This is a genomic window from Psychrobacter celer (assembly GCF_016107555.1).
Taxonomy (GTDB): Bacteria; Pseudomonadota; Gammaproteobacteria; order Pseudomonadales; family Moraxellaceae; genus Psychrobacter; species Psychrobacter celer.
The window spans coordinates 115,343-173,013 of the sequence record NZ_JABASU010000003.1; the positions used below are offsets into that span (position 1 = coordinate 115,343).

At 48.2% G+C, this 57,671-nt stretch carries 48 protein-coding genes, 3 tRNA genes and 1 pseudogene (1 of these 52 cut by a window edge); 36 read left to right on the forward strand and 16 right to left on the reverse strand.

Features of this window, described 5'->3' with window-relative positions; all coding sequences use genetic code 11:
- Positions 1 to 20: 20 nt before the first annotated feature.
- Positions 21 to 479: a sulfurtransferase TusA family protein gene (locus JFC05_RS02970; RefSeq protein ID WP_198335704.1), complete on the reverse strand. Its 459-nt coding sequence runs from the start codon at positions 477 to 479 to the stop codon at positions 21 to 23.
- Between the two features lie 279 nt (positions 480 to 758).
- Here JFC05_RS02970 and JFC05_RS02975 point away from each other — a divergent pair, with 279 nt between their 5' ends.
- Positions 759 to 2,456: a M48 family metalloprotease gene (locus JFC05_RS02975; RefSeq protein ID WP_227697381.1), complete on the forward strand. Its 1,698-nt coding sequence runs from the start codon at positions 759 to 761 to the stop codon at positions 2,454 to 2,456.
- Between the two features lie 130 nt (positions 2,457 to 2,586).
- On the opposite strand, the gene JFC05_RS02980 is transcribed toward JFC05_RS02975, so the two are convergent.
- Together JFC05_RS02980 and rpsU are read right to left on the reverse strand one after the other, a co-directional pair.
- The gene (locus JFC05_RS02980) at positions 2,587 to 3,036 is read right to left on the reverse strand and encodes a GatB/YqeY domain-containing protein (protein WP_198335705.1); all 450 of its coding nucleotides are present in this window, start codon (positions 3,034 to 3,036) and stop codon (positions 2,587 to 2,589) included.
- Positions 3,037 to 3,404: 368 nt separating this feature from the next.
- Positions 3,405 to 3,620, reverse strand: a complete 216-nt coding sequence (rpsU, locus tag JFC05_RS02985; RefSeq protein WP_010195908.1) for a 30S ribosomal protein S21 — start codon at positions 3,618 to 3,620, stop codon at positions 3,405 to 3,407.
- A 443-nt stretch (positions 3,621 to 4,063) separates the two neighbouring features.
- On the opposite strand from rpsU, the gene JFC05_RS02990 reads away from it, so the two are divergent.
- From JFC05_RS02990 to JFC05_RS03010, 5 genes are all read left to right on the forward strand, one after another.
- Positions 4,064 to 4,432 (forward strand): prolipoprotein diacylglyceryl transferase, encoded by a 369-nt coding sequence (locus JFC05_RS02990; RefSeq protein ID WP_198335706.1) that lies wholly within the window; start codon positions 4,064 to 4,066, stop codon positions 4,430 to 4,432.
- 80 nt (positions 4,433 to 4,512) lie between these two features.
- Positions 4,513 to 5,034, forward strand: a complete 522-nt coding sequence (locus JFC05_RS02995) for a c-type cytochrome (protein ID WP_198335707.1) — start codon at positions 4,513 to 4,515, stop codon at positions 5,032 to 5,034.
- A 151-nt stretch (positions 5,035 to 5,185) separates the two neighbouring features.
- Positions 5,186 to 6,235 carry a tRNA (adenosine(37)-N6)-threonylcarbamoyltransferase complex transferase subunit TsaD gene (gene tsaD / locus JFC05_RS03000; protein WP_198335708.1) on the forward strand — a complete coding sequence of 350 codons (1,050 nt, stop codon included), beginning with the start codon at positions 5,186 to 5,188 and terminating at the stop codon, positions 6,233 to 6,235.
- A gap of 50 nt (positions 6,236 to 6,285) precedes the next feature.
- On the forward strand, positions 6,286 to 6,657 hold the full coding sequence (crcB, locus tag JFC05_RS03005) for a fluoride efflux transporter CrcB (protein WP_198335709.1): 372 nt from the start codon (positions 6,286 to 6,288) through the stop codon (positions 6,655 to 6,657).
- 228 nt (positions 6,658 to 6,885) lie between these two features.
- Entirely contained in the window at positions 6,886 to 7,650 is a 765-nt protein-coding gene (locus tag JFC05_RS03010) for a hypothetical protein (RefSeq protein ID WP_198335710.1), read from the forward strand.
- 863 nt (positions 7,651 to 8,513) lie between these two features.
- Here JFC05_RS03010 and JFC05_RS03015 read toward each other — a convergent pair.
- From JFC05_RS03015 to potA, 4 genes are all read right to left on the reverse strand, one after another.
- Entirely contained in the window at positions 8,514 to 9,404 is an 891-nt protein-coding gene (locus JFC05_RS03015; protein WP_198335711.1) for a LysR family transcriptional regulator, read from the reverse strand.
- Positions 9,405 to 9,511: 107 nt separating this feature from the next.
- Positions 9,512 to 10,312 (reverse strand): spermidine/putrescine ABC transporter permease PotC, encoded by an 801-nt coding sequence (gene potC, locus JFC05_RS03020; RefSeq protein ID WP_198335712.1) that lies wholly within the window; start codon positions 10,310 to 10,312, stop codon positions 9,512 to 9,514.
- Positions 10,312 to 11,199, reverse strand: coding sequence for a spermidine/putrescine ABC transporter permease PotB (gene potB / locus JFC05_RS03025; RefSeq protein ID WP_198335713.1), 888 nt, complete (start codon positions 11,197 to 11,199; stop codon positions 10,312 to 10,314). The genes potC and potB overlap by 1 nt, the downstream gene beginning before the upstream one ends.
- Positions 11,199 to 12,464, reverse strand: a complete 1,266-nt coding sequence (gene potA / locus JFC05_RS03030) for a spermidine/putrescine ABC transporter ATP-binding protein PotA (protein WP_198335714.1) — start codon at positions 12,462 to 12,464, stop codon at positions 11,199 to 11,201. The genes potB and potA overlap by 1 nt, the downstream gene beginning before the upstream one ends.
- 648 nt (positions 12,465 to 13,112) lie before the next feature.
- On the opposite strand from potA, the gene JFC05_RS03035 reads away from it, so the two are divergent.
- From JFC05_RS03035 to JFC05_RS03045, 3 genes are all read left to right on the forward strand, one after another.
- A complete protein-coding gene (locus JFC05_RS03035; RefSeq protein WP_105244698.1) occupies positions 13,113 to 13,751 on the forward strand; it encodes a carbonic anhydrase in 639 nt (212 codons plus the stop codon).
- 189 nt (positions 13,752 to 13,940) lie between these two features.
- A complete protein-coding gene (gene gloA / locus JFC05_RS03040; protein WP_198335715.1) occupies positions 13,941 to 14,519 on the forward strand; it encodes a lactoylglutathione lyase in 579 nt (192 codons plus the stop codon).
- A gap of 77 nt (positions 14,520 to 14,596) precedes the next feature.
- Complete coding sequence (locus tag JFC05_RS03045; protein WP_198335716.1) at positions 14,597 to 15,562, forward strand: mechanosensitive ion channel family protein; 966 nt, start codon at positions 14,597 to 14,599, stop codon at positions 15,560 to 15,562.
- Positions 15,563 to 15,670: 108 nt separating this feature from the next.
- On the opposite strand, the gene JFC05_RS03050 is transcribed toward JFC05_RS03045, so the two are convergent.
- The 3 genes from JFC05_RS03050 to ribA all read right to left on the reverse strand — a co-directional run bounded on the left by JFC05_RS03050 (position 15,671) and on the right by ribA (position 18,262).
- Entirely contained in the window at positions 15,671 to 16,141 is a 471-nt protein-coding gene (locus JFC05_RS03050) for a c-type cytochrome (RefSeq protein WP_198335717.1), read from the reverse strand.
- 392 nt (positions 16,142 to 16,533) lie between these two features.
- Positions 16,534 to 17,568, reverse strand: coding sequence for an oxygen-dependent coproporphyrinogen oxidase (hemF, locus tag JFC05_RS03055; protein ID WP_198335718.1), 1,035 nt, complete (start codon positions 17,566 to 17,568; stop codon positions 16,534 to 16,536).
- A gap of 7 nt (positions 17,569 to 17,575) precedes the next feature.
- Positions 17,576 to 18,262 (reverse strand): GTP cyclohydrolase II, encoded by a 687-nt coding sequence (gene ribA / locus JFC05_RS03060; RefSeq protein ID WP_198335719.1) that lies wholly within the window; start codon positions 18,260 to 18,262, stop codon positions 17,576 to 17,578.
- Positions 18,263 to 18,726: 464 nt separating this feature from the next.
- On the opposite strand from ribA, the gene dxs reads away from it, so the two are divergent.
- Together dxs and JFC05_RS03070 are read left to right on the forward strand one after the other, a co-directional pair.
- Positions 18,727 to 20,760, forward strand: coding sequence for a 1-deoxy-D-xylulose-5-phosphate synthase (dxs, locus tag JFC05_RS03065; protein ID WP_198335720.1), 2,034 nt, complete (start codon positions 18,727 to 18,729; stop codon positions 20,758 to 20,760).
- Between the two features lie 268 nt (positions 20,761 to 21,028).
- A complete protein-coding gene (locus JFC05_RS03070; protein ID WP_075101811.1) occupies positions 21,029 to 21,856 on the forward strand; it encodes an inositol monophosphatase family protein in 828 nt (275 codons plus the stop codon).
- Between the two features lie 37 nt (positions 21,857 to 21,893).
- Here the strand turns inward: JFC05_RS03070 and JFC05_RS03075 are convergent, their stop codons facing one another.
- Both JFC05_RS03075 and JFC05_RS03080 read right to left on the reverse strand, forming a co-directional pair.
- Positions 21,894 to 23,333 (reverse strand): WS/DGAT/MGAT family O-acyltransferase, encoded by a 1,440-nt coding sequence (locus tag JFC05_RS03075; RefSeq protein ID WP_105244704.1) that lies wholly within the window; start codon positions 23,331 to 23,333, stop codon positions 21,894 to 21,896.
- Between the two features lie 98 nt (positions 23,334 to 23,431).
- Positions 23,432 to 24,250: a thiazole synthase gene (locus JFC05_RS03080; protein WP_198335721.1), complete on the reverse strand. Its 819-nt coding sequence runs from the start codon at positions 24,248 to 24,250 to the stop codon at positions 23,432 to 23,434.
- Between the two features lie 433 nt (positions 24,251 to 24,683).
- On the opposite strand from JFC05_RS03080, the gene gspE reads away from it, so the two are divergent.
- Positions 24,684 to 26,231 carry a type II secretion system ATPase GspE gene (gspE, locus tag JFC05_RS03085; RefSeq protein ID WP_100748809.1) on the forward strand — a complete coding sequence of 516 codons (1,548 nt, stop codon included), beginning with the start codon at positions 24,684 to 24,686 and terminating at the stop codon, positions 26,229 to 26,231.
- 142 nt (positions 26,232 to 26,373) lie between these two features.
- On the opposite strand, the gene JFC05_RS03090 is transcribed toward gspE, so the two are convergent.
- Together JFC05_RS03090 and JFC05_RS03095 are read right to left on the reverse strand one after the other, a co-directional pair.
- Positions 26,374 to 26,868, reverse strand: coding sequence for a RidA family protein (locus JFC05_RS03090; RefSeq protein ID WP_198335722.1), 495 nt, complete (start codon positions 26,866 to 26,868; stop codon positions 26,374 to 26,376).
- 42 nt (positions 26,869 to 26,910) lie between these two features.
- Positions 26,911 to 27,693 carry a DUF4442 domain-containing protein gene (locus JFC05_RS03095; RefSeq protein WP_198335723.1) on the reverse strand — a complete coding sequence of 261 codons (783 nt, stop codon included), beginning with the start codon at positions 27,691 to 27,693 and terminating at the stop codon, positions 26,911 to 26,913.
- A gap of 273 nt (positions 27,694 to 27,966) precedes the next feature.
- Here JFC05_RS03095 and JFC05_RS03100 point away from each other — a divergent pair, with 273 nt between their 5' ends.
- The 23 genes and pseudogenes from JFC05_RS03100 to JFC05_RS03205 all read left to right on the forward strand — a co-directional run bounded on the left by JFC05_RS03100 (position 27,967) and on the right by JFC05_RS03205 (position 52,769).
- On the forward strand, positions 27,967 to 29,439 hold the full coding sequence (locus JFC05_RS03100) for an McrB family protein (protein WP_198335724.1): 1,473 nt from the start codon (positions 27,967 to 27,969) through the stop codon (positions 29,437 to 29,439).
- Entirely contained in the window at positions 29,439 to 30,968 is a 1,530-nt protein-coding gene (locus JFC05_RS03105; protein WP_198335725.1) for an McrC family protein, read from the forward strand. Before JFC05_RS03100 ends, JFC05_RS03105 begins: the two co-directional genes overlap by 1 nt.
- A 249-nt stretch (positions 30,969 to 31,217) precedes the next feature.
- Positions 31,218 to 31,294 (forward strand) — tRNA-Pro (locus JFC05_RS03110).
- Between the two features lie 104 nt (positions 31,295 to 31,398).
- Positions 31,399 to 31,475: transfer RNA gene (locus JFC05_RS03115), tRNA-Arg, on the forward strand.
- A gap of 38 nt (positions 31,476 to 31,513) precedes the next feature.
- Positions 31,514 to 31,589, forward strand: a tRNA-His gene (locus tag JFC05_RS03120).
- Positions 31,590 to 31,992: 403 nt separating this feature from the next.
- Positions 31,993 to 32,916, forward strand: coding sequence for an AraC family transcriptional regulator (locus tag JFC05_RS03125; protein WP_198335726.1), 924 nt, complete (start codon positions 31,993 to 31,995; stop codon positions 32,914 to 32,916).
- Positions 32,917 to 33,154: 238 nt separating this feature from the next.
- A complete protein-coding gene (locus JFC05_RS03130; RefSeq protein WP_198335727.1) occupies positions 33,155 to 34,195 on the forward strand; it encodes a hypothetical protein in 1,041 nt (346 codons plus the stop codon).
- Positions 34,196 to 34,273: 78 nt separating this feature from the next.
- Positions 34,274 to 35,476 carry a type II secretion system inner membrane protein GspF gene (gene gspF, locus JFC05_RS03135; RefSeq protein WP_198335728.1) on the forward strand — a complete coding sequence of 401 codons (1,203 nt, stop codon included), beginning with the start codon at positions 34,274 to 34,276 and terminating at the stop codon, positions 35,474 to 35,476.
- A gap of 498 nt (positions 35,477 to 35,974) precedes the next feature.
- Positions 35,975 to 36,436: a type II secretion system major pseudopilin GspG gene (gene gspG / locus JFC05_RS03140; RefSeq protein WP_198335750.1), complete on the forward strand. Its 462-nt coding sequence runs from the start codon at positions 35,975 to 35,977 to the stop codon at positions 36,434 to 36,436.
- Between the two features lie 433 nt (positions 36,437 to 36,869).
- Positions 36,870 to 37,409 carry a protein-disulfide reductase DsbD domain-containing protein gene (locus JFC05_RS03145; RefSeq protein ID WP_198335729.1) on the forward strand — a complete coding sequence of 180 codons (540 nt, stop codon included), beginning with the start codon at positions 36,870 to 36,872 and terminating at the stop codon, positions 37,407 to 37,409.
- Between the two features lie 51 nt (positions 37,410 to 37,460).
- A complete protein-coding gene (locus JFC05_RS03150; RefSeq protein ID WP_198335730.1) occupies positions 37,461 to 39,680 on the forward strand; it encodes a cytochrome c biogenesis protein CcdA in 2,220 nt (739 codons plus the stop codon).
- Positions 39,681 to 40,376: 696 nt separating this feature from the next.
- Positions 40,377 to 41,858 carry a phospholipase A gene (locus JFC05_RS03155; RefSeq protein ID WP_198335731.1) on the forward strand — a complete coding sequence of 494 codons (1,482 nt, stop codon included), beginning with the start codon at positions 40,377 to 40,379 and terminating at the stop codon, positions 41,856 to 41,858.
- A gap of 40 nt (positions 41,859 to 41,898) precedes the next feature.
- A complete protein-coding gene (locus JFC05_RS03160; RefSeq protein ID WP_198335732.1) occupies positions 41,899 to 42,723 on the forward strand; it encodes a ComF family protein in 825 nt (274 codons plus the stop codon).
- A gap of 349 nt (positions 42,724 to 43,072) precedes the next feature.
- Positions 43,073 to 43,555, forward strand: coding sequence for a pilus assembly FimT family protein (locus JFC05_RS03165; protein WP_244658164.1), 483 nt, complete (start codon positions 43,073 to 43,075; stop codon positions 43,553 to 43,555).
- Complete coding sequence (gene pilV / locus JFC05_RS03170) at positions 43,552 to 44,115, forward strand: type IV pilus modification protein PilV (protein ID WP_198335733.1); 564 nt, start codon at positions 43,552 to 43,554, stop codon at positions 44,113 to 44,115. The genes JFC05_RS03165 and pilV overlap by 4 nt, the downstream gene beginning before the upstream one ends.
- Positions 44,115 to 44,213: pseudogene (locus JFC05_RS12925) on the forward strand (PilW family protein); the annotation flags it as partial. The gene pilV and the pseudogene JFC05_RS12925, both read left to right, overlap by 1 nt.
- Positions 44,214 to 44,231: 18 nt before the next feature.
- Positions 44,232 to 45,239, forward strand: coding sequence for a PilW family protein (locus JFC05_RS03175; protein ID WP_420850551.1), 1,008 nt, complete (start codon positions 44,232 to 44,234; stop codon positions 45,237 to 45,239).
- Positions 45,240 to 45,382: 143 nt separating this feature from the next.
- Complete coding sequence (locus JFC05_RS03180) at positions 45,383 to 46,192, forward strand: hypothetical protein (protein ID WP_198335735.1); 810 nt, start codon at positions 45,383 to 45,385, stop codon at positions 46,190 to 46,192.
- A 620-nt stretch (positions 46,193 to 46,812) separates the two neighbouring features.
- Positions 46,813 to 50,220: a PilC/PilY family type IV pilus protein gene (locus JFC05_RS03185; RefSeq protein WP_198335736.1), complete on the forward strand. Its 3,408-nt coding sequence runs from the start codon at positions 46,813 to 46,815 to the stop codon at positions 50,218 to 50,220.
- Positions 50,213 to 50,806, forward strand: a complete 594-nt coding sequence (locus JFC05_RS12875) for a type IV pilin protein (RefSeq protein WP_198335737.1) — start codon at positions 50,213 to 50,215, stop codon at positions 50,804 to 50,806. Before JFC05_RS03185 ends, JFC05_RS12875 begins: the two co-directional genes overlap by 8 nt.
- Positions 50,806 to 51,243, forward strand: coding sequence for a type IV pilin protein (locus JFC05_RS03195; RefSeq protein ID WP_227697383.1), 438 nt, complete (start codon positions 50,806 to 50,808; stop codon positions 51,241 to 51,243). Before JFC05_RS12875 ends, JFC05_RS03195 begins: the two co-directional genes overlap by 1 nt.
- 327 nt (positions 51,244 to 51,570) lie before the next feature.
- Positions 51,571 to 52,083 (forward strand): pilin, encoded by a 513-nt coding sequence (locus JFC05_RS03200; RefSeq protein ID WP_198335738.1) that lies wholly within the window; start codon positions 51,571 to 51,573, stop codon positions 52,081 to 52,083.
- A 215-nt stretch (positions 52,084 to 52,298) separates the two neighbouring features.
- The gene (locus JFC05_RS03205) at positions 52,299 to 52,769 is read left to right on the forward strand and encodes a pilin (protein ID WP_198335739.1); all 471 of its coding nucleotides are present in this window, start codon (positions 52,299 to 52,301) and stop codon (positions 52,767 to 52,769) included.
- Positions 52,770 to 52,854: 85 nt separating this feature from the next.
- Here JFC05_RS03205 and fdxA read toward each other — a convergent pair whose 3' ends face one another.
- Together fdxA and mutS are read right to left on the reverse strand one after the other, a co-directional pair.
- A complete protein-coding gene (gene fdxA / locus JFC05_RS03210) occupies positions 52,855 to 53,178 on the reverse strand; it encodes a ferredoxin FdxA (RefSeq protein ID WP_011279554.1) in 324 nt (107 codons plus the stop codon).
- A 204-nt stretch (positions 53,179 to 53,382) separates the two neighbouring features.
- The gene (mutS, locus tag JFC05_RS03215; RefSeq protein ID WP_227697384.1) at positions 53,383 to 56,406 is read right to left on the reverse strand and encodes a DNA mismatch repair protein MutS; all 3,024 of its coding nucleotides are present in this window, start codon (positions 56,404 to 56,406) and stop codon (positions 53,383 to 53,385) included.
- Between the two features lie 553 nt (positions 56,407 to 56,959).
- Between mutS and secA the strand changes: the two genes are divergently transcribed.
- Positions 56,960 to 57,671 carry the 5' portion of a preprotein translocase subunit SecA gene (secA, locus tag JFC05_RS03220; RefSeq protein WP_198335741.1) on the forward strand. 2,090 nt of this gene lie beyond the right edge of the window, so 712 of the gene's 2,802 nt are visible here — the first part of the coding sequence; the start codon lies at positions 56,960 to 56,962; its stop codon lies off the right edge, out of view.

Below are 57,671 nucleotides of genomic sequence, written 5' to 3' on the forward strand. Positions count from 1 at the left end.
ATTGTAAAGGATAGCCACCGTTAGTTGCTATCGGTTTTGGTAATGATGAAGTGATATATTGTATCGAAATGCGCGACAGGTTTATCATCATTGGCAGGTTGATGGGTCACTTCATGGACGCTTAAAGACAAAGGTGCTGCGCTGCCCGTTTGCTGGCTTTGGCGACAAAACGCGGTGATATCTGCCTGTGAGTTGGGATCAGTCGCTACCACATATAGTGATTCGCCTGCTGCCACCTCACGCAGAGCCACTTTGGTCTTTAATAAAGGCATCGGGCAGGCCAGTCCGCGGCCGTCGACCAGTTTTTTTATTGTCAGGCGCGGCGGTGTCATGTCCAGCGGCGTATCGCTGATGAGTACTGCGTCACCCAGCAAGCGTAGCAGCTCGCAGCTTTGCTGTTGCTCAGTTGCAGACAAATCCGCCGCGAAGTAAATAACGTCAGAGGCGGGGCGGGTGATGGGCTGACTATCGGCAGACATAAACAAACCTTATCATATGCGAGGGTTTTAACTTAAGAGAGGGGTGATGGTTTGTCATTATAACAAATAGCGCAGGGGCGATTGCAGTTGAATATAGTCAACGTCATGTTCGGTTCGTTAAAATGATAACGATAATGATATAACGATTGCACAGTCATGTTGCACAATCGTGACGGTCTGCGTGGTGATTGGTAGTCACAGGCGCGGGACAATTGATTTTGCACAAACAAGCTCGTATAGTCAAAACGACGTTGGGATTTATTTGTATAGGATGCGCATTTGTTTTATTTTCATCAATCGTTCACAGGCCGTACAGTCGCCTATGAAGTAGCATCGTCGCCGACTTTGCTGACGCCTGATACTGTCTCTATCCATAAGCGCAGTATGGCTCACCGGCTATCCTTATCTATCCTATCAGCGGCGATATTGACCATATCGGCGATGACCGCTGTGACCCCTAAGAGTAGTCACGCCGCCGGCAGTGATCTGCGTCAAGCGTCGTCTGCGCCTTATGATTCGTGGCAGTCCACCAATACCCCAGAGCTAAGTTTGCCAAGCTTGCGCGGGCAAGGACTGAGCTTTGCTGAGCAGTATCATAATAAGCTGCTCGGTGAGTGGTCACTACGCAATATCAATAAAAGCATCAAGATGGAGCATGATCCGTGGATACACGAGACCGTCAAAGATATGACATGGCGGCTCAATGCACAAGCAAGGCAGCAGGCACCGATTGGCTTGGTCATTATTGACAATCCAAGTATCAACGCTTTTGCCGCGCCAGGAGGCGTCATCGGTATCAACACGGGGACGATACTCGCCGCCAGTAGTATGGATGAGCTGGCAAGCGTCGTTGCTCACGAAGTTGCTCATATTAGTCAGCGCCATTATGAGAGCGGGGCAGACGAGCGCAAAAAAGCGCTACTGATGCAGATAGGCGGTATGCTGGCAGCCATTGCAGCGTCGGCGGTCGATGGAGATGCTGCCGCGGCCGTGATGATGGGGAGCCAGACTGCGACGATGAACAGTAGCATGGCGTTTAGCCGCAATAACGAGCGCGAGGCCGACCGTGTGGGCATGCAAATTATGACCCAAGCGGGCTATGATCCAAGGGCGATGCCAAGGTTTTTTGCCACCATGAATCAGCAAAGCCAGCTCAATCAAGTTGAAAATCGATTTTTACCAAGCTTTGTGCGCTCGCATCCACTAAGCAACGAGCGTTTGAGCGAATCGCAAAGCCGAGCCCAGCACTATCCGCCTTTATCATTGGCCGAGCAGCAGCGCCACCAAGCACTGTTTGATCTGCTCTATTGGCGCGTACAGAGTACCGGTAAGCATGCGTCAGAAACAGTGCTAACGACAGCGGCCAAAAACAGCGTTGGGGCCAAATTGGCATTGATGCAGTGGTATGGTGAACAGCAGCGCTTTGACGATGCCGATGAGATACTTGCAGCGCTAAACAAACTGCCCGCAGCTCAGCGTCAAAGGCTTGAGCCACTTTTATCGATTACTCATAGCCAGTTGTTAGCTGAGCAAGGTAATTGGGCAAAAGCGGCGGATATTTTGGCCAGTCAGCAGCGTCTCTATCCTGAGCGCCGTGATTTGCGACTCTATTTGGCAGAGGCGCTGACCAATAGTAATCAGCCGCTCCAAGCGCAAGCATTACTCAAGCCTTTGACCCAGCAGCAGCCAAGTGACCGCTATGCGTGGCAAAGCCTGCAATTGGCCAACGAAAAACTGGCGAAAACCACTACTACACCAAAGCTGGCCAATATTGCTACCATTAATGCGCTGCGCTATCGCAGTCATGACCAGCTGTGGAGTGGGCGTTATGATGCCGCGCTTACCTCGTTGACACAAGCCAAGCAGCTGGCAGACCATCTCCAAAATACTGCGCAAGCTGGTAGCGCGCGCCCACTACTGGCCAATATCAAAGCTGAGATCAAAAACGTAAAAACCGCCCAAGACTTTGAGCCTTAGGCGGTTATTGATTGGGGCGGTTACTGATGTAAATGCTCACTGAGATACCGCTGCTCGCGCGAAACCGTTATATTTAGATTTATACTTAGATTTGTAGTGCCTAGCTTTACAGTACCTAGATTTGCAGCGCTTAGCCTTGTAGCGCGTTTTTGACCAGCTTTGAGATGGTGGCAGGGTCGGCGCGGCCTGCCGTTTTGCTCTTTAGCACGCCCATGACACTGCCCATATCGCGCATCGATGTTGCGCCTTGCGCTTGAATCTCTGCATTGACCAAGGCAGCAAGCTCGTCATCGTCCATCTGTGCAGGCATAAACTCATTAATGACATCGATCTCAAACTGCTCTTTGGCTGCCAAATCATCACGGCCATTTTCGGTAAAGATACCGAGTGACTCTTGGCGCTGTTTTAGCTGCTTTTGTAGTACCTCTAAGACGGCGGCATCGTCTAGCTCGATCTGGCGGTCGATTTCGATTTGTTTGACGACTGACTGCACGTTGCGTAGCACCTTGACGCGCTCGAGCTCACGCGCTTTCATAGAAGCTTTGATGCTGTCTGACAGTGTTTGTTTAAGTTGGCTCATTGTTATTATCCTTATGGATTAGAGACTAGGGATGCGTGCCATAAAAACGGCTTGTGCTGGTGTTTTTTATGGGTATGGTTTATGAGTATAGTTTTATGAATACCGTATGAGCTGATAATAATATATGTTTGAATCCAAATAAATCAGATACATGGCTATCAAGCCGCTCAATGAAAAGTTGGCTTGCTTGCTGTGCCTACGCCGACAGATGCTGCGAAAAACAACTTTTCATCTCACTGTACCGTTTTTATATCGGATCGACTATATCAGTAATAATAATAAAAATTGTAGCACAAAAAACGCCACTGATATCAATCGATAGCAGTGGCGTTCCTGTAGCGCTGGTATTTAGCTAATCAAATAAGTGATTAGTACATACGAGTGGTACGAATGGTTTCGCGTTGCAATTTTTTCTTATAACGCTTTACAGCAGCGGCTTTTTTGCGCTTGCGTACTTGCGTTGGTTTTTCATAAAACTCACGCTTACGTACGTCTGATAGTACACCGGCTTTTTCACAAGCACGTTTGAAACGACGGATAGCGATGTCAACTGGTTCGTTTTCTTTAACCTTAACTGCAGGCATGAAGACTCCTTGATTAGGATGAGATATAAGGGCATTAGTTTGGCTGTATAGTAGTATTTAGCCGTAATATCTCAAGATTACCGGCATCAGCTCAAACTAGGACAATTTTGTGCTAGAGCACAAGGGCGAGTATTCTAATAAAAAATAGCAATAAAGTCAATGGTTTTTGCTGATTAATTCATAATTATCATTAAGTTGCGCCCTTTTTATCCACTGGTACAGTATGGCGGCGTCATGAATACCAAACAAAAGCGAATAATGTTTGATAAGGTGTGATTGGTCAGTGCAAGGTGAGATGGACTATATGCATCAGTAGAGCCGCTTTTGGCAAGTGTGGCCATCAAGAAAAAACCCTACTGTCTATAACGGTTTGGGTAGAGTTTATGCTATGATTATTTGCATCATATCAATCGTTTTATGTGCACTTTATTGAGGATGTTGCAATGAAAAAATCAGTACTAAATACAGCGCTAAGCACCGCATTTGTCGTCGCTTTAGGCTTTGGTATCAGCGCGTGTAGTGGCGACAAAGAAGGCGAGTCGCATCAAGTGTTGGCCAAAGACCGTGTCGATGAGGCCTCTGAGCTTGCGCGTAGCAACGCTCCTGCCGCTGAACAGATGGATTTCCCCGAGTCAGCGCCGACGACGACAGAAAGCACTGATGCCGAAAGTACTGATGCCGAAAGCACAGACACCCAAGGTGAGGCGACAGATGCTGGCACCACTGAGGCCGCTGCTACCGATAGCGCAGCTGACATGCCAGCTAATGATGCGGAAGCAGACGCCGATGCTGAGCCTGCGACCAACGAATAACGCTCTTTTGATGGTCTATCAGTGTATGCGCTGTCGTCGGCAGCCATCGACATACAATAGCAAATAGAGGTGTGATCACGATGAACAAACCACAGCGTATAAATACATTGACCGTATCGGCCATCAGCATCAGTGCATTGTTGATGCTAAGCGCTTGTAGTGATAATAATACTGCCGAGCCGCCCGCTGACGCGTCTGCCGAAACGAGCACGGTAGTAGAGGAGGCACCTGCCGCCGCGCCTGAAGCGCCTGAACCGCAGACGTCTGAGCCAGCTGTGCCGGCAGAAGCGCCAGCAACGACGACAGCTGAACCGGCCGAAGCAGTCGAGCCACCAACCCCAGATGAGCCTGAAGTGTTGGCAGCTGATGCAGGGGCGAAGCTATACGAGTCCAACTGTAAAGTCTGCCACGAAGCAGGTCTGCTCGATGCACCAAAATACGGTGATAAAGCAGCGTGGGCGCCGCGTCTTGCTAAGGGTATAGAGACGCTACATATGCACTCAGCGCAGGGCTTTAACAAGATGCCCGCGCAGGCGACTGACAAAGTAAGCGAAGCGGAGGTCTATGCAGCGGTCGATTATATGGTAGCTGCCGTGAGCTGATTTAGGCGATATGAGCCATTGAAATTTGCTAAACTGGCCGTCATTGTGACAGACAATGGCGGTTTTTTTGTGCAAGTGCTTAGATAGAGAGTCGCAGATAAAAGCGTGGTCAAAACCAACACGCAGACCAAGGTATGATAAAGGCAAAAATATGAAGGTATTGGGTTTAGAAACGTCTTGTGATGAGACGGGGCTGGCGATCTTTGATAGCGAGCAGATTAACAGCGCTAATAAGGGCCTAGTTGGGCAAGTGCTATACTCACAAATTGAGCTGCATGCTGTCTATGGCGGCGTGGTGCCTGAGCTGGCGAGTCGCGATCATATTCGTAAGCTCGTACCGCTACTCGATGAGCTGCTCGCGCAGTGTGATATGAGTAAAAACGACATTGATGCTATCGCCTATACCAAAGGCCCAGGCCTTATCGGTGCGCTGATGACGGGCGCGCTGTTTGGTCGTAGCTTGGCATACGGCTTGGATATCCCTGCGATTGGGGTTCATCATATGGAAGGTCACTTACTTGCACCGTTGATGGGTGCCAATCCACCAGCGTTTCCATTTGTCTCGCTACTGGTATCTGGCGGGCACACGCAGCTGATCGCCGCACAGGGTATCGGACAATATGAAATCCTAGGTGAGTCGATCGACGATGCCGCGGGTGAGTGCTTTGATAAAGCCGCTAAAATGCTAGGCCTGCCATACCCCGGTGGCCCTAATATTGCCAAGCTTGCTGGGACCGGTAATCCAAACGCCTATGAGCTGCCGCGGCCGATGCTGCATCGTGGACTGGATTTTTCTTTTAGCGGTATGAAAACAGCGGTGCATAATCTTATCAAAGACACTGCTGGCTCTGACAGTGACCCACAAGTGCGCGCCGATATTGCCGCCAGCTTTCAACATGCCATGGTCGATACGCTGGTGAAGAAATGCGTTAAAGCGCTCAAACAAGCAGGCATGAGTCGCTTAGTAATCGCGGGCGGTGTCAGCGCCAATATGCACTTGCGTGAGACCTTAGAAGCTGAATTGGCTAAAATAAATGCGACCGTCCATTATGCGCCGCCTGCGTTATGTACTGACAATGGCGCAATGATCGCTTATGCTGGCTTTGAGCGCCTACAAGCGGGGCAGGCTGATGATCTAGCCGTCAGCTGCGTACCGCGTTGGCCGTTGACAGAATTACCAGCACTGTTACCTGCGGTGTAATGTCTAGCAAGCATATAAAGTGTAAAAGCCATACAAAGGAAGGATAATCTATGCAGTGGCTAGCAATAGGCTTAGGAGCAGCATTAGGCGCGTGTTTACGTGGCTATTTAGCGCGCTTTAATCCACTGCATCACTGGATACCGCTTGGTACGCTTGGCGCAAATGTCTTGGGCGGCCTGCTGATTGGCCTTGCGCTCGTCTGGTTTGAGCGTATGGGTAGCAACTTATCTGATCATGTGCGTGTGTTTGTGATTACCGGATTTTTGGGCGGGCTGACGACCTTTAGCACCTTTAGCGCTGAGGTGTTTGGCTTTATCCATGATGGACGGCTGTTGGCAGGTTTGGCGTTGATCGGTCTGCACGTTGGGCTGACACTGCTGGCGACTGCGATTGGCTTTTATTTCTTTAAGTGCGTACTTTGAGCTTGTATCGATATCACTTGCTTAATGAGTCTGATTTAAGTGGTTACCGAAATACAGTCTGTTTTAAATGGTCTGTTAATGAGTCTAGAGGGCATAATGACTGGTTCCGCTGGGGTATACCCATATCGATCATTGCTGAAAAATATAGTGCAGCCAATGCTTTGCTCTTGTGAAAAAAACGAATATTTGTTTATAAGATAATTATTACTATATTTAAAAGGATACAAAATGAACCAGTCTTATAGAGTAAGACTTTTAAATATAATGATAGGATTGTTTGCTACATCAGGGTTAATAGCTTGTGCAAATGATATAACAGAGGGTATGGCTCATAGCCAAAATAAATCCCATTCAGCCGTTGGTGAAGACGTTAACTCAATTAGTAAAGCTGATGAAAGCGCTATAGCAAAAGGTCAATACCCTGTTGCATCAGTGCTGATTAAATTAATGGAAGACATGGACCTTACCTTTGTCTCCGTAGATCCGGAGGATGCTCATGAGCTGCGACTTAAAACAGTGAAAACGGGAGATACTGAGCTCGACGGCAAAACGGCTAAATATGCTCAGGTTCAAAATATTTACAAATTAGGTGACGCACCGAATATTTATTTTCCAAAGCAGTATTATTATTCCTTAAATCCTCTACAGCTATACTTATACGTTGTGAACGAAGACCTTGACGTACAAACCATGGTAGGCCAATCTATTCCAGTGCCGAAATATGCAAAGGTTGGCACATCGCAAAATCACATCCCAAAAGCCACTTACAATAATATTTTTGATAATATCAAATCATCATGGTCATTAAGCAAAGCCACGTCCAATACGGCTTGGTTGTGCGATACCTTTGAATATTCGGACCAGTCATCAGGAGCAGATGCTTTTTTAAAGGCTTGTTATGAGATTAATCAAGCAGGTGACATCTTAGATGGCAAGATAAATATGCCCTCTATGTTAGAGGCTAAGAATATAGACCTGATCTTAAAGAAGTAGACAGATTAACTTGGCGCTATTAAAGGGCTGCTGGTTTTAACTCGACCTATGCTGTAGAGCATCCCATACACCTTATAAAGTCTGATGCTTTAATTTTTTACTGAATATAACGGCCTAAGTTTTTTATCTAAATAGTAATAGCAAGCAGCACACATCGCACCGCTGACGGCGATAATGACCACTATCAAAATAGACTCTACGCTTTTATGGTCAAATAGAAGTGGTATGAGTCCGTAAATAAAACCACTGATTATCACCACCAATAAGCTAAGCTTCTTCGTTTTTTCCAAAATAATCAGATATAAGAAAAATACGAGGTAAGCCAATAAATAATAAACGTAAAAAGTAAATATGTTGCCTACTAATATTATTATCGAGACTCTTATATTCTCTAATAATGTAGCATGACCCCAAAACATAGTATCAAAAGTTGATATCGAGTACACCAACACCAAAAAAACCGCACCAACCAAGGGCGGTAAGAAGAACTTTGATAACCAAATCAGTATGAATTTTAAGATTTTATTTTTAGTTTGCAAGAATATTTATTCCTAATTATGGCTTGACGTTAAACGCTTAGAAGCTGATAACATATTGATATATAGTTAAGTCTTTGCAACAAGAAAGCTGTAATAACTTTAGGGATCTAAATCAAAATTAAGTCCGTTTGACCTCAAAAAATTAATATGATGTATACCGTGAAGTACACTACGGTTATTTAAACAACCCAAACTATTGCTATCATTAACCTACAGCTAAAGATTCAAGTCCTCACTAGGGAACCATTATTTACCATAACATTCATTACGATATGAAAAGGTGAATAATATTTCATCACTATAAAAAAGTAATTAGTAATGAAACTACAACGGCTTAACAATCCCATCAAGTAAACTCGCAAACCCCTGCATATACGCCATATCTTGGTTCGCCGTGCGCGTTGCGGCATAAAGCTGACAATACACGCCATTGCCTAACGGACGGGAGACCACCCAGCCTTTTTTCTCGTATTCTGCCACCACCCAATCGGGGAGAGCCGCAACGCCTCGCTCACTGGCGACTAGCTGTATCAGCATTGCTGTCAGCTCTGTGGTACGGACATTTTTGAAGCTCACATCGCTTGGCGTCATAAAATTAGCAATAATATCGAGGCGTTTGGCTTCCACCGGATAAGCGATCAAGGTTTCATCGATTAAGTCATGAGGCGCGATAAAGTCTTGCGCCGCCAAGTCATGCGTGGGCGATAGTACCAAACGGCTCTCATACTCAAATAACGGCTGATAGCTAATACCGTCTATTGGTAAGTCACTGGTGGTAATGAGCAAGTCGATATCGCCTTCCATCAGCAGATGATGCGGCTCAGGCTCAAAGCCCGTGGCAAAATCCAACTCAACATCCGACCACTCGCGGCGATAGTGATTGAGTATCGGCATGAGCCAATCAAAACAGCTATGACATTCAGACGCTAAGCGCAGGCGACCGGCTTGCCCATGGGCAAGGCGCTTTAGGTTGGATTTGGTGCGGGTGACTTGCGGTAGGATGCTGTCGGCCAGTGCCAGCACTATCTTGCCTGCTGGGGTAAAGCTCAGCGGGCGCGTGCGGCGATTGACGAGGCTGACATCATAATAGTTTTCCAGCTCTTTTAGCTGATGCGAGACGGCAGAGGCGGTAACATGCAGCTCATCGGCGGCCGCAGCCAGCGAGCCATGCGCGCGCAGTGCCGTCAGTGTATTGAGATGACGAAGCTCTAACATAAGATAACCTAAGCACTTGGGTGAGAAAAATTCATTATAAACAATCTATCGGTGAATTCCACTCAAATATTTTTATCAAGTGCCTGTCATTAGCCAGCCTCCAACGTCTAGCGTCGTCGTAATAATAACTGTGAGATGACGACCAGTACCAAAGAGGCCGCCAGTAGCAACGTGCCGATGGCGTTGACCTCAGGTTTGAGGCCGACGCGTACCATCGAATAAATCCGCAGCGGCAAAATCTCATAGCTAGGCCCCGTGACAAAGGTCGAGACCACCACATCATCGAGTGATAAAGTAAAGGCAAGCAACCAACCGGCCATTACCGCAGGCATAATCACCGGAATCAGTACCGTACGTATCATCGTCGACTCAGATGCGCCCAAATCGCGCGCTGCTTCCATCAAGCGCTCATCCAAGCTGCTTAGGCGTGCAAACACAGTAATGACCACAAAGGGCAAGCAAAAGGTAATATGAGCAAGCAGTAGCGAGACAAAGCCTAACTGCAGACCAATTAATAAAAATAAGGCCAAGAGTGAAATCGCTAGGACAATCTCAGGTGACATCATCAGCACAAATAGCAGCCCGTTTAACAAGCCTTTGCCGCGAAAGTCGTAACGATGTAGGGCAAGGGCGGTGAGCGTACCGATTAGGGTTGAGACGGTGGCAGCGACCAAACCCAAGACGATAGAATGCCAAAATGCATCGAGCATCGCTTGGTTGTTGAATAGCGACTCGTACCATTTGAGGCTAAAGCCGCCCCAGTTGTAGCCGATTTTTGATTTATTAAATGACATCACCACCAAGACGATGATGGGCAGATATAGCAAAGCATAAATCAGGCCAAGATAGCCTTTGGCCGCGATACTGCCGAGGCTTGGCGGTTTGATGTGGCGTTGGTTATCAGGCATTAGGCCACCTCATTAAAATCAGTCTTACCAATGCGGCGGCTACTGGCACGATAAGCCAGCAATAGCACGGCCATCGCCAGTGTCAATAGCACGCTTGCTGCCGCCCCAAAGGGCCAATCACGCGCGTCCAAAAACTGGTTTTTGATGATATTGCCAACGAGTAGGTTACGCGAGCCGCCCAGCACGTCTGCCACATAAAACATCCCCATCGCAGGCAGCAGCACCAAGAGCACGCCTGAGATAATCCCAGGCGTGGTCAGTGGCAGCACCACGTGCCAAAAAGTCTGGGTTTTCGACGCACCCAAATCTTGCGAGGCCAGCAGCATATCATGACGCAAATCGGTAAAGACCGCATATAGCGGCAGTACCATAAACGGGAAGAGTAAATACGTCAGGCCTGCTATCACCGCGCCTTGCGTGTACAAGATATCGATAGGCGCGTCGATGATACCCAGCGTCAGTAGGGATTTATTGATCAAACCATTATTGGCAAACAATAATTTGAGCGCGTAAGTCCGCACCAAAGAGTTGGTCCAAAACGGCAAAATCAAAAGCATCATCAGCAGCGGCTGCCAGCGCGTCTGGGTTTTGGAAACCAGCCAAGCAAACGGATAGCCGAGTAATAAACAAATTACCGTGGTGATACCAGCCATCCAGAGGGAGTGGACAAACACCTCAAAATACAGCGGATCCACCATACGTAGATAGCTGTCGATATTGACAGGCAAACTGATAAAGGCGCTGCTATCACGGGTCAAAAAACTGACCGCGATGACCAAAATATTTGGCAACAAAGCAAATATCAGCAGCCAACCCCAGATGAGCCATAGCGTTGCAGTACGAAACGGGCTTTTATTGCCCAAGTGAAAACGGCTAGTACGCGCCATTAGCTGACATCCTTTTGTATGGCTGTTTTTTGTATAGCCGCGCTTTGCTCAGGTGCTTGTGGTTCTGTTAAATGGTCTTCGGGCAATACCCACTCCCAGCCATCGACCCACGCCACCTTGACCGCTTCATTGAGCTTATAATCAAAGCTAGGATCGTCTTCATCAAAAAACTCAGAAGCTTTGATGATATGACCATTGGCCAGCTCGATAATCGAGTCTAAGGTACTGCCTTTATAGTTACTCTCGATGACACGGCCCAGCAAGCCTGCATGACTGTCGTCTTTGGGATCATAAATGCGTAAGTCTTCAGGACGCAGCAGTAGGTTGACGATGTCGCCTACTTGTACATCGTTGGCAAAAGCAGGACGGCGTAGATTGCGCAATGTGGCTTTACCTTCTTGCACCTGCGCTTTACAGACTTCGACCTCGATGCGGCCATTGGTCACGCGGCCATCACGATCTGGCTGATCGGGGTACACGCCTTTGACCTCTGCCGTAAACAGATTGGTCTCACCGATAAATTTGGCCGTAAATAGATTGGCAGGGGTTTCATAAATCTCGATCGGTGTACCAATTTGCTGAAACCTACCGTCCTTCATAACCGCAATACGGTCAGACATCGACAGTGCTTCTTCTTGATCATGAGTGACAAAGACAAAGGTAATGCCAAGCTCGCGCTGCAAGCGCTTGAGCTCTGACTGCATCTGCAGACGCAGCTTGTGATCGAGTGCTGATAATGGCTCATCGAGTAGCAGTAGTTTGGGGCGATTAATCACCGCGCGCGCAATGGCCACGCGCTGCTGCTGACCACCGGATAAATCTTGTGGTTTGCGATTGGCTAAATGCTCTAGCTGCACCATTGCCAGCATCTCACGCACCCGTGACCGAATCTCGTCTTTGGGGACTTTTTTGAGCTTGAGGCCATAGGCGACGTTTTGCGCGACGCTCATATGCGGAAACAGCGCATACTGCTGAAACACGGTATTGACCGGACGCTTATCCGCGGACAGCCCTGCCATCTGCACGCCGTCTAGATAAATCGCCCCTGCCGTCGGCTGCTCAAACCCCGCGATTAAGCGTAGCAGCGTGGTCTTGCCGCAGCCTGATGGGCCAAGCAGGGTCAAAAACTCACCATGCTGGATATCAAGATTGATGTCTTTTAAGACCTCAGTTTGATCATAGGTTTTTTGTAGGCCAGTCAGTTGTAGCAGTACAGTGTCTGGTGACGTAGGGTTGGTATGCGTATTTGCTAAAGATTGGGTCATAAATCTGTTTCCTAAGTCTCTTACCTGTCCGTACCTTTTTTAATATCAGTACTTTTTTAGTATAAGACACGACAAGGGCTGGCATGAGCATGGTCTGGTTGCTGCGTATTATAACAAACCCTTACTATAAATCAGTGCAACTTCGTTATCAGTTACGCGAGTCATACCCGCAAGCCAAATCGGATGGCGCGAATGGCGCAGGTGGCGATAGCGCTCGGTATATGGTTTTTGCGGTAGTATAATAGTAAGGCGTTTATGTGCTTGGGCATTTTTTTTGAGCAGATTGTATTACCCTAAGCGCGGCTTTTGTGTGGTTAATCTACTGAAACTAGGTGCCGTCCTGCTGGCATAAAGCGTGTTTATATACAACGTGCCAGTTTTATGTCGAATGGGTTGTATTTCACCATGAGCATAAGGGCCTTTGGGATAATGGTCGTGGCGCTTTTAGCGATATTAACGACATTAAAACAAAAGTTTTTAGCATTTTTTTGTCGGTGTTCCTATACAATCATGTCATGGCTGACACCGAAATGCGCGGCATGACCTCGTTGTCATTGGCCGTCTTTTGGTCTATATATCAGCATCTTCTTTATCTGCGATATATGAGCAGCCATCTATCATTTAACATTCGAAAAAAAAGGATTTCTCATGCCTAACGACATACGCCCCAAAACCGGTCAAGAAGCGCTTGAGCTTTTAAAAGAAGGTAACGCCCGTTACGTCGACAGCCTCACCAACCCAGATCCTGCGATGCAGAGGCGCCCAGAGCTTATCAGTGATCAAGACCCGTTGGCGATTATCTTGGGCTGCTCAGATGCACGCGTACCGGTTGAGATTGTCTTTGACCAAGGGTTAGGGGACTTGTTTGTGATTCGAGTGGCAGGAAATGTCGTCGCACCGTCACAGATTGGCTCGGTTGAGTTTGCTGCCGAAAAATTTGGTACCAAGCTGGTGGTGGTGCTCGGCCACTCACACTGCGGCGCGGTGACCGCTTGCGTAGAAGCGCTCATCAACCCTGAGCAAAACTACACGCCAAACCTACAGTCTATCGTCGATCGTATTCGTCCAAGTGTTTACAATTTGCACGAGCTGGCGACTGCCAATGGTCAAGACGTCGATGCCGATGAGCTGCTAGATCGCTCTATCAGTGCCAACGTGCGTATGTCTGTCAGCCAGCTCAAACATGGCTCCCGAGCCCTAGAGGACTTGACGACGAGTGGTAAGCTGCTCATCGTTGGGGCAGAGTACGACTTAGAAACCGGTAAGGTACGGTTTTTAGAAGACTGATCTGTGCTTGGGGTTTTGTACTCACTTGACGAAAGCGGCCCTCACACCAGAGCGGTGCGCTTTTTGTTTACAAAACCCTATCATAGATTGGTGCATTTTTGATTATCATAAAGTAGCAAGCGCATCGCCATGCTGTGATTCGCTTGCTGATTCATTTGTTTTTTATATTAATTTTATATTAGGATTGTTATGTCTCATTCAGCGTCTAGCTCAACCTCTCTTGATGATGCAGCGACTATCGCGCAGCCTGCCAGCAGCGTCGCGCATGCAGGTATTCAGCCGATCTCAACGCAGACCTCAGGCTTTACCTTTAACCACACCATGTTACGCGTAAAAGACCCTGCCAAGTCGCTTGAGTTTTATACTGGGGTGCTGGGCATGACCCTATTGGCGGTCAAAAAATTCCCTGATATGGAATTTGATCTGTATTTCTTGGCAAAGCTAACTGAGAGCGAGCGTGAGAACCTGCCTACTGGTGATGATTTAGAGATCTTTGCTTTCCGTCAGCGCGGTATCTTAGAGCTGACCCATAATTATGGCACTGAGACAAAAGCTGACTTTAGCTATCACGATGGCAACCAAGACCCTCAAGGCTTTGGTCATATTTGTTTTAGTGTGCCAAATTTGGCAGACGCGGTGGCTTGGTTTGACAAAAACAATGTCGAATTTAAAAAACGCCCAGAAGACGGCAGTATGAAGAACATCGCCTTTATCAAGGATGTTGATGGCTATTGGATCGAAATAGTACAAGCTGATTTGATGTCATAACTGGCAAAACAGTAGTGAGATGTTCATTTATTTATCCCCTTAAACGCGCGCTAAAACAGCAATAGGAGCAACCCTTTATGCCCACCCCTGACGTGAGCCGCCTATCGAACACGCTAACCGATGGTGTGACCGTCTATCAACAAGTGGTCTATACCACGCAAGACTTGGCAAGTGGCTTTATTGAGCGCATTCCATATTTTGTAGCGGCGCTCATTGTGTTGGGGATTTTTTGGCTATTGTCGATTATTTTCAAAAAAGTCGTGCATAAAACCTTAGGCGCGCGCGTGCGTCATCAAAACTTGGTGAAAGTGTTTCAGCGGATAGGTGGGGCGCTTATTCTGTTCATTGGCTTTATGATCGCCATGGTTGTTGCTATTCCAGGATTTACACCAGCCAAATTAATCGGCGCGCTGGGTATTGGTTCGGTGGCGATTGGTTTTGCCTTCAAAGACATTTTCCAAAACCTGCTCTCTGGTATTTTATTGCTGATTTCAGAGCCGTTTCGTATTGGTGATCAGATTGTCTCAGGTGACTACGAAGGCACCGTTGAAGACATTAAGATTCGTGCAACGACGATTAGAACCTATGATGGCCGGCAAGTGGTCATTCCCAACTCAGACCTTTACACCTCGGCGTTGACGGTCAATACTGCCTATAAGCAGCGCCGCTTGCAGGTAGAGGTCGGTATCGGCTATGAAGACGATATCGAAGCGGCAAAAGCGGAGATTTTACGTGCGTTAGATAAGGCCGATAGCGTCTCGACGAAAGCGCAGCCTAGCGTGATTGCCACTGGATTTGGCGGCTCGTCTATCGATCTGACGGTACGCTGGTTTATCGAAGAGGGCACTCAGGCCAATAAAGTCGCTTCCATTCATCAAGTCATCGTCGAGATCAAGACAGCACTGGATGCGGCAGGGGTCAATATTCCGTTCCCAATACGTACCATAGATTTAAGCGACCCGTCTGTCAGTGCTATTGTGGATAAAATGCAGGTGCAGCAAGCCCCTGCTACCGATCAGCAAGCGGCAAAGTCAGCCGATTGATACTTTTATATATAGCAACCAAAAAACCTATAGTAAACAAAAAACCGCCAAATCAGCAGATAAGGCGGTTTTTTGTGTCAGGTGGTTTTGACGGATGTTGCTCTGGACTTAGTCGTTTTTGACTTTAAAGTCAGTGTGGCAAGATTTGCAGCTTTGGCCCACTTGACCAAACGCTGGCATGACATCATCTATGCTAGTAGCGGTTTGGGCGGCAGCATTTAGCTCAGCTGTCGCTTGTTGGAATTTTTCTGCTTCTGCGCGAAAGCCGTCGGCATTTGACCATACCGCTTCAGTTGCGTTACCTGCGGCTTCTTGGTTTTCAAAATGGCTCCAAGGCGTGGCGGCATCTTCTGCCAAAAACGCAGCCTGCTCTTTAAAGATCTCTGCATCAAAGGTGTCAGGGGCTTCGGCCATATCGCCCATGATGCCCATCGCATCGCCCCAGCTTTTCATGCTGTCTTGACGTGCTTTGATATCTGGGTCCACAGAGGTGCTACAAGCAGTTAGGCCTAGAGCAGTAGACATCAAAGCGATGCCAAAAATAGATTTTATTGGGGTTTTGCGGTGAAGGGATAGCATATGCAAACTTCCTTATTTAATGGCTATTAAGTTAGGCGCATTATCTCATGCTTTGCCTAAATAGTGGCTGTTGTTAAAGGGTGACTCTCAACTAAAAGGTAGTACAAATTAAAAGTATGATAAAAGCACCTTTATTTTTTTATACTTATTGCCCTAAATATATAGGGTGCAGCGATGAGTTGTGTAGAGTATTTGTGTAATTGATCCGTTATAAAGGGTCTGTAACGATAAAGGTCAGCTATAAAAGCTGACCTAAAATTGAGTCTTCACGTATAGCGGACGATATTGCTGATTACCATATCCACTGTCAATAGCATCGTGCTATAAACTCTACCATAAGTAGTGTATAAAACACTTGTCGGTAAAAGTAGCGTTCATTGTACCGTCAAAAGCTATAAAGTCAACCAATCACGCGGCTTCAAATAATAATCTGTCAGCTCAAACTCAGGCGAGCCAGGCTCTGGCTCAAAGCGGTAATGCCAGCTGGCAAGCGGCGGCATACTGACTAAGATAGACTCGATGCGGCCATTACTTTGTAGCCCAAAGAGAGTGCCGCGATCATAGACGAGGTTGTACTCGACATAGCGGCCGCGCCGATACAGCTGAAACTGACGCTGCTCGTCGGTATAAGGGGCGGCTTTACGCTGCTCAAAAATAGGCAAAATACCATCAAGATAGCCGTTGCCTACTGCTTTCATAAAGTCAAAACACGTCTCAAAGTCCCAGCCGCGGCTCTCGGTATTGACATCGTCATAAAACAACCCGCCAATGCCGCGCTGCTCATTGCGATGACGCAGATGAAAATACTCATCGCACCACTGTTTGAAGTCAGGATAAACGCTGTCGCCAAACGGCGCGCACAAATCATGGCAGACCTGATGCCAGTGGACGCAGTCCGCTAGCACAGGATAAAACGGTGTCAAATCAAATCCGCCACCAAACCACCAAATCGGCGCTTCGCCTTCTGCTTCGGCGACGAATAAGCGCACGTTGGCATGGCTGGTCGGGACGTTTGGGTTTTTGGGATGGACGACGAGAGACACGCCCATGGCTTGTGCTTTGCGCCCTGCGATATTGGGGTGGCGCGCGGTCGCCGACGCGGGCAGGTTGTGCACGTGAATGTGGCTAAACATCACGCCGGCTTTTTCGATCACCTCACCGTCCGCTAAGACACAAGAGCGGCCGCCGCCGCCTTCTGGGCGCTGCCAATCATCAGGGACAAAGGTGGCATTACCGCCGCCGTCACGCTCTTGTGCTTCGAGTGCTTGGCAAATACGTGCTTGCAAATCGACCAAAAACGCGCGGACGCGAGCGATGTCGTTATCGTTTGGTATGGCAGGGTTTGACGCATCTGCTTGTGCCTGAGCGACGTTTTTGTCTATGACGTTTTGGTCTATATTGGTATTAGCTGTATCTGGAATACTCATAACATATCTATTTATTTAGGTGTATGGCAGTATTAAAGTCTTTGTCGAGCAAATGCCCCATGCGGTCGCGTTTGGTGGCGAGGTAATCCGCATTCATATCGTTGACACCCACCAGCAAAGGCACGCGCTCCACCACATTGACACCGTGTTCGGTCAAATAGGCGACTTTATCTGGGTTGTTGGTGATGAGCCGTACCGCATCGACGCCGACATGGGCGAGCATGGGGCCACACATATCATAAATGCGCGCATCAGCAGGTAAGCCTAACATTAAATTGGCATCTAGCGTATCATGGCCCTGGTCTTGTAGTGCATAGGCGCGGATTTTGTTGGTCAGGCCAATACCGCGGCCCTCTTGGCGCAAGTACAAAATAGCGCCGCAGCCTGCCTCTTGGATGGCTTGCATGGCGGTATTGAGCTGCGGGCCACAGTCACATTTTAGTGAGCTAAAGGCATCGCCAGTAAGGCATTCAGAATGGATACGTACCAAGGGCACCGGCGGCTCTGAGGCTGCATTCGCTGTGCTCGGCACGCGGGTGTTGTCTGCCGTCTCATCAGCCGCTACTTGCTCACACGCAGCCAGACCAACGGTCAGCATCACATGCTCTTGGCCGTCGTCGTTTTCAAAAACATGAATATCAAACTCGCCATGACGAGTCGGTAGTTTGGCACTGGTAATAAATTGATATGACATTACTGTCCTGCATAAGCCGGTGGAGGTGGCAGTAGAGTCTGTAAAAACGCGATCACCTGCTCATGACGATAGCATGGTTTTGCGCTTTATGGTAAAAACACACAAAGTTCACAGACGGCGCACGATGATTAAAGCGACAATTAAAAAAAAATGCTATTATGCCATACTATTTTGACGGATACAGTGACAAGTCTTTACCCTTACATTACTATGTCGTCACGAACATTCGGTATTGATGTCTGATAATAAGGCATAATACTCATCCCAAGCCGCGCCGCGCTATATATTATGCTCGCGTGCTTGCTGTGAGACGCCGCATGATAGGTTTTATGCCGGCGTTACATAAATAACTATATGGCTTGTTACATCAATAATGATGTAGATATTATTGACGTCGCTTGGCTATCTTTTTTTTATACCCTAAAGCACGTTTTGTCAGCAGATTGGTAGGTATCGTACGGTTTATGCAGCAGTCACCTTATTCCCCACAGTCTCAGTCCGTATCTGCGTCAGCCACTACGTCTGCGGTTCAGCTGCCCAGTCTGCAGCAGACTTATACGGCGATCCCACGTGTGCGCCCGCAGACGCCGCTGCTCGATAGTATCGATACGCCTGTTGATTTAAATGCCTTTAGTAGCGCTCAGCTGATTGCGTTAGCCGATGAGCTGCGCCTTTTTTTGTTGTATTCGGCCGGTCAAAGTGGCGGACACTTTGGTGCCAACCTAGGCGTGGTCGAGCTGACCATTGTCCTGCATTACTTGCTAGATGCGCCGCACGATCAAATCGTTTGGGATGTGGGGCATCAAGCCTACGCTCATAAAGTGCTGACGGGTCGCCGCGATCAGCTGGGCAGTATCCGTGCAAAAGATGGGTTGACGGCGTTCCCTGAGCGCGCCGAGTCTGTGTACGATACCTTTGGTGTTGGTCATTCATCGACCTCCATCTCAGCGGGTCTCGGCATGAGTCTGGCGCTGCGGTATCAGGGGCTGCCGCAGACGGTCGCTTGTATCATCGGCGATGGGGCGATGACAGGCGGCATGGCGTTTGAAGCCATGAACGATGCGGTGCAGCAAGATGCCGATTTGTTGGTGATTTTAAATGACAATGACATGTCGATATCTTGCTCGATTGGCGGGTTTTCGCGGCATTTGGCCATGTTATGGGAGTCGGGGTATCAAGTAGATATCTCTGATGCCGGCCAGCCTATCGTCTGCCAGCGCCCTGACATGCAGGGGTTTGATCGGCGCAAACGCCACAAAGAGATGCGCGATGTGCCGCAGCTCGAGGACAATTTATTCAAAGCCATTGGCTTTACCTACTTTGGCCCCTTTGATGGCCACAATATACCTGAGCTACTGCGCGTCTTGTCATTAGCAAAACAAGTCAAAGGCCCCGTGCTGGTACATGTCTATACCACGAAAGGCAAAGGCTTTGCGCCTGCAGAGCTAGACCCAGTTGGCTATCATGCCATTAGTAAGCTATCAGATGAGCAGCCGCATGATACGCCGCCTGCTGCTAAAAAATCGCAGCCTGCGCTAAAGTACTCGCAAGTATTTGGCCAGTTTTTGTGTGACAAAGCGCATGAAGATGACAATTTGCTCGCCATTACGCCAGCGATGGAAGAAGGCTCAGGCATGACCGACTTTGCCCGTCAATTCCCAGAGCGGTTTTTTGATGTGGCGATTGCTGAGCAGCATGCCGTCACACTGGCTGCTGGTATGGCAACGCAAGGCGTCAAACCCATTGTGGCGATATACTCGACGTTTTTGCAGCGCGGCTACGATCAGCTGATTCATGATGTGGCTTTGCAAGATCTTGATGTCACGTTTGCCATCGATCGTGCAGGATTGGTGGGCGAGGACGGCGCGACCCATGCGGGGGTGTTTGATTTTGCTTTTTTACGCTGCGTACCCAACATGCTAATCGCTGCGCCAAAAGATGAAAACGAGTGCTACCATTTATTAAATACTTGCTATGAGTATCAAGGCTGTACGGCTGTTCGTTATCCGCGCGGCGTCGGTACAAGTGCTGCCATCGAGCGCCCCGCGCAGACCTATGACATCGGCAAGGCGATGATTGAGTCGGTAGTAGGACAAGATGACGCCCCCCTCAAGCTAGCGCTACTGGCATTTGGCAGTATGGTTGCCGCCGCTGATTCGGCCGCCCAAGATATCGCTCAGCAGTTGCACTGTCAGGTACATGTGGTCAATATGCGCTGGGTGAAGCCACTAGATACCGTATTGTTAGAAGAGATACTGGCAAACGGCATCACCCATATTGCCACCTTAGAGGAGCACATGCTGATGGGCGGCGCGGGCAGTGCAGTCAATGAATATTTGCTCAATGAGTCGGCGGCCTTTAAGCATCATCGCCCAGCCATTTGCAATATCGGTATTCCGGATCGTTTTATCGCGCATGGCGCACCCGCAGAGCAAATGGCCGACTGTGGTCTGGATGTTGCAGGTGTGGTCAGTCAGCTCAAGCAACTGCTAAAATAAAACCCTATCATTCATAAAAAATTGCTAAAATAGCAGAGTAAAAAATAAAGCTTATAGGTTTTTTGCTTAAACCTCGCCTACTTGCCGTAGGTGTGAATTATTTGACAACTTGGGCGGTGCAACGACTAGCAATCATCTATTTGGTTTGCTTGGCGGCTAGGGTTTTTGTTAGGTTGATAGGAGTTGGTTTTAAGTCGGCTTTATTTTTTGTACATTTTACCAGTGTTATCTCTTAAGTATATTCATTCATCAAGCAAATAGGTTATCTATGGAACCCATGGTCGTCATCGCAGCACGTGCTGCTGAAAAAGTCGGTAAAGAGATTTTATACGCGCATCAAAACCGTCACAAAATCGAGCTAGATATCGAGTCAAAAGGGCTTGATGGACTGGTCACCCGTATTGATCGTTTTAGTGAAGAGCTGACGATTGAGACACTAAAAGCCAGCTACCCAAACCATTCGTTTTTGGGTGAAGAGTTTGGTATGCAAGAAGGCCGCGGCGAAGATGCCGACTGGTGCTGGATTATCGATCCACTAGACGGCACCAAAAACTTTGTCCATGGCGTGCCGCAGTTTTGTGTCTCTATTGCCGTGCAGTATAAAGGTGTGACCGAGCACGGCGTGATTTATGATCCTGTGCGTGACGAGATGTTTTCTGCCAGTCGCGGCAAAGGCGCGCGTCTCAACCAACGCCGTATCAATGTCAGTGAGCGTAAAGTCATCGACGGTGGGCTATTTACCACCGGTCATCCGCTTGAGCGCAAACGCAATGGCGAAGTCATCTCTTATGCCAAGCAGCACTTTGAAAGCCTACAAAAAATCTCTGAGGCGGGCGGACAAGTTCGCCGTTTAGGCTCAGCTGCGCTGGATCTGTGCTATGTGGCGGCAGGTCGTTTTGATGGTTATTTCGAGATGTCTATCAAGCCGTGGGATATTGCTGCCGGTGAGCTGATTGTCACCGAAGCACGCGGCGTGGTCGTCGATCATACTGGCGCGCACAACTCGATGACATCAGGCTCTATCTTTGCCTGTAACGTCAAGCTGCTCAAGCCATTGATGCAAGTGGTGGTACCGACTTGGGGCGATGTGTTTTAAGCCGCCGTCAACGATCAAATCTTAAAAGCTGGTACCATTATGGTGCCAGCTTTTTTATGTGCTTAGGGTTTTGGTCATCACGCTTGTCCTTGACCGTGATGCCTTGAAACTCAAGCTCTTTGCTGGTCGCCTCTAGCAAATCCAGCTCTTCTTCGATCAGTATCAGCATGTCTTGTATATGTGGTAGCGCCTTACTACAGGCAGTGATGCCAAACTCAATTCTATCGAGATAGCTGGCGAGCGTGATGTTCATCGCTTGACCATTAAAGACGATAGAGGCAGGGTATAGCGACTGTAGCTTTGCGCCATTCCAGTATAAGGGTTTGGTTGAGCCGGGTACATTGGAGATGATCAGGTTAAAGGCTTGTTTTTTGGGGAATAAGCCCGTTGCCAGATTGATGCCTTCCCACGCATACGCAATCACGCTGTAATTGATCACTTGGGCTTGATTCATACGGCGAAAACGGCGTTTGCCGTTATTCATGCTGCGGTGGATAAGCTCGATGCGGCGTAGTGGGTCATCAAGGTGCGTGCCGAGGTTTGCTAGGACAAACGATAGCTGATTACCTGAGACGCTATTATCAGTACGTAGCGACATCGGGACAAAAGCGATCAATGGCTTGCTGGGTAGGGCATCCATGGCGAGCAAATAACGACGAATGGCCCCTGAACAGACGGCAAGTACCACATCGTTTTTGCTGATTTTTAGGCGGGCGGCGATATCGTTAAAGCGTTCGATATCATAAGACTGCGCAGCGATACGACGAGAGGCGGAGATACGTTTGTTTAAGATGCTCATCGGTGCATCAAAGGTGCCGACATAGCCTTCGTCGCCATGGTTTTTGAGGTTGTCCAGCAGCTCAGTAAACACCGGCTTGATGGTAGAGATTTGCTCTTTGATAATGCGCCGCACGGAGCGCTCTTTGGGCAGTATGGCGTTGACTTGGTTGCGGTGGCGCGCCATCAGTGACCACACAGGCAGGGTGACCGGCTCGGTGGCGGACTGCGATAGGGATTTTTGTACCAAACGCATGGCTGCAATACCATCGACCAATGAGTGATGGATTTTAAAATACAGCGCAAATCGCTCAGCACCGCCCTCAGTCTCGGGCTGGATGCCTTCTATCACGTGGCATTCCCATAGCGGCATGGCGCGATCTAGCAGCCGTCCGTGCTCCCTTGACACATACATCAGCAACTCGCGAATCCGCGCAGGGTTTGGCAGCGCGACATGATGCAGATGATGCTCCACATCGAAGTTTTTGTCTTTTTTCCAAAAGATCAGATGCTCTAGCACTTGGTTAAAAGGAAAGCTTGGCGGCACGTCGGATTCTTGCATTTGTTTTACCAGCTGATAGACAAAATCGCTATCCGCCGCTTTTGGTAATTCAAATAAAAACAAGCCGCCAACGTGCATGGGCTGTTTACGCGACTCAAGAAGTAAAAATAATTGATCGACTGCGGTGAGAAGTCGCATAATAAATCCTTTTATGATGTTGGAAAAAAGACCTGTGATGGTGGCGTCGTATCTGGCGCCACACGATCAGGTGTCCGCTGAGCTACTAGCAAAAGCGCTTACTGAAAAAAGTAGCCTGTCTGCGGCGAGCTGGCGGTTGCCATTTTGCGCATCGGCATACGGCCCGCCAAAAACGCCTCACGCCCAGCCCAGATAGCGTGCTTCATGGCTTGTGCCATCAAGACTGGGTTTTGCGCATTGGCAATGGCAGAGTTCATCAAGACCCCATCGCAGCCAAGCTCCATGGCAATCGCTGCATCCGAGGCGGTGCCGACGCCTGCATCGACCAAGACGGGTACGTTGGCGTTTTCGATGATTAGGCTGAGGGTGTGGCGATTGAGCAGGCCAAGTCCAGAGCCAATCAAGCTACCGAGCGGCATAATCGCCACGCAGCCCATGCTCTCAAGCTCTTGGGCGACGATAGGATCATCAGACGTATATACCATCACCTCAAACCCATCGTCTATCAAGACTTTGGCCGCTTTTAACGTCTCCATGACGTTAGGGTAGAGGGTTTTTTCATCGCCCAACACCTCAAGTTTGACCAGATTGTGCCCGCCGAGCAGCTCGCGAGCAAGCTTACAGGTACGAACCGCCGTTTCGGCATCAAAACAACCAGCAGTATTTGGCAAAATAGTATATTTGTCTGGAGAGATGACGTCGAGCAAATTGGGCTCATCGTTATTTTGCCCAATATTGGTACGGCGAATGGCGACGGTGACAATCTCTGCCTCCGACGCGCCGATGGCCTCACCTGTCTGTGCCATGTCTTTATATTTCCCCGTCCCGACCAATAACCGAGAAGAAAAGGTACGACTACCGACGTTAAAGGTGTCTGATAGTAGCGGCGTGGGAGTGGGGTGGGCGTTTTCTGACATAACTCAAATCCTAATAACGGGCGGCAAGATGGCCTAATAAATAGACATCAAATATGAAAGGGTGTGTCTTAGTGCAAACGTGCACCGCTTATCAGACAAGTCTCAAACTGATAATAGCGCACTATCGACAAAATAAAAATCCTCTGTGGACTTGGCGCGTTAGATGGCGCAATTGGCACCAAGCGATAGGGACGCGAGTCTTGCAGATAAACTAATACGCATCTGACACAAAATGCTATTATACCAAACTCATGCAGGTTTACAGGCAGTCTTTTTGGACTAAGGCGGTGCGGTGCTGAGCCGCGCTATCGCGCTATGCTATCTATATAGTCAAGAGCGCTATGCCATTTTAGAGAGGTTAGATTTACCCATACCTCTGCTGTCATCATCTGCTGCTCATACCGCAGTTATTCTTAGTTATCAGGTCGTTTTTATGATGCAATTGCCTTATAGTTTTGCCAAACGCCATCAGGTTTTGGTCATCCTTGCGATAGACCCTGAGCTGCCGGCGACGCTGGTACTAACCAAGGCCACACCGCTATCGGCGATTAATGAAGCGGTGCGGTTTTTGCAGCAGCAGGGCGTGCGCGGCGTGCCAACCTATGACAGTGTCAGCGCCGATGAGTTTGAAAAACGCCTAAACGCCGCTTATGCAGGCAATACGGGCGAGTCACAGCACATTGCTGCAGGACTTGAAGACCATCCGGATCTCGATAGCTTGGCAGATAGCGTGCCTGAGACAGAAGACTTGATGGATCAGCAAGACGACGCCCCCATCATCCGCCTGATCAATGCGCTACTGTCCGAGGCCATCCGTCTCAATGCGTCTGATATTCATATCGAAACCTTTGAAAAACGCTTGGTCGTGCGTTTTCGCGTCGATGGCGAGCTAAAAGAAATCATTAGCCCAAAACGTCAGTTAGCGCCGCTATTGGTCTCGCGTATCAAGGTGATGGCCAAACTCGATATCGCCGAAAAACGCGTGCCACAGGATGGCCGTATCAGCTTGCGTCTAGCAGGGCGTGAGGTCGATGTGCGGGTGTCGACGCTGCCCTCTAGTTTTGGCGAGCGGGTGGTGATGCGACTGCTCGATAAGCAAGCAGGCCGCTTAAACATGACCTATCTGGGTTTGTCTGACAGCGACTATAGTGAGCTTAAGCGCCTTATCCATCGCCCGCACGGTATCATCTTGGTGACTGGGCCGACGGGGTCTGGTAAGACCACTACTTTATACTCGGCATTGACTGACCTAAATGATCAGACTCGCAATATCTTGACCGCTGAGGACCCGATAGAATTTCAGCTCGATGGCATCGGCCAGACGCAGGTGAATAATAAAGTCGATATGACCTTTGCCAAGAGTCTGCGCGCGATGTTACGACAAGATCCAGATGTGGTAATGGTCGGTGAGATTCGCGATTTAGAAACCGCAGAAATTGCTGTACAGGCATCGCTTACCGGACATTTGGTATTATCGACGCTACATACCAACACCGCTATAGGGGCCGTCACCCGCTTACAAGACATGGGGGTTGAGCCTTTCTTATTGTCATCATCACTGATAGGGGTCGTCGCCCAGCGTTTGGTGCGCACCTTGTGCCCGCACTGTCATGGCTGGCAAGCTGCAGATAGTGAGCAGGCCAAGCTCTTCACCGAGATTGATCTGACATCGGGGCCATCAGGTGCACAAGCGACAGACACCTTTATCAAACTGCCCAAACCTGTCGGCTGCGACAAATGTAACCAGACAGGCTTTAAAGGTCGTACTGCCATATATGAGGTGGTGCCCATCGATGATACGCTGCGCCGTATGATTCATAGCAACACCGCTGAGTATGAGCTAGAAGCCTACGCTCGCCAAAAAACATCGTCGATTCGCGCTGACGGACTGCACAAAGTGATAGCAGGTCGGACGACGTTAGAGGAGGTGCTGCGCGTGACCAAAGAAAGCGCGCTAAATGATGAACCGCTTTTAAATTGATAGGGGTTTATGAGGATGCCTAGCATATAAACGGCAAAAAAATAACTGACTATCAAAGCCAGTTATTTGGTCGTGCTCTATTGGTAATGACTGGTATGCAGTGGCACATTGATAGTGAATACCGCAATAGTGAACACCGCGATTATTTGACAGCGATACACTCAACCTCGACGCTTGCGCCCGCCGCCAGTTCTGAGACGCCAAACGCTGAGCGCACCGGATAAGGCTTGGCCATCGTGGCTTTGTAGACGTCATTAAAGTCAGCAAAGTCATCCATGTCGGTCAGCATCGCCATGCATTTGACCACATCTGACTTTTGGTAGCCATACTTTAGGAGCGTGGCGTGAATGTTGTCTAGCGCTTGCTTGGTTTCGGCTTTGACGCCGCCTTTGACCAGCTTGCCGTCTTTAAAGCCGATCTGGCCTGACATATATAGTGTATCGCCGACCCGCACCGCTTCAGAAAAAGGATAGTTGCCACCTTCTCCCAAAAATACAGGGCTGGATTTGCTAAGTGTGGCATGTTGGCTGGTATTTGCTGGAGCGGCCGTGGCTGTCATGCTAAGCCCCAACGCGCAGGCGCTGGCCAGTAGTACCTTAGATAAAGGGGCTGTCAATGTATGGATAAGTTTGGACATCATTGTCTCCTTGTTGTTGGTTTTTTGATTTGATCACACAATCTATGTGCTTGTGGCCATATCTGTAGTGGCGGCAGACAAGTCTTGCGCAGAGGGTGTGTCGTTTAGTTGTGAAGCGGGTTGAGCGTCATTGGTCTGGTCGTCAAGCGTACCTGCCAATGCTGCGTCATCACCTGCTGCTGTTTGCGCATTCGCTTTGCCTTGACGTCTGGCTTCTAGCTCTGACTTGGGTATCCAAGCCCATTTCATCTCGACTACGATAGGGTCGCGCTCGCTATCAGACTCGCGATCATGAATGACGCAAGGGATGACCATCTCGCCTTTTGGGGTATTGAGTATGGTTAAGCGCTGCTCATCAGACAAGGTGGCGATAGCAGCGATCTGACCTTTTTTGATGGGGCGATAAAAATCTACCGAGTAAGATTTAATCAGCAGGACACGGTCAGAGGGCAGGTTCAGACCCAAAATAAACCCCGTGGCTGTTTCGGCCAGTAGGGTGATGGCAACGGCGTGGATAGAGCCGATATGGTTTTGCACGGCTTTGGTGTTGTTTAAGCTGACCGCCACTTGGTTTGGCTCAACCGTCTCATAGTAGACGCCCGTGGTGCCGACATAGGGCACCACTTTACCAAAAGCCTTGGATAAAATACTAGAGCGGGCGCTGGCCGGTAAGTATTTGGTCACTGACAATAGCTTGGTAAATTGGTTACTGACGGGCTTGAGCGTGCTGTTTGGTGGTTCGACTGGCGATCTTGTGCTGTCAGCTACTTTGGCTGGCAATTTATTGGTCAGCTTGGTAGGGAGTTTTTTTAATAATCCTGACATACAAAATTCCTTTATATAGATAGGTTAAAGGTGACATTGCGTATGATGAAACCTCATCAATAACGACGAAGCGCCTATTGGCTGCCAAGTCGTCACCGCTACTATGGTACATTAACCGCGTTCTGCCTACTATTATTAGCATGAACTGCTGCGCTTACAAAATGATAGTAAGGTAACGAGCAGACCGCCCTAACGTCGCCATTTTCCTTGTTATAATCAGCCCGCCTATTGCTTGTTTCATGTTTATACACTTTTGCTCTGCTGGATAATGTTATGTCTGATGTCTTGCTCACTCAACCAAACCGCTCTCATCAACCGGTCAATATCATCTACACGGGCGTCGCTGGTACCGGTAAGACTTATCGATTGCTACAAATCGCCCAGCAATACACCGACGATCTGCCCACCGCAGATGATGAGGCGCTATTGGCCCAGCTGTTACAGAAATTGAGCTGGCGCGAGGTGCTGTGCTTGATATTTTTGCAGATGCGCAAGTCGCAGCAGGACTTACTAAAAGTACCAGAGATTGTCGCCCATCCTTTTTTTGTGGCAAAGGCGGCCAAAAATGCCCGCGACAAAAACTTAAGCAGCACCGCTTGGTTGGCGCTGCGTCGCCACAGTCCTGCTGACTCGCGGACGGTCAGCTGTGATAACCGCGCTAGTCAAGCGTATTTTGATAAGGATGAGAGCGGTGCGTGGTATTTGCTGCCTGATAGCATCGACTTGCTAGAGGGTTTATCACAGCAGCTAGCCGAATTTGAGCAAGCGCAGCACGACAATAGTGCGCGCCAGCAAGCCTTTAGCCAGCAGCGCTTTAGTATGGTGAGCTTTCACCAAGCCTACGGCTATGAAGAGTTTGTCGAAGGGATTCGCCCCGTTATGACATCTGCCAATACCGCCACCAATGCCGCAGGTCTACAGATGCAGTATGGCATTCAAGATGGCGCGTTTTTGTTGTTGTGTCAGCGCGCCGCTCGCGACCCCAAACAGCGCTATGCTATGCTGATCGATGAGATCAACCGTGCCAACGTATCACGGGTCTTTGGTGAGCTGCTAAGCTTAATTGAGCCAGATAAACGCACTGGCATGGCCAATGCGATGACGGTAAAGCTGGCGTATTCTGGCCGTACTTTTAGTATTCCGGCCAATGTCGATATTTATGCCACCATGAACACGCAAGATCATTCTTTAGCCCCGCTAGATATGGCGCTGCGCCGGCGTTTCCGATTTGTCGATTGTCCGCCACAGCCTGAGCTGCTACCAAGTATCGAGACAGGCCACAGTGCAGACAGTGCTGAGTCTGCTGCCACGATAGCGCTCGATAAACTACTCAGCGGCCTCAATCAGCGCATCACGCAAACGCTTGGCAGCGAAGCGCAGTTGGGCCATGCGTTTTTATGGGCGATAGAGAGTCTGGAGCACTTACAACGCGCACTGGCCGAGCAAATCATTCCACAATTAGCGCAAGCTGCAGGTGGGCAAGTGGCGGTGCTACAATATATCTTTCAAGATAACGAGCAGCCGCTAGCGATGCAGTTTATACAAGACAGCCAAGCGCTGCTGGCAGGTAGCCGGCCTACACAGACGGCGACTCAAAATGATAGCGCCGCTGGCTATTTGGGCCATGATTCGTTTTTTGGTCAGCCGCACTCGGCTCTAGGGGCAGGGGGCTATAAGATAAATGCAGATCTTATAGCAGGCGCAGGCGCGTTTGCGCAGGCGGCTATCTATCAGCGGTTATACTGATGACTGTGCTCCATAACGATAGCAACCTTCATACCGCTGGTAATCCTGAGCTGCTGCTGCCAGCTGTTTCTCAGACAGGCATTATGACAGTGTTTGAGCATCAGCGGCTGACCGCGCGCGACTTTGCGTACGTGACTGATTTTGAGTGGCTACTGGCGCAAGAGTTTGCGGTATTTGGCATCAAGCGCAAGCGGGGCCAGTGGCAGCTTCAGGTTGGTCACTATATCGGTATTGTGCACCTGCCAAGTGGCATGGTGCTTGAGATGTTACCCAAACGGATGGCGGCGCCAAATACACCGCCTCAGCGTCAGTCGCCATCACAGCAGCAAAGCGCTATCAGCCGCACTCGGCTTTGGGTGCAGAGGATGCTGGCAGATTTGATCGCCAGCAACGACTCCTCACCGCAGACACTGCCAAATAGCAAACACCTTGGGCAGTTTGGTCGCCACGCTGCACCCTTACCGATCAACGCTTTGCCATTGTCAGATTGGCTCATTCAGCAGTTTTTGCAAGGACTGACGCAGCACCCACCCACCAAGCACTATCAAACGCAAATCGATAACCAAACCTCATTGCAAGGTCGCCTCGTGATAAAAGCGCAACTGCAGCGCAACCTGCTGCAGCCGCATAAGTTCGTGTGTGAGCGCAGTGTGCTCAGCCAAGAGATGCTAGCCAATAGGCTGATCAAAAGTGCTTTAAAGCAACTTAGCCCATTACTACAGACCTCTGTGCGTTTTCGTCGCATTGGTGCTCAGTTGTCGACGACATGGCAACGGGTCTCTGCGCTACATGCTCATGAGCTGACGCAGTTGGCGACGGTCTATCAGCAAGCCAAACGCCAGCTTGCTATGCAGCCACTGCATGCGAACGCCATGCAAGGTGCGCAGCAGCTATTAGAGATGGCGTATTGGCTACTGCGCCAGTCGAGTGTCGCTGGGGCAACTGGTATCGCGCCACCTGCAATAAAACAGCGGCCATCATCACTACGTTTGTGCCTGCTGCTAGATATGAACCAAGCCTTTGAGCAGTGGGCCAGCTTACGTATCGCCGCACTGTTTCGGCGCGTCAGTACGGATTATCAGCCGCTGTTTCAGGCGCAGCGGGTCTGGTTAAATGACGAGGAGGGGCGAGCTTGTTTGTCTATCCGCCCTGATTTATTGATTTATCAAACGCCGCCTGACAATGATAATGACAACTCCACTCATACGCATCACAAGGCAAAGACGGTCACTAACACGGCACGCTGCTATAGTCATGTAATCGATATCAAATGGAAAGCGCTAGCAAATGCTGCTGCTATCAGCCCCAGCGATGCCTATCAATTGGCCAGCTATGCGCAGGCTTATCAAGCGCCGCAGGCTTGGTTGGTGTATCCTGTACAAGATGACACGCGGCAACCGACGAGGCTTCGCCAGCTGCCTATCACAGAAGCGCTCGCCAGCAAGGTGCCAGATCATGCCACGCTATGGCTAATACCCTTTAACGTCAACACAGGCACGATAAATAAGGGCAGTGACTTGTTTCCTTGAGAAAATATAGTATAATGCCCCTGTCTATGAGTAGGTATCATCGATATTAAGGCGTTGATTGTGTCCTTTTTTATAAAAACATGCACTTTTGCGGTAATTTAATAATTCTTTTAAATTTATCAAAAATAGGTGTTGACACAATCAGATTTACCCCTTAATATGTGCACCTCGATAGCGATGAACATTAACAAGTTAGCGGCCTTGCCAACGACAAGTTACTTGACAAAACTATCGTAAAAATAGAAATATCGGAGTGTGGCGCAGTTTGGTAGCGCATCTGGTTTGGGACCAGAGGGTCGTAGGTTCGAATCCTATCACTCCGACCATCTATTTATTTAAGAGCCTTACAGGCTTTTTTTTATGTATAATGATTGAGTTTATACTACAATAGTATTGTAATCTTAATCAGATATATAAAAAGCCCTTAAGAGCGCCTGTAGCTCAGTTGGATAGAGCACCTGCCTTCTAAGTAGGTGGTCGCAGGTTCGAATCCTGCCAGGCGCGCCATTTAGCCTGCATATCTTGCCTTCCTTGGCCATATTATGGCGGTTGTAGCTCAGTTGGTAGAGCCCCGGGTTGTGATCTCGGTTGTCGTGGGTTCGAGTCCCATCAGTCGCCCCAATTTTTATTTTCCTCTCTTTATCTGTCAGCAGCCGCTTTGGTTCTATTGCTGCACCTTTTTTCTGTTTCTTTATCAGACTTCCCTGTCGTCACTCTTTATATTTATCCTTTGATGCTCATAAATAATGACACTGGTTTTGGCCGGCGTTTTTTTGTGCCTGCGTGTTTATACCGCGATCTGATGCTTGGCGCTCATATTTGTCATTCTATCGTTTGATTTAAGTGCCATTTGCCAAACACATGAGTGCGGGTAGTATTGGCGCGCCTCGAGTTTGGTCTATGTGTCTAACGTATGTATATTTTTAACCAGAGTCCACGAGCGGATATTTGACTTGTGTCATCTCTATGAGATAGTTTATTTTGCTAGGTTTGGACACTGCTCATAATCACTGAGGAACAACAGATGGACGCTCTAAGCGTATTGCTACAAAATGTGCATTTGTTTGAAACCAAATACTATCGGCTAAATTGCGTCGGTAATTGGTCTTATTCATTGACGAGAAAAGACACTATTTTATTTTACTTGGTGATATCTGGCAGTTTTTGTATCGATGTTGGCAATGATCGACGAGAGGTACATGCAGGCGATATTATCATGATTCCCAATACCCATCAGCATACAAGCTATGCGCTAGCGTATGATGGTGATGCCGCCCAGCCGCTAGATGAGATGCTCAATAGCTGCAAAGCGCAGACACTAGATGTCAAAGGTGAGGGCGAGTCTAATTCGTCTCTGATTTTGATTGAGTGTAAGTATGACAAAGAGATGATACGGCCTTTATTGTCTGTCCTACCATCGATTTTGCCCGAAATCAATGAAGAGTCCGATGGCAGGTTTGAGGTCATTGATGTGGAGATTAAGCTGCTGACCTTGGAAGCTGAGCGTGAGCGTATGGGTAAGACCGCAGTCATCAATCACTGGGCGAGTATCATGATGATTGAGTGTTTGCGCGTCTATATCGAAAGCCTGCCTGAAGCCACTGAGAATTGGCTAAAGGCCATGAAAGATCCGTTTTTGACCAAAGCCTTGGCCGCCATGCATGAAGCCCCAAGCAAAAGCTGGACGATACATAAGCTGGCAGAGGTCGCGGGGATGTCGCGCTCAAGCTTTGCGCAGCGCTTTAAAGACACAGTCGGTATGCCGCCGCTAACGTATCTGATTGATTATCGCTTGCGTTTGGCGGCGCGCTACTTGCGGTTGCAACAAAACAGCATCAGCCGTATCAGTGAGCTGGTCGGCTATGCGTCGGATTCGACCTTTAGCCAAGCATTTAAGCGCGTTTACGGCGTCTCGCCCAAAGCCTATCGCCAGCAGTATCACGGCTAGCGCATGACGTGATGCCGCGTTTATCTGGCTAGGTATTTTGTCTAGTCTAAGTGTTTTAAGCCGCGTGCGGCGGTGGGTATTTTGCTGATGGACGGCTGACAATACGTCGATGTTCAGGTACTATGGAATATTGAGTCATCTGGACGCCAGCGCTTGTGACAAGCGTGCTATATTTCCTTATAAAGCAGGCATATAGTCAGATCTAGATGATGTTTCATTTTGCTGCAGATGGTATGTTATGACTGAACCAACCGCAAAGCCAAACGCCCAAGCCGGTAGCCAATCCGCTATCGAAGCCAATGGCAACAAACCAAGTAATGCGCCTCAAGGCACCGTCAGTGATGCGCAATATCCCATGACAGACGCTCAGGAGGATGACAGCGCTGTGGTCTTTGATAAGGCGGCACTGTTGGCCTTGTTTACGGTTGATAGCGCTGTGGACACGGCGCATACCGTCACGTCACAGGTGCAAACTGATGCTTCTACTGATAAGGACAGCATTGCCGCCCAGCGTCTGGCCTTGTACCGTGCTCAGCATGAGCGTACACGGCTTTTGTATATGGCTCCTGCCAATACCCGTCCGACTTATTTGGTACAAACGCTCAAATCACAGTTTGTAGAATACCAGCAATATTTGCTGGCGCAGCAGCTTGATAAACGCGGGCTGATGGATACCGATGGGCTTGAGCGCCTTTGGCAGCAGCTACATGTGGTCGACGACATCATCGCTGATATCGTCCGCCACATGCCCGCGCAGCAGCCAGCAGGGTGGCAGCTGACCACTCAAGATGGCCGTAACCCGTTGTGCTTTGCCACGATCGGTAAACTCAAAAACACCAAGCCTATCTTTGATCAAGGCAGCCTCAATAGCTATGTGCTTGGGCACTTTGGGGTGAGTAGTTTTACTTACGATAGAGGCTATTATATCGGCCATGTAGTCGGCTATTTATTTAGTTGTTATTTTTGCGCGCATCTGTCCATTAGCTATAGCGTCACGGCGCTTGCGCCCGAGGTGGTGGCGGATTATGACTACGCCAGTTTAGAGACACCGCATATGGTGCGGCTGCTACAAGGGCTAGACGGCTATTGCAAAAAACGCATTTATCAATTGGCCGTCATCTGTGCACGGCTGAGTGTGTTTGCCAGTGACAAACGCATCGAGAGAATGCTGATCGCTGAGGTCAATGACTTTGATAAAAAGCTCCAACAGCAGCATTTAGATGTCTTGCTCCTCCAAGGGCTGATGCCGGATAGTAACGACTCCACGCCACTGTTTTAGGCGACAAAGCCACACCCTAAGGTTTTGAGCGCTGTTTTATCATTCATTCTCTTTGATCTTCTTAGGATATCTGCTGCTATGCCAGCCTATCATTTTAAAGCGCTTGACGAGCGCGGCAGTATGCAAAAAGGCCTGCTCGAGGGCGATTCAGCGCGGCAGATACGCCAGCAGCTGCGTGATAAGCAGTGGACGCCCGTGGAAGTCAGTGCCGTCAATGGTAGACAAGCTAAGCACAAAAACCGCTATAAAAAACCCTCCGCTTATGAGCTGGCATTGCTGACCCGTCAGCTGTCTGTCTTGCTGGCAGCGGGTATTCCGTTAGAGGAAACCCTAGCCGCCGTCGCCAAACAATCACCAAAGACGCATATCAAATCTTTAATGCTCGCTGTGCGCTCTCATGTGTTAGAAGGCTTGAGTCTTGCGCGCGCACTGCAGCAAGCAGCCAGCTTTCCGCCGCTATATATCGCCACCATTGCCGCAGGCGAGAAATCTGGTCATTTGGATTTGATCCTCAACCAATTGGCAGATTACACCGAAAACCGTTTTGCTTTACAAAAGAAAATCCAAGGGGCAATGGTCTACCCGATTGTGCTGATGGTGATGGCGGTCGGAGTAATCATGGGCTTGATGAGTTTTGTGGTGCCAAAAATCGTCAAGGTCTTTGAGCAATCAGAGCAAGCGCTACCGCTGATTACCCAAATCGTACTCACACTGTCCAATTTTATCACTCAGTGGTGGTGGCTGATGCTGTTGGTATTGGCTGCGCTGGCATTTTTGTGTTATCGCTTTGCCCAAACGCAAGCGGGCAAGTTGGCCATTGACAGTCTGGTACTCAAGCTACCGATATTGGCGCGCTTGTCTAAGGGACTCAATGCCGCGCGCTTTGCCAGTACTTTGGCGATATTGGTGCGCTCAGGGGTGCCGCTGATTGAAGCCCTACATATCGGTGCGGCGGTGACGACCAACTTACATATCAAACAAACCATTGTGAGTGCAGCCGATCGAGTTACAGAAGGCGCCAGCCTCTCTACGCAGTTAGAAAAATCCTCCTATTTTCCGCCGATGATGGTGCAGATGATAAAAAGCGGCGAAAACTCAGGCGAGCTGGAAAACATGCTCAGTCGAGCGGCCAATATGCAAGAGGCCGAAGCCACCAACTTTATCAGTACGTTACTGTCATTGCTTGAGCCTTTGATGCTGGTGTTGATGGGCGTGGTGGTGATGATTATCGTCATGGCAGTGATGCTGCCGATTGTCAATATGAATGATTTGGCCGGTTAAACGCTATGTAATTTAAGGTGAATCGACGATATAGACTTATTTTGAGCGGACTGTATGGGCGATTAGATAACGGTGAGCTATGGGTCTATCTTGCTTAAACGCCCGCCAGCTTGCTTAAGCTTTACTTACTGTTGTACATTGTTGACTGCGAGTAGGATAAACTTCTGCCAACCCCCGTAGTAAGCTATAGTAACCAGCGTCAGTGTCTCTACAGCCTGCCCGCTGGTTTACAAAACCAAAAAAGATACAAAGCCAAAAAAGATAAATTCATAAGACAAGTCATCTGGCGGCGCTGGATAAAAATAAAATCATGGTCTATAGTGACCATGGTGCCAATATCGATAGATAACGGCAAATAAATCAAATCAGGTAACCATGCACCAAGTAGCGCCAAGCATTAAACGCCATTTAAGCACCCTGATAACTGACACAACTGCGATGATAAAAGTGATGATAATGACTGAAAAAACCCAAGCCGCCCCCCGAGCACAGATGACGATGGACAATACAGGTAGCAGCCCGATAAATACCACTCATGCGAAGCGGAGTGGCCAGTCCGGCTTTACCTTGATCGAGATTATGGTGGTGATTGTCATTTTGGCCATCCTAGCAGGCCTTGTGGTACCCAAAGTGGTGGGCCAAAGCGACAGAGCCCGTATCAAAACCACTGAAACCGCGCTGGCCACTGTCTCAAACGCGCTTGATATGTATAAAGTCGACAACTCGCGTTATCCCACCACCGCGCAAGGATTAGAGGCACTGATCACGCCGCCAAGCGATGCCAAAAACTATCCCGAAGGCGGCTATATCAAAGGCGGCTATCCGACAGATGGCTGGGAAAATGAGATGCAGTATGTCTCTCCAGGCAGCGAAGGCCGTCCTTATGACTTGTTTTCATTAGGAGCCGACGGCCAGCAGGGCGGTGAAGGGCAAGATGCGGATATTTACGCGCAGCTATAGTCCACAATAGCAAGGCAAGCAATGTATCTCGGCGTAGAATAAAGGCAGTCCAAAATGACGTCAATATGCCGATATTACCCGTGCTACTGCTATAAATTTACCTGCAGGCTGTGCTCCTAGAGGCTACGAAAAACTCATTCCAGTAGCACTGTGCCAGTTTTAGAAAGAAGCAGGCTCAAGCTTTGCAGTTTTTTATAATGATCAGATATCAACCAATAACAGCTTATTGGTTGATATTTTTTATTAGTGACACAAATTATGATTTTTGTTAACCACTCTTTGTTGAATGCGTTTTGCTATAGACTGTCTCGGTATATTTATTAATATTATAATTATTTTTAATGTATGTTGCGCTGTATAAGCGGCTTGCTGCTTTGAGCATGATTTAATCTGCATTATCAAGTTTGACATCAGTTATTAAGAGGTATCATTTATGGGTATATTGACATCTACGACAAAATACCAGTCAGCGTGCATGCGTACGGCGGCCATCATTCTTGCTAGTAGCTCACTGATAGCAGCGGGAACCATAAGCGCTCAGGCAGCCAGCCTTAGCGGTTTGTTTAACAGCAGCAATAACGGGTCGTCAAAGTTTTTACCAGTTGAGCAAGCGTTTAGCGTGGATAGCAGCAGCAAGGCCACCAAAAAAGGCACGCAGCTGTCGATTACGTTTGATATCACCCCTGAGCATTACGTTTATAAAAACCAGCTGAAACTGCGCTTCCCTAAAGGCATCAATGCCACGCCATTTACCTTGAACCAAAAACCTGTGACCATTGATGATCCAAACTTTGGCAAGGTGCCTGTATTTACTCAAAAAAGTGTCACCGCTACCACTACCTTAACCACTGCCAATGGCAAGGGCGCAAAAAATGTCCCTGTGGTTATTCATTGGCAGGGCTGTGCTGAGGCAGGACTATGCTATCCACCAGAAAAGATGGCGACCAAAGTTGATATCGCAGTGCCACGCTAAGCCGTTGCTGACATTTTGATTCGATTCTGAGTAATAAATAGGTAGCCTTTCATGCCCGAACATATAGCAACACCGCCGCCGACCACGACTACCCGTGAAACCATCGCTCCTAAACAAGCCAAGCAAGCGCCCTATTACAGTGTAAAAAACCGCCCCTATCTATCGGCACTTGTGCTAAGTGCCAGCGCTCTGCTAGCAGGGCTAAGCGCGCCGATGCACGCGCACGCAGAAGGATTGGGCGATTTGTTTGGTGGTAGCAGTGACAGTCGTGCACAAAAAAAGTTTTTATCCGTTGATGAAGCCTTTGATGTCAGCAGTAGCAGCAGTCCTGCCAAAGCTGGCACGCGCTTGTCGATCAATTTTGATATCACCCCTGCGCACTATGTTTATCAAAATCAGCTCAAGCTGACACTGCCTGATGGGGTAAAGGCCGCGCCGTTTACCTTTAATCAGCAGCCCGTTTCTATCGACGATCCGACCTTTGGCCGCGTGCCAGTGTTTGATCAGGCCAATGTAGTGGCGAGCACCACGCTGAGTACGACAGATGGCAAGCCTCTAGACAATGCTGCGATTACGATTGGCTGGCAGGGCTGCGCCAAAGCAGGATTATGCTATCCACCAGAGAAGATAAAAACCACAGTCAGTATCGCCGCTGCACCCTCCCAGAGCCGCGCCAATAATGCATCAGCGACTGGCCAAGACGCGACAGCTAAAAGCACTGCGGCCAATGCTGATACTAATACCGTAGATACTGACGCTGGAGATGAGGCGACTATCAGTGAGCCGCTAACCACATCATCGGCTGCTGCGCCGCCAGAGAGTGCCAGCGGCCTTGCTGGTGAGCAGATGGATGATGAAGTCGTCGACTATGATTTGATAGACGATGTGTCATTGGAAGGTGAGATTGCCGGTGCAGCTGCGCCCATAGCAGACACCCAGCAGTCTTCTGATCGAGCCTCAAGTAGTAGTGAGACTGCCGCTATCGGCGCGATGGATAGAGACCCTTTTGGCCTAGCGTCTCATCCATGGCTGGCATTGGCTTTGCTTTTTTTAGCAGGTTTGGGCTTGGCATTGACGCCTTGCGTCCTGCCCATGCTACCCATTGTAGCCAATATCGTCGCCCGTGAAGACAATCCCACGGTCAAACGCGGTGTGCTTTTGACAGGCAGCTACGCCATTGGGGTAGCCACCGCTTATGGAATTTTAGGTGCGGTTATTGCGGTGTTTGGTGAGTCTTTGGGCATCATCGGTTGGCTACAAAACCCGATTATCTTAATCAGCTTTGCCATTGTGTTTGTACTTTTGGCGTTATATATGCTGGGTGTTTTTAGTATTCGTTTGCCCAATGCCATCAGTAGTAAGATGCAGCGCTTGAGTCAAGCAGGAGATAGTAAGCTTGGTAGTGCGGGCGGCAGCCTAATCGCTGGTTTTTTATCTGCGCTGGTGGTGTCACCCTGTGTCTCAGCGCCGTTATTTGGCGCGCTGCTGGCGGTGTCTACCATTGGCAGTCCGCTGCTTGGGTTTGTCGCTTTATTTATGCTGGGTTTCGGTCTGTCCGCGCCGCTGATCCTAATCGGTGCCACTCAAGGCAAAATCATGCCAAAAGCTGGCGCGTGGATGAACTGGGTCAAGCAAGGTTTTGCGTTGCTGCTTTTTGCTGTGGCGCTGCTGCTGATTGAGCGCGTCTTTATCTCGCCTGTCATGCTGGTCGTATGGGCGCTTTGGTTTATGGTACTGGCAACATGGGCATGGGGCTGGCTTGGTAAAGGTCGTATCTTAACCCAAGCGCTGGGCTTAATCGCTGGGATTTGGGCGGCTTGTCTGATGGTGGGTGCCGCTTTGGGTAACGATGACAGTCTGCATCCGCTGGCCTCTTTAAGCGCCGCGCCTATGATGATGACATCTGCAAACGGTGTAACAGGTGCGAGCAATAGCGCCAATGACGCGCACATCACCACCCTTGCTGAGCTAGATGCTATTTCGGCTGACAATCCGAAAGTCATTGTCGATCTGACAGCAGAGTGGTGTGTTGAGTGCCGTATTATGGACAAAAACTTATTTCACAATCGTCCTGCTCAGATGCAAGACTGGCTGCTGGTCAGACTCGATATCACAGAGACGACAGAGAACTCAAAAGCCATCTTAGCGCGTTATCAGCTATTTGGACCGCCAGCATTGCTCTATTATCAAGACGGGCAGCTGGTCAATCAGCAAGTAGGGGAAATCGGGCGTTCGGCATTTGAGCAGACTTTAGAGGCGCTCAATCGCTAATTATCTACATGGATGAATAATAGCTAAAAGGGTGAATGTCTCACCTTCAAACACCCGCCTGACATAACAGCTAATGCTGTATATTTTGCCAATCAAAAGCCAAGCGCCTACTATGTTAGGAGCTTGGCTTTTTTGGTAAGGTGCCTTGGGATTGGCAGGGTGACCGACTAACTATTTGCTTTTATAGGTATTAGGGCGTGTCCCTAATTCAAGCGTTTATGACTAAACGGGCTAAAAATGGCTAAATCTTTGGCAAACGGTGTCAAATAGCTGGCCAATATCTTGATATTACCTGCGCTATTTTCCTTGTTTGCCTTCGATTTATCTCATTTTTATCACCATTTTTAAAATAGGGACACGCCCTAAATGTCTTTGTCTGTTTATCTTGTTTGTTTATACAGACATGGTGCTTGATATAATGGTAACCTCTATTGTCTCTTGCTAGTCAAAGTAAGCTCATACGGAGATCTGTCTTTTTGTGTGTGTTATTATCTGTATTTGCAGCAAGGATAACGCTAGTATAGTGTCTATATTTTCATTACAATAAAGCAACAATGCTGAAGGGGCTAGGCGAATTGTCAGCACAGCCCTCGATGTCCATTAATGAATGGTTTTTATATTAGCGCTGATGCTAATGGTATATTCATTATCTAAAATACTCTACTGACCTTATTATTGGTCAGATAAAGGACACCTATGTTTGCCCATATCATTACTCAACGTCAATTACCGCAAGCCTGTGCCTCAAGCCAGCCATCTGGTGGCTTATCACTTAACTGTCGTCAAAGTAGCCATCGCCATCTATGTGTTGCAATCGCGGTGGCTTTGAGCTTGACGGCCTTACAAGCTCACGCTGCGATGGACGAGCAAACCTATCGGGAGCTGCCAGTTCCAGACGCAGCGTTTGAGTATGAGGATTATGAGGTGCCACAGAGCGAGGCCGATACTGAGCAACCAGCGAACGCAGAGGCAGGTAAGCAAAACCGTAAAGTGGTCAGTAAAGAGTTTATTGCCAAACAAGCAGAACTGTTTGCTGAATGTACCGAAGTACAGCTGGCGACCGCGCGTTTGGCTTGTTTTGATAAAGTGGCAGAGCAAGGCAAAACGCCGAGCTATACCACCACCAAACAGCCTGTGGACTTAGCCAAAACCTTTCAAAGCACACTGTCAGGCAACCCGCAAGTGGTGTTTGTAGAAGAAAGCTCTACCATCACAACCGATAGCAGCGCCGTCGCTGCCGAGCTGCCCCAACAAGCGGCGTCCTCGCCTGATACGCAGAGTCTAGACACAGTGGGGTTGACCCAACGAGAAGCCAAAGTGCTCGAAAGTGTCGGTGTCAAGCAAACGGACATCGAAAAGTACACCCCGCTGAGCCTATCTTATGATTTGGATAAAAACAGTGAGCGCGGCACTTGGACCGTCAGACCTTATCGTCCAACCTACTTACTGCCGCTGTTTTATACCTTTGACCCTAACTTGGGGCCAAGCAGTCCTTCACAAGACACCGAGCCTTTTACGTCCAATGATGTCCGTGAGACGGAGCTGAAGTTTCAGCTGTCGTTAAAGACCAAAGTGGCAGAGGACTTGTTTGATAGTAGTGCTGATTTATGGTTTGGCTATACCCAAGAGTCGCATTGGCAGGTATATAACGAAGACAACTCTCGGCCGTTTCGTGCCACCGACTATCAGCCTGAGATATTTTTGACCCAGCCTGTGACCGCTGACTTACCCTTTGGCGGCCGTCTACGTATGCTAGGTGCAGGTGCCATTCACCACTCTAATGGCCAAGATGATCCGTTATCGCGTTCGTGGAACCGCGCGTATCTGATGGCAGGGGCTGAGTGGGGTAAGTTGTCGGTCGTACCGCGGCTCTGGGCGCGCGTCAATAACGAAAGCAGCAGCAGCGAAGACAACTCTGATATCGAAGACTACATGGGCTATGGTGATATCAAATTCCTATACGATCTGCCAGATCAGCAAAGCCTAAGCGGCACGTTGCGCTATAACCCCAGCACCAACAAAGGCGCGGCGCAGATCGACTACATTTATCCACTGACCGAAAATGTCAATGGCTATGTACAGCTGTTCCAAGGCTATGGCGAGTCTATCATCGACTATAACCACGAAAACACCTCCATCGGTTTTGGTATCGTCTTAAATGATTGGAAGGGTTTTTAAGGCCTGATCGACGGCCTTTGACTGCCAAGGAGTACAAGCAATGCGCCGACTGGCTCCTTATCAAACTGGACTATGGCTGGCAGAGTATGTGGATATACGCTGCCAGCTATGCCGCGTATATCGCAGCACCGCACCATCTCAGCTGTTGACTTCTCATCTACCCACAGCCGCTCCTCCGATTGCTGTTCCAATGTTTACCGATATTTACCGTGGTAAGGTTGCTCGGTATATCCATCGTCACTTGAGTCGTGGTCTGCTCTGTGCTCATTGTCATCATGGTATTACGTGGCTGCCCAAACCATTTAGAGTCGATATCGCAGCTGGCAGCGCCTTGGGCATTCAGGCGTCTACTTTTTATGACTATCCTATTCGGCAAGCCATTCGCGCTTTCAAGCATGACGAAGACATGCGCAAACTGCCACTGCTGCTCCATGCGATTCGTCAACTACCACGGCCACATGGCTGCCATCACGATAATGCTGTCATCGTCGCGATGCCAACCACCCCTCAACGTCTGGTAAAACGTGGCTTTGATCCGGTCAGTATCTTAGCCGCGCAGCTGTCTAAGCATTGGCAGATACCGCTATGGCAAGGTGTCCGGCGTATCGATCACACCGTCAGCCAGCAAGGCCTGACACGCGCTGAGCGCCTCAGTAATCTCAATAATGCTTTTGTGCTGACCGAAACCCCGCCAGTTAAACGTTTACTGCTGTTCGATGATGTCGCAACCACAGGCGCGAGCCTACAGGCGCTGGGCCACGCTTTGTATAAGCCAGCTACCAGTGCCGCATCCGCGTCCTCATTGCCGACCAACCGCTACCACCTATCTGCCTATGCACTCGCTCATGGGAGTCAGTATCGTTAGTCATTTATAAAGTATTGACGGTACTTCTATAATGACTAATATGTTGCTAAGATGTTGCCTAACCGCTATATTATTAAATCAATATATATAAATTTGTTAGCTAACATTAATCGAAGGCTACGATTGGTTTTTAAGTACCTGATTTAAAATATATTTTTCTGTAGCTGGCATGTGGTTTTATGGAATAAAAATTGCATGTCTTATAGTGAACGATAAAAGAATGTGACTTCTCCCTACTGATTGGTAGTTAAGTGTCTTAGTAGGTAAGAGTTACGAGGTCTTTTAGATTGACTATTGGCAAATGGATGGTTATGAGACAGACGGTAGACGTTATAAATAGGAATGTGATGTGAGAGCCTCTAAGAATAGCCTGTCGCCTACAATACAAATGAGAAGCTCAGGGTTTACCTTGATTGAGCTGATGGTGACGATTGCTGTGCTTGCTATTATTGTTGGTATCGCGGCGCCTAGCATTAGTACGCAGTTGGAGAACCAGCGAGTGAAAGCGACAACTGCTACTCTAGTGAGCGCATTGAAAGAAGCGAAAGCTGAAAGTGTTATTCGTAGACAGGCTTTGGAGTTTAGCTTCGATGCTAGTAACCATTCGATAGCTATAAAAACTAAGGAAGATAGTCCGGTTGAGGTTGCAAGCTATAGCTATAGCTCGAAAAGTATTATAAAAGCAGATGAAACTTCGATTACATTTAGTCCGTCTAAGCGTGCAGATGCTGTCACTTTGAATGTATGTGATAACTATTCAGCTACTACAATGCAGGTTATCGTTACTACAGCGGCTAATATAAGTAGCGTAGCAGGAGGAACCTGTTCATGATTAAGTTAGATAATCAGCGCGGAGTAGGCTTAGTAGAGGTTATGGTAGCTTTGTTATTATTGGCTGTTGCTGTATTAGGGTTTAGTGCGTTGCAGCTAAATGCATTGAGTGCTACGGATGAAAGCTTAGTACGTAGCCGCGCTATGAGTATGTCAAAACAACTATCGGAGAATATGCGTTTGAATACCTTAGCCACTGATGACTTTATGACAGAGTTAAATACCCTGAACCAAGGCGCAACTAATATCACTGAGTATTGTACTAAAGTGGCACAGGCAAGTAGTCGTTTCGACCAAGATAGCTGTAAATCAGACGCTTGCAGTGCCGAAGAGATAGCACAATTGAATGCATGGCAGGCAGCTAGTTTAGGCTGTGAACAAGATATCATGCTAAATATGACCACTTGTCCAGATATGGCTGATATTAATGCTAGACAATGTATTATTACCTCATGGGGTAAGACGCTACCTGTGTTAGACGATAGCGAAGACAACGCTTGTGGCAACAGTAGTGGAGCCTACAAAGCAGGAGCGAATTGCTTGATAATGGAGTCTTATTGATGAGAGCCTCACCGTTTCGTGACTGTGATATATATCAAAGGGGATTTACCTTAATAGAGCTCATGATATCGCTGTTCTTGGGTTTGCTAGTGTCTGCGGCAGCTGTACAGGTTTACATGATTAATGCAAAAACAGCAGGAATTCAAGTAAGCGCTTCAGAACTGGTTGAAGATGCAACCTTTAATCTGCCTACTATTGAAAGAAAGTTGCGTCTTGCAAATTTGGGGTTAGCAGATGAAGTTGCAGCAGATCAGCCTGGTTCTGGTATTGTACTAACCAGTGCTGAAAACGCGTTAGAAGATGAAGAGGGAAATAAAGCATTAGATAACTTTCGTAATCCTAAAGACTTAGGAGATGATCCAAAAGTACCAAAAAACATCACTTTAGGTGGCGCTCCTGTAAAAGTGTCTTTATTAACGCGTACTGGCGATCAGACGGTGGGCACAAAGACAAATGAGTGGACTGGAGCGAGTAATACGAACTTGAAAAGCGGTCAGCTGACCATTCAATATCGTGCTCCTCAGGATATGTATGACTGTGAAGGTAAATTGGCTTTGGGTCCAAGACAAGTGACTATCGGTGGTGTAAAGGAAGCTATTGATGGCCAAGTTGTTATAGAACGTTTCTATCTTAAGGCACCAGACGATTCGAAGCCTACAGAGCTGTCTTTGTATTGTGACGCAGGTAAGTATATTACCGAAGTTATGGATGAGTATACTGAACAAAGCAAACCAGATGAAAAATTACCTAAGTCTGTTGAGTTTGAGACACGCAACGCAATCAGAGATTTTGGCGATGCCGGTCAAGAAATTATGACTAATGTAGACTATTTTGACATATTACTATCGACGCGAGAAGGTAACCAATTACAGTACTATACTGTAAAGGACTACTTAGATTTGGACTTCGATAAACAACCACCTATTGTAGGTATAAAGTACGGTTTGATTTTGCGTTCTGAAAATGCCGCGTTGAATGAAGAAGGGCCATCCGAATTCAGCGTACTGGGTAAAAGCTCTACTTTAAACGATGGTTTAAGTAAAAAGTATTTGCGTACAGTAGTAGAGTCATATGTAACGTTAAGAAATATAAGTGTTATGGATGAAAATAAACCTGCTATTTAAACTTGTCTTGCTTTGGTAATCATATTATGAATCAGTATCCTAGATGTCAGTTAGCAAACTCGCAAAACGGGGCGACATTAATTGTGGTTCTCATGTTTTTACTGTTGATTGTGGTCGTGGGTGCTATAGCTGTGCGAAACAGTATGACTTCGTTACGTCTTGCAACCAGCGATCAGGTTGACACTTTACTTTTAAATACCTCAGATACCGCAAATAAAAATATCGAAAATATCATTAATGATCCAGATTATAGTAGCGAAAAAGCCAATATCCTTGGTTCTCTTGGGTTCTTTGGTTATTTTTTAAATACTGGCGCCACCTCGAACCGTGGGGATCAGGTATTGTTTTGCTATCGTCCACGCCAAAACTACTTTTTTAAGATGTCAGAGGCAACTATTAATACTCCATCTGGTCAAAGTAAGCTGATAGGCGGCGCAGGATCAGGTGGTTTTTGTCGTCCTAGTGAAGCCAATGACTTTGTCAACGCTCGTCAAAACGTCATGACTCAGGTGTCAGTGACCAGGCCAAATACCCAGTCATTACCAGTCACCCCTTTTGGTAATGTACCATTAGAGATAACCATTAATTCAGATGACGCTACCAGTAGCTCGCCAAGCTTTCGGATACACTCCACCTCATTTTTGCCAGCTTTATCAAACGTATCAGACGATAAAATCACTGAGTGTCTCAAAAAGCCCAGCGAAAACGCCGCATCATTTGTAGCTGGAGTAGATGAAGATGACTCTACCCAAAACATCTATTTTGGTGAGACCCGAAACGAGTGTCTAGCGAAGATAGGCGTACCAGCCAAAGTGCTAGTCAAAGAAGCCAAGCTAGAGAACGATGTCAATTCTGAAAACTGTATAGATGACGGTTATGGAGAAGGTGACGGAAAGATCTCTAAAGCATGCCAAGAGCTATTGAGCTTAACGCCGACTGGCAACATAGCTTAGCTAATAGGTTAACTTAGGTCAGATTTATAACTAGTATATAGCAGGAATCTAATATGAAGCTCATTCGATCTACTACGCCTTTATTAAAACAGTTTCGACCAACTGCTATTATGCTAGCGGTAGGTGCTCTTATGGCACCTTCAGCAATAACTCATGCTGGCACTGCCTATGATGCCAGTGGTAACGCAAGCTACAACGAGCTTGGTGACTTGACTATTTACCAACCTAGCAGCGAATCAAATAAGCCGACGCTGACTTTGATGCTCGATAAGTCCGGTAGTATGGAAGGAGACTATAGTTTTATAAGAGACCTTACCTTTGAGGAAGTTCGTGTTTATAGAGCATCTGAATTTAGAGGGTGCAATAGATATGGTTGTTATTATGATTATTATTACTACTTCAATCGCAATGATGTGCCGTCAAACCTTAATAAGGACGGATGGATAGATAAATATACTGTAAAAGATCTGAAAGGCAAAGATAATCAGCTTTGCGTTATGAGAGATAGTGACATAAGCAACATTAATAGTACTGCCAGTACCTATAATCCTATTAGAATTAGTTCAGATGGTATTAGTTTAGAATATTGCACGATAGGCTCTGAAAGAGTTTACGACCGTATGTCGAAGCTTAAGCTGGCGCTGATAGAGCTGCTTGCTTTTCCAAACCTAAATGAAGACATTATTATGGGAGTGGGCGCTTTTGGTTATGGTGGTAGCAAACAAGGCCGAATTAGAGTAGCAGCTAAACCTCTAGATACAGCTCAAAAACAAGAGATCAAAGATTTCTTAAAAGGCTTAAGTCCTTCAGGGGGTACGCCGTTGGCTTCAGCATATGCAGATGCTGGGGCTTATATGCTCGGCAATAGCACTTATGAGGGTGATGACTATAGTGGTATGAAAGATACTTCTGATAGTGATATCGTTAGCGGTAGTGGGAGAAGTAAGTCTTATAAGGCGCCCGAGACGCAGGAGTGCGGGGAAAAAGGCGTCTATCTACTAACTGACGGTGCTCCAAACTCTGTAAGTAGGACAGCAGTACGAAATATGATGGGTACAGCACTAAACACGTCAATATTGTCCTGTCCCAGTGAAAGTGAAGGAGGGTTATTAGATGGTAGTCAATCAAATGATCAATGGCAATGTATGGGCGAGTTTGCTAAGCAGCTACGTACCAAAGGTAATGTAAAAACCGCTATGGTTGGATTTGGTGCCGATTTCAATACAGTGGATAACCCTGATAATTATACTGCCAAAGAGATTACCATCAGCAAGTTTACAGACAGTAATGGCGCGCCTTACAAATATAACAAAAAATACTACGACTGCTCAGCGATATCTACTGACAACCCTGACGCGCGCAACGCATGCAACCTAGGTATGGAATCGGGCATTTACGATGATGTTGGTGGCTACGGACAAGGCGGTTTTTATTTTGCTAAAGATACCAACGATATCGTCGGCAGCGTGCTATCGTTCATCGAAGACCTAAAAGCAGATTTACCAAGTACGCCAGCAGGCACTATTACGGTACCTGCCGATCCGCTCAGCAGCTTAGGGGTCAAACCCTATGCTTATCTACCTATGCTAGAGCCTAAGGTCAGTAGTAATCTGGCGATATGGCCAGGCAATCTAAAAAAGTACAATGTCAAGCAAGCGACTTTGTTCGGTCAAGATAATAAACGCTTGTACTTTGATGAAGATGGCGATGGCTTCCCCGATGACCTCAATCCAGATGCTCAAGATATTTGGAGTACTAAGAATGAGACCATCATCAACGATGCTGGCGACAGTATCAATGTAAACAATAGAATCACCGCAGGCGGGTTTTATGCTCAGCTAAAGACACCAAAAGCGGGCAATAATAGCACCCGTAATGTCTATGTCGAAAACACGGTGGGTAGCGATATCCAGCTGCTCAAAGTAGGCGTTACTAATGGCACACTACAAGGGTTTGATAAACTTGATACCTCATACAGTACTTTAACCAAATTATACTTACTCAGTTTCTTAGGTTACGATGCCAGTCCGACGGAGGCCGAAGCAAAGCGTATCGATGATACAGGCGATGTACAAGCAGCGCTTGAAGCTATCATTTCCAACCCACCAGGTGATATAAAAGTGCTAGGCGGTGTCATTCACTCTAGACCGACCCTCATCTCTTATGGTGCCAACATCAACGCCAATGACAAGGACAGTGATGGCGATGGAAAAATAGATGCCGATGCAGGTATGGTGGCCACTGATGAGAGCAGCCGAGATGATTATGTGATGTTTGGCTCGATGGAAGGGGCCTTGCATATCGCATCAGCAGATAGTGGCCAAGAAAGCCTAGCGTTTATTCCAAAGACCATTCTTAATAAGCAAATTGAAGCCTTGCAGCCTGAAGGCACTATCGCAGATGCCCCTGTATTTGGTGTCGATGCGCCCTGGTCGGCACAAGGTAGCTATAAGTATGACTTTAGCTCGCCAAACTCTGAGTCATCGGGCAAAATCATCGCCGACAAGGTCTATGTCTATGGTGGGCTACGCCAAGGTGGTAAAGGACTCTATGGTTTAGATTTGAGTAAGCTAGACAGTCCAAAAATGCTATTTAGCATCAATAACAATACTGACGGCTATCAAGCGTTGGGTAAAGTGTGGAGTGAGCCAGTATCTGGCAAGATAAAGGTGGGCACAGGTAAAAACAGCATCAAGGATGTGATTATCTTCGGTGGTGGTTATGATGAATGCTACGAAGATCCAACATTTAAGCTAAATAGCCCAGATAATAAGTTTGAGGATTGTAATAAAAAAATGGCAGATGGCAATGCCGTCTACATCGCAGATGCAAAAACAGGAGACGTAATCTGGTCAATATCAGGTCGAACCTCAGGTGCCTCTGGCAAACACATTCAAGTGCCAGAGATGAAGCACAGCGTGGTCAGTAAGATCACGACTTTGGATCGTGATGATGACGGTATGATCGATCATCTGTATTTTGGTGACTTGGGTGGCCAGCTATTCCGCGTAGATTTGCGTAATGGGCAGGCTATCAGCGGCAGTATAGGTATCAATAAATTTACACGGCGCATTGTTAAGGTGCTCGATGGCAATTCAGGCTCATTAGTTGAAGAGGGGCTACAGCGCCGTTTTTATGGCCAGCCCTCTGTGAGCTTTTATAAGGACAACAGTGTTTTATTTGCACTGGTCAATATCGCCTCTGGTGATAGAAGCAACCCAATATCACGCCTACGCAATACGATACCTGCGCAGTCCGATCGTCTGTTTGGCATTATTGATCGAGATATCGCCAGTCCCGGGCTGTATGGAAAAGACGATAAGGTTAGTTTAACCACTAAAGATCTCACTTCAGATGACTTAGTGGAGCTACCGTTCAATAAAAATGATACCAGTGCGACCAAGTCAGGAGTAAAAGCGCCGATGCGACCCAATGTCGCAACCAAACAAGGTTGGTTTTATCCATTAATGCAGTTTGACGGCAATAATAATGTGAAAAACGTAAAAGCCATGGGTGATGGTATGGCTATCGGCGGTTTGTATTATATGACAGCGTATAGCCCAGAGATGAAGTATGATGAGACGAGTGGCTGTGCAGCGCAGATCATCGGTGGCTCCGAGCGTCAGATGTACTGTTTGCCATATGGTATTTGTGAACAAGAGGATCCGGAAAAAACGGATAATTCTCTTAATGGTACTGGTGGCTTTGTACGCGCAGGTAAAGGCATTCAAGAGCTGGCGTTTGGTGCCTTTAATCCAGAAAACCCCACAACACGCATCATGCTGGGTACTCAGTCGTTTAGTGAGTTGGTTGACGCTAACAACCGTATCGATTTCGGTGGCGCTTGGCCGTCAAATAATGAATCAGGACTAGATACCAACTGTCCTGGTGGCAATTGTGCTGGCTCCAGTATTGAAGCTGATAATGTCAACGCTAGCGGCTCTGGCGGCGGTAATGTCAGTATCATGGATTATCGCTTGCTTACGACCAGATGGTATGAGCAGCTATCGGGGTCTGACAATGACTAACCATGACAGTCGCTTATGGCCGTTGCGTCGTATTGTCTCAAGTCGGAATGCGACATCGCAACAAGGCTTTACACTTATTGAAATGATGATCGTGGTGTTTATCATGGCAATTTTAGCGGCGATTGCTGTCCCTAGCTATCGACGCTACGTCATTGTCAACGCTGAGCGCGACACTCAGGCCAAGATGCTGAGTCTACAAGTGGAGCTAGAGCGCTGGCGCTCAAGTGCACTAACCTATAAAGGGTTCGTTCCTCAAATAGTAGATAGTAACGGTGATACTGATTACCGTTATGCAGATACGGATAACACCATTATCAATGTGCCCGCAGGTAGTGGCGATGATTATACCTATCGAATTACTCTAGTGGATGGCGCGACGACAAAAACGCCCAAAAGCCTAGTCACAGGCTCAGGCGTCGATAATGTCACAGGCCGCACATGGAAAATGCTGGCCACGCCCAATCCTGATCGCTATATTGAAAAAGGCAGCCATATCATGCTGACCAGCTCAGGTATTAGATGTAAGACAGCAAGTAGTATCACCATTGGTGCAGAAGACTGTGGAAAGGGCGCGCAAGCATGGTAATGATAACAAGCACACATAGACAGAATAGGCAGATAAGTCATGAGCGTGGCTTTACCCTCATCGAGCTGATAATCGTCGTCGCTATCATCGGTATCATCGCCGCTATCGCTATTCCGAGCTATCAGGGCTATATCGAAAAAGGCCATCGTACCGATATGATGAGCGAGTTACAAAACATCGCCTCTGAGATTGAGAGCCGAAAGCTGGCGCAAGGGCGATATAGCAATGCATTAATCGTAGGGTTGGGTGGTAGCTTTCCGCGTCAAGGCACAGCGCTATATACCATTAGCTTTAGTGATCCGTTGACCTCCGAATGGACCATCACCGCATCGCCCATCGACGATACTCGTATGGCAGACGATGGCGACCTGTCCTTGGACTATCGCGGCTATAAATGTCGGGGCACAACCTGTGGTACAGGAGATGAATGGAAATAGTCAGTACGGATGCTCTTTTGTGACAATTATTGTCAGTTATCGTGAGCCAAAATAGCCACCATTGACATAAACTGACACTTTTAGGTATGCTTAGCGTAACAATTAGTGTCAGTAGATAACAGTACGGTAAGTGACTGCACGAAAATATCGATAAATAGCGATAAAAATTGAGCACTTAGCACATATATCTACTGTGACTAATGATATTGGCACGCTATATGCATCTACTAGGGCACGAAAGACCAATACACTATATCCAATACCTAACATAACGAGAGATAGCGCGAGCGAATATCCGTTATCTTTATCCTCTCTCAAGGAGTTCTTATGAACGCTCAAAAAGGTTTTACCCTAATCGAATTAATGATCGTGGTTGCTATCATCGGTATCCTAGCGGCGATTGCTATTCCTCAGTATCAGAACTATGTCGGTCGTGCCAATATTGCCGCGGCAGTATCTACCATAACGGCCAATAAGACTGGCTTAGAAGAATACGTTATGGAATATGGTGAGTTTCCAGATGGGAAAACAGAACCTAAAGACGCCACAACAAAAGAAGAAGACGGAAAGACTGTTGAAGTACCTGCTGTACGTGGCGAAAGACCTCAGGACTTAGGTATTGTTAGCCCATCATTTGGTACTGTCCAGATTGAAGATAGAGGTGATGGTAAAGGTGCTATTCAGGTTACATTTGATAGTGGTAACCCAGGTATCAACGGAAAGCAAGTACAACTTGTGCGCGATGAAGATGGCAACTGGAAATGCGTTAGCAATGTAGACGAAAAGTTTGAAAACAAATCATGTAGTATAGGCGAGTTGACTGTAATTACTAAAAAATAAATATTAGCAAGCGTAGGCTAGGCTCTTAACTTAGCTCATATCGTACAAGGCAAGAGGCTGAACAAAATGTCTAGTGTATGCAAAGTCTGATTAAACGCAAAAAAGCCAAACGTACTGTTTGGCTTTTTTGCGTTTAATCACTGGCTAATCGCCGCAAACCTAACTGGCACACTCTCTGCACCATAGCAATTATCACATTAATTGATAATAATGCTATGAAGTATCAATATAATACTGCCGCAAATCGTCACCTGACACAATCCGGCAGCGCGCAATCTGGCTATACTTTGATAGAGCTAATGATCGCCGTCGCTATCATCGGTATCTTGGCAGCAACAGCGACCGTCAGCTATCAGACGCAGGTCAGAAAGACCCAGATCATGACTATTTATAAAGAAATAAATCAGTATCAAATGCCATATCGCACACTGATTGACAATGGCGCAGGAGTGACAGATTTTAGTCCTCGTGGGCTAAATATGCCAGCCCAGACCAAATATTGTCAGTTTAGTGTCACAGCACCGCTGGCTGGCAGTACGACAGCAAATGCTATTACCTGTCGTATTCACAACCTGCCTTATTTGCAAGCGCAGACGCTTAGCCTTGATTATTTAGCGGATGGGACATGGCAATGTCAGGCAAGTGCGGGTATCAAAGACGCATATCTACCACAAGCTTGTCAGTAGTTATGATAAAAAAACCACCGAACAGCAGTTGCCGCTCGGTGGTTTTTTATTGGCTCAATGTATTGAGAAACTCTTAAAGAGCTAATTACTTCTCTAAATACTGAATCTTACCTTCCACGCCGTCCCATTTGGCAGCTTCTGGCATTTGCTCTTTCATCTCTGTGATGTTTGGCCATTTTTGCGCCAGCTCTTCATTTAGCTGAGTGAACATCTCCTGCCCCTTCGGCACCTCGTCTTCTGAGAAGATGGCATTGGCAGGGCATTCAGGCTCACACAGCGCGCAGTCGATGCACTCATCAGGGTCGATGACCAAAAAGTTTGGTCCTTCATAAAAGCAGTCCACAGGACAGACTTCCACACAGTCGGTGTATTTGCAAAGAATGCAGTTATCTGTAACGACAAAGGTCATAGTGATGTCTACCTGTTATTGATTTGGCTGATATGGTGCCTGTATCGTCAGCGCCTACCGCGGCGAGTATGACGGCGATCGCGATACTCAATCGTCGCGGCAGTCTGCCTAATGATGCACCATAAGGGCTAGAGTAACTAAAAAACTAGATTGACTAAAAACAAGCAACATTTTAGCGCCTTTATGCTGATTTGACAATTCCCTTTAGTGACTAATGATATCCTTAAGATGATAGAGCAGGTCATGCGCTTGTTTGGGCGTTAGATTGTCAGGATTGATGGCCGCCAGCTCATCTTTTAAGCTAAATAACTGATTTTGCTGTGGAATATCTGCTACTGCTTGCTCATGGCTTAGAGGGTTGGCTTCTATGGTGGTCAGCGGTCTTTGATCGTCAAGCTGGCAATTATCCGTTCGCGACTTAGCTAAGTCGCTTTTGTCATCAACGGCTTGAGCGTCATCAATGCTTTGAGTATTCGCCACCATCGTTGGATGATCGCGCAAGTAGCGTTTGGCGTCACCAATCACCGATGGCGGAATGCCAGCCATCTTGGCGACATGGAGGCCAAAGCTAGAGCTGGCCGCGCCATCACGGATTTGGTGCAGCAGTAGTAATTGACCGTCGACTTCGCTGGCGGCGACATGGACGTTACGAATACCTTGATTTTGTGCAGCCAATTGTGTCAGCTCAAAGTAGTGGGTGGCAAACAGGGTCAGGCAGCCGATCTCAAGCAGCCTATTGACACAGGCGTGGGCGATGGCCAGCCCGTCAGTGGTGGCGGTACCGCGGCCGACTTCATCCATGAGCACCAGTGATTTATCGGTCGCTTGGTTTAAGATATTGGCCGTCTCGATCATCTCGACCATAAAGGTCGACTTGCCGCCTGCCAGATCATCAGCCGAGCCAATACGGGTAAAGATGCGGTCGATATCACCGATGCGCGCGCTGGCTGCTGGCACAAAGCTGCCACAGTGCGCGAGCAAGACAATAAGAGCGGTCTGGCGCATATAGGTGGATTTACCGCCCATATTGGGGCCTGTGATCATCAGCAGGCGCTCAGGATGTCCTTCTTTAGTATTGGCACTGCCCAGCGCGCAGTCGTTGGCGACAAAGGCATGGGCGCGCGCAGGTTTGCTGGTGTGTTGGCTGAGGTTTTGGCTAAAAGTCTGTGTTGAGCCTTGCTCGGCTGGGCTGCTGATATTATCGGGGTTTAATGCCGCCTCGACCACCACATGGCGGCCTTGCTGGATGTCGATACTGCTCTGGTCGATACGGGTCTGGCTGCTGTTTTTTAACAAGTTGCCATCGTTTGAATCGTTAGTCATAACGGGACGTTGCCAATTATAAAAGGTCGCAAGCTGCGCCCAGTTGCTGAGCACATCTATTTGAGCGATGGCGGCGCTTAGCTGCTGCAATGCGGCCAAATGACTACTGAGTATCGTCAACAGCTCATGATATAGCTGTTTTTCTCGAGCCAATGCTAAGCTTTGTGCGCTTAGATATTCGGTCTCGACTTCCTTTAGCTCATCGGTGATAAAACGCTCACTACTCTTGAGCGTCTGCCGCCTGATAAAGTGCGCGGGTGCGTTTTTGGCTTGCATTTTGGGCAGCTCAAAATAAAAGCCGCTGACTTTATTAAACCCGACTTTTAGACTGGGTAGCTGGTTGTCCTGACGGGCGCGCGCGACCATCTCATCTAGTGTCACTTGGATATTGTCATGCAGGTGTGTGAGGCGATCAAACTCGGCGTCATAGCCTGCTGCCAGCATACCGCCATCGCGGATATGAGCAGGCGGCTCTGGGATAATGGCACGCTCGATCAGCTCGGCGACGGATTGTACCTCAGGTAGCTGCGCGGGCAGTTGCTGCATGAGCATGGCCAGCAGTCCTGCCTGCTCGTGGTGGATGCCTGCTTGCTCTAATAAGGTAGTCAGCTGCGCGCTGCTGTTGATACCGTCCACCAGTTTGCGCAAGTCTCGCGGCTTGGCGCTCATCAGGCCGATGCGGCTGGTGATGCGCTCGATATCACCGATGGCGCTTAGCGTGTCGCGTATATAGCTGACCAATGAGGGAGGTTGTAGATGCGGACGACTGTGCTTGCTGCTGTCAGCTGGGCTGTCTGCTTGCAAAAGTTTGTCTATGGCGTCTAGGCGCATATTGATACGCGCATGCTGGCGCAAGGGGCGTTTCATTTGCTGCACCAGCAGGCGGCGTCCCATCGGCGTTTGGCAGTGACCCACGACCGAGACCAGCGATGTGCCGCTGCTACTGACTGGAGCAAACAGCTCAAGGTTTTGCTGGCTACCGGCATCGATGATCAAGTAATCATCGCTAAACTCGACGATAAGCTGATTGACCTGCGGCACGTGACGCTGCTGGGTTTGCTGCGCATAATGAATCAAGGCGGCACAGCTAGACTGGCTAAGCGGCGCGTCATGGATACCAAGCCCATCGAGACGCTGCACCCCAAATTGCTGACAAAGGGTGTTTGCGGCATGGGCGCGGTGAAAGTCATTGGCAGCTACCTCGATGATCGGACAGTCCAGGTGTTGTCGCAGCCATAGCGGCCAGTCGGTATCAGCACTGCCAGTAGCATCGCTCAGTGCTTCGCTGATGATACATTCGCTAGGGGCGAAGCGGGCAAGCACCGTCAGCATCTGTGTTTGTAGGTCATCGTAATCGTCATGATTGGCGCTCAGGCTCTGAGTGGTCAAGGTGCCGGCGGCTAAGTCGAGCTGACTGACGGCGGCCTGTAGTGGCTGCTTGCTGTTTGCGCGCGGCTGGGCGATATCGATTGCCACCACGGTCGGTGTGTGGTTGGGCGCGATCAGCGCGTCATCCGTGATGGTGCCTGCGGTCAGCGTTTTGACCACCTCACGGCGCATGATACCAGTGGCCTTGCTACTCTTTTTTTGCTTATCGCCCATCGCCGATGGGGCGGATGAGGGACTGGCTGCATCGGTTGATGCGTCGTCCACTTGCTCACAGACGACCACTGTCTGACCTGCCGCGATGAGCCGCGCCATGTAGCTGTCGGCGGCATGAAACGGCACACCCGCCATGGCAATGGTATTGCCTGCTTTGTCGGTGCCGCGGCGCGTGAGCGTGATGTCTAATATCTGTGCGGCGCGCTTGGCATCATCAAAAAACAGCTCATAAAAATCACCCATCCGGTATAGCAGCAGCGCTTGTGGATAGTTGGCTTTCATGGTTAGATATTGCACCATCATCGGCGTGTGATCGGCCAAATGATAAACAGTATCGCCGATAAGTAGCTGATCGGCGTCTGCAGATTTGGCAGCGCTTGCCTTGGATAAAGGCTGCTTGGACGCGGTATCTGTTGCGGGCGCAGGATGGCTAATACGAGCGTGCGGGGCAGAGGTGTTGACGGTCATGCAGAGTCTCTTATGGTACTTAAATGGGTTTGCTTAGAAAGAATGCGTATTTTTTAGAACAAATCGAGGATGCAGGTTGGCAGCTATTTGCGTTTATTGATATCACGAAACAGCTGTTAAATTAAGGGTATAGGCGCTATTTTAACACGTTCAGCGCTGTTTTTACGTCGGCAAATATCTGCTCACAGCCCTTGTATCCATCAGCGTCATAACCATATATAATGACGGCACACTTAATTGGGCGATACTTAGTTAGGCGCAGTATCATAAAATAGCGCGCAGTATTAGATGTTACTGCGCCGAGTGACGACAAGCACCCAGCAGGGTGCGACGCTAGGCATTGGCTAATGCGCACTAATTATCGAATATTTCCATAGGTCAAAAAATTATGTTATCAAAGATTATAGGCAGTGTGGTTGGCACCAAAAATGACCGCGAACTAAAACGCATGCGCCGCGTGGTCAGTAAGATCAACGCACAAGAGGCTGAGATACAAGCCCTGTCTGATGAGCAACTACAACAAAAAACTGCCGAGTTTAAAGCGCGGCACCAAAACGGCGAGAGCTTGGATGCGCTATTGCCAGAAGCGTTTGCTGTCTGCCGTGAGGCGTCATGGCGCGTCAATGGTATGCGCCACTATGATGTGCAGCTGATCGGTGGTATCACCTTGCACGAAGGCAAAATCGCCGAGATGAAAACAGGTGAAGGTAAAACCCTCATGGGTACCTTGGCCATGTATCTAAACGCCATCAGCGGCAAAGGCGTGCATCTGGTTACGGTCAACGACTATCTTGCGGCGCGTGATGCGGAGCTCAACCGCCCACTCTTTAACTTTTTGGGCATGACTGTCGGCGTGATTTACTCACAGCAGCCGCCACAAGAAAAAATCGACGCCTATCAAGCCGATATCACGTACGGTACCAACAATGAGTACGGTTTTGATTATTTGCGTGACAACATGGTGTTTAGCCTCGCTGAGAAAAAACAGCGCCCGCTGAATTTTTGTATCATCGATGAGATTGACTCAATCTTAATCGATGAGGCACGTACGCCGCTGATTATCTCAGGGCAAGCCGAAGATTCTTCACGCATGTATGCGC

What these genes read in the sequence shown, in the direction of transcription:
- JFC05_RS03070 (WP_075101811.1), top strand. Translation starts at nt 21,029, where the DNA reads ATGGAACCCATGGTCGTCATCGCAGCACGTGCTGCTGAAAAAGTCGGT.
- JFC05_RS03155 (WP_198335731.1), top strand. Translation starts at nt 40,377, where the DNA reads ATGTTTGCCCATATCATTACTCAACGTCAATTACCGCAAGCCTGTGCC.
- JFC05_RS02970 (WP_198335704.1), bottom strand. Translation starts at nt 479, where the DNA reads ATGTCTGCCGATAGTCAGCCCATCACCCGCCCCGCCTCTGACGTTATT.
- pilV (WP_198335733.1), top strand. Translation starts at nt 43,552, where the DNA reads ATGATTAAGTTAGATAATCAGCGCGGAGTAGGCTTAGTAGAGGTTATG.
- JFC05_RS03130 (WP_198335727.1), top strand. Translation starts at nt 33,155, where the DNA reads ATGACTGAACCAACCGCAAAGCCAAACGCCCAAGCCGGTAGCCAATCC.
- JFC05_RS03160 (WP_198335732.1), top strand. Translation starts at nt 41,899, where the DNA reads ATGCGCCGACTGGCTCCTTATCAAACTGGACTATGGCTGGCAGAGTAT.
- JFC05_RS03175 (WP_420850551.1), top strand. Translation starts at nt 44,232, where the DNA reads ATGATTAATGCAAAAACAGCAGGAATTCAAGTAAGCGCTTCAGAACTG.
- gspG (WP_198335750.1), top strand. Translation starts at nt 35,975, where the DNA reads ATGGACAATACAGGTAGCAGCCCGATAAATACCACTCATGCGAAGCGG.
- JFC05_RS03010 (WP_198335710.1), top strand. Translation starts at nt 6,886, where the DNA reads ATGAACCAGTCTTATAGAGTAAGACTTTTAAATATAATGATAGGATTG.
- JFC05_RS02980 (WP_198335705.1), bottom strand. Translation starts at nt 3,036, where the DNA reads ATGAGCCAACTTAAACAAACACTGTCAGACAGCATCAAAGCTTCTATG.
- JFC05_RS02990 (WP_198335706.1), top strand. Translation starts at nt 4,064, where the DNA reads ATGAAAAAATCAGTACTAAATACAGCGCTAAGCACCGCATTTGTCGTC.
- tsaD (WP_198335708.1), top strand. Translation starts at nt 5,186, where the DNA reads ATGAAGGTATTGGGTTTAGAAACGTCTTGTGATGAGACGGGGCTGGCG.
- JFC05_RS03015 (WP_198335711.1), bottom strand. Translation starts at nt 9,404, where the DNA reads ATGTTAGAGCTTCGTCATCTCAATACACTGACGGCACTGCGCGCGCAT.
- JFC05_RS03050 (WP_198335717.1), bottom strand. Translation starts at nt 16,141, where the DNA reads ATGCTATCCCTTCACCGCAAAACCCCAATAAAATCTATTTTTGGCATC.
- JFC05_RS03095 (WP_198335723.1), bottom strand. Translation starts at nt 27,693, where the DNA reads ATGTCAGGATTATTAAAAAAACTCCCTACCAAGCTGACCAATAAATTG.
- crcB (WP_198335709.1), top strand. Translation starts at nt 6,286, where the DNA reads ATGCAGTGGCTAGCAATAGGCTTAGGAGCAGCATTAGGCGCGTGTTTA.
- JFC05_RS03195 (WP_227697383.1), top strand. Translation starts at nt 50,806, where the DNA reads ATGATAACAAGCACACATAGACAGAATAGGCAGATAAGTCATGAGCGT.
- dxs (WP_198335720.1), top strand. Translation starts at nt 18,727, where the DNA reads ATGCAGCAGTCACCTTATTCCCCACAGTCTCAGTCCGTATCTGCGTCA.
- hemF (WP_198335718.1), bottom strand. Translation starts at nt 17,568, where the DNA reads ATGAGTATTCCAGATACAGCTAATACCAATATAGACCAAAACGTCATA.
- potC (WP_198335712.1), bottom strand. Translation starts at nt 10,312, where the DNA reads ATGCCTGATAACCAACGCCACATCAAACCGCCAAGCCTCGGCAGTATC.
- JFC05_RS03100 (WP_198335724.1), top strand. Translation starts at nt 27,967, where the DNA reads ATGTCTGATGTCTTGCTCACTCAACCAAACCGCTCTCATCAACCGGTC.
- potA (WP_198335714.1), bottom strand. Translation starts at nt 12,464, where the DNA reads ATGACCCAATCTTTAGCAAATACGCATACCAACCCTACGTCACCAGAC.
- potB (WP_198335713.1), bottom strand. Translation starts at nt 11,199, where the DNA reads ATGGCGCGTACTAGCCGTTTTCACTTGGGCAATAAAAGCCCGTTTCGT.
- JFC05_RS12875 (WP_198335737.1), top strand. Translation starts at nt 50,213, where the DNA reads ATGACTAACCATGACAGTCGCTTATGGCCGTTGCGTCGTATTGTCTCA.
- JFC05_RS03090 (WP_198335722.1), bottom strand. Translation starts at nt 26,868, where the DNA reads ATGTCCAAACTTATCCATACATTGACAGCCCCTTTATCTAAGGTACTA.
- JFC05_RS03105 (WP_198335725.1), top strand. Translation starts at nt 29,439, where the DNA reads ATGACTGTGCTCCATAACGATAGCAACCTTCATACCGCTGGTAATCCT.
- mutS (WP_227697384.1), bottom strand. Translation starts at nt 56,406, where the DNA reads ATGATGGTGCAATATCTAACCATGAAAGCCAACTATCCACAAGCGCTG.
- JFC05_RS03205 (WP_198335739.1), top strand. Translation starts at nt 52,299, where the DNA reads ATGAAGTATCAATATAATACTGCCGCAAATCGTCACCTGACACAATCC.
- JFC05_RS03200 (WP_198335738.1), top strand. Translation starts at nt 51,571, where the DNA reads ATGAACGCTCAAAAAGGTTTTACCCTAATCGAATTAATGATCGTGGTT.
- gloA (WP_198335715.1), top strand. Translation starts at nt 13,941, where the DNA reads ATGTCTCATTCAGCGTCTAGCTCAACCTCTCTTGATGATGCAGCGACT.
- JFC05_RS03080 (WP_198335721.1), bottom strand. Translation starts at nt 24,250, where the DNA reads ATGTCAGAAAACGCCCACCCCACTCCCACGCCGCTACTATCAGACACC.
- JFC05_RS03035 (WP_105244698.1), top strand. Translation starts at nt 13,113, where the DNA reads ATGCCTAACGACATACGCCCCAAAACCGGTCAAGAAGCGCTTGAGCTT.
- gspE (WP_100748809.1), top strand. Translation starts at nt 24,684, where the DNA reads ATGATGCAATTGCCTTATAGTTTTGCCAAACGCCATCAGGTTTTGGTC.
- gspF (WP_198335728.1), top strand. Translation starts at nt 34,274, where the DNA reads ATGCCAGCCTATCATTTTAAAGCGCTTGACGAGCGCGGCAGTATGCAA.
- fdxA (WP_011279554.1), bottom strand. Translation starts at nt 53,178, where the DNA reads ATGACCTTTGTCGTTACAGATAACTGCATTCTTTGCAAATACACCGAC.
- JFC05_RS03045 (WP_198335716.1), top strand. Translation starts at nt 14,597, where the DNA reads ATGCCCACCCCTGACGTGAGCCGCCTATCGAACACGCTAACCGATGGT.
- JFC05_RS03180 (WP_198335735.1), top strand. Translation starts at nt 45,383, where the DNA reads ATGACTTCGTTACGTCTTGCAACCAGCGATCAGGTTGACACTTTACTT.
- rpsU (WP_010195908.1), bottom strand. Translation starts at nt 3,620, where the DNA reads ATGCCTGCAGTTAAGGTTAAAGAAAACGAACCAGTTGACATCGCTATC.
- JFC05_RS03185 (WP_198335736.1), top strand. Translation starts at nt 46,813, where the DNA reads ATGTCGAAGCTTAAGCTGGCGCTGATAGAGCTGCTTGCTTTTCCAAAC.
- JFC05_RS03075 (WP_105244704.1), bottom strand. Translation starts at nt 23,333, where the DNA reads ATGCGACTTCTCACCGCAGTCGATCAATTATTTTTACTTCTTGAGTCG.
- JFC05_RS03125 (WP_198335726.1), top strand. Translation starts at nt 31,993, where the DNA reads ATGGACGCTCTAAGCGTATTGCTACAAAATGTGCATTTGTTTGAAACC.
- ribA (WP_198335719.1), bottom strand. Translation starts at nt 18,262, where the DNA reads ATGTCATATCAATTTATTACCAGTGCCAAACTACCGACTCGTCATGGC.
- JFC05_RS03150 (WP_198335730.1), top strand. Translation starts at nt 37,461, where the DNA reads ATGCCCGAACATATAGCAACACCGCCGCCGACCACGACTACCCGTGAA.
- JFC05_RS03145 (WP_198335729.1), top strand. Translation starts at nt 36,870, where the DNA reads ATGGGTATATTGACATCTACGACAAAATACCAGTCAGCGTGCATGCGT.
- JFC05_RS02995 (WP_198335707.1), top strand. Translation starts at nt 4,513, where the DNA reads ATGAACAAACCACAGCGTATAAATACATTGACCGTATCGGCCATCAGC.